Below are 57,431 nucleotides of genomic sequence, written 5' to 3' on the forward strand. Positions count from 1 at the left end.
GCGTACCGCTGATCACCATTCTGTTTGTGGCCGTGAACGTGTTTCCGCTGTTTTTGCCGCCGGATATGGAAGTCAACAAACTGCTACGCATTATTGTCGGCATCGCGCTGTTCTTCGCCTGCTACCAGGCGGAAGTGATTCGCGGCGGCTTGCAGTCCGTTCCGCGTGGGCAATATGAAGCGGCGGCGGTGCTTAACCTCGGTTACTGGCACACCACCACCAAAATTATTCTGCCGCAGGCGCTGCGCATCTGCCTGCCGGCGGTAACTAACCATATTATCGCAGCAATGAAAAACACCTCGTTTGTGATAATCATCGGTCTGTTCGATGTGCTGACCGCCACCACCGCGGTGATGCAGGATCCGCAGTGGCGACGCTATTACATTGAAACCTATGTGTTTATTGCCTGCCTGTATTTATTGTTTGGCTTTATGCTTTCCCGCTATGCGGTGTGGGTAGAAGGACGCATTGACGCCAGCCGCAACCCTGAAGGAGTTTCCTGATGCAAACAACAACCGCCTCGCATGACGCGATAATCCAGATGACCCACGTCAGCAAATGGTACGGGAAATTCCAGGTGCTCGACGATGTGTCGCTCAGCGTGAAAAAAGGCGAACGCGTGGTGATTTGTGGCCCTTCCGGCTCGGGTAAATCCACGCTGATCCGCTGTATTAACCGCCTGGAAGAGCACCAGAAAGGCCAGATTCTGGTAAACGGCATCGAAATGAATGACAACGTGCGTAATATCAGCCGGATCCGGTTGAGCATCGGCATGCTGTTTCAGCAGTTCAATCTGTTTCCGCATCTTAGCGTACTGGACAACCTGATTATCGGCCCGACGCTGGTGCGCAAGATGACCCGCCCGCAGGCCACAGAACTGGCGATGCACTATCTGGAAAAAGTGCATATCGCCAACCAGGCGCATAAATTCCCGTTGCAGCTTTCCGGCGGCCAGCAGCAGCGTGTTGCCATCGCCCGCGCACTCTGCATGCAGCCGGAGATCATGTTGTTTGACGAACCCACTTCCGCGCTGGACCCGGAAATGATCAAAGAGGTGCTGGATGTAATGCTCGATCTCGCTGAAAGCGGAATGACGATGATTGTGGTGACCCATGAAATGGGCTTTGCTCGCACGGTGGCCGACAAGGTGATCCTGATGGCCGATGGCAAGATTGTCGAATCCGCCGCGCCGGAGACGTTTTTCACGCAACCCGCTCACCCGCGTACTCAGCAATTCCTCGATCAAATCCTCAGCCATTAATCCTTGTGCGGCGAGTTCTCCGCCGCCCTTTCCTTTGACAAATACGTTAATACGTTAGCGCGCGATGTTAATGTTTCTATTTTTGATAGCGTATTTTTTAAGCTTATCCGCATGGCTCAAGGATAATTTAACTTAAGGATTTACTTATCACTGAGGTTTTTATTACCCGTCATTTTTCTTTCGCAAAATCATAACAATATTAAAAACACGGATCGTAAGCATGACTAAAAAAATATTTAATGTTGCTACTTTCCGAGGCCGATAAGTTTATGGAGAATGCAACGGTAATAACAGAATCAGCAACTGGCCAATAAATAATAATAGAAATTATTGCGTCAGCCGGCTCATTGATCGCGATCCATCGTGGGGTTTTCATGAAGCGTAACACACCCGTTACACAGAAAGAGTATTTGCTTAACGAAGGCACGACATTACTGTCGACCACAAATACTCAGAGCCATATTACTTATGCCAACACGGCATTTATTGACGCCAGCGGATTTACGGAAGATCAGCTTGTGGGGGAAGCCCACAATATTATTCGTCACCCGGATATGCCGCCTGCGGCCTTTGGTGATATGTGGTTTACCATCCAACAGGGCGATAGCTGGACGGGCATGGTGAAAAACCGCCGCTTAAATGGCGACCACTACTGGGTGCGCGCCAACGTCACGCCTGTTTACCAAAAGGGACAGCTCACTGGGTATATCTCGGTGCGCAACATTCCGCAGCGCGAAGAAGTTGAAGCCAGCGCGGCACTTTACCAACGTGTTAATGAAAATAAATTAAAAGGCCACCGTTTTTATAAAGGGCTGGTGGTTCGCCGCGGTTTGTTTTCTTTCTTGTCCCTTTTTCAACGCATCAATGTTTCAACACGTATCAATTTAGGCACGATGATTACCACCGCCCTTTTAGTGGCTCTGCAATTTGCGCCATTAAATGCCACAGAAAAATCGGGTGCCGTGGTCATTATTTTAGGGCTGCTGTCTGTTTTCTTGCAGGGGCAAATATCTCGCCCGCTGAAAATAATTTTGTCACAAATGCAGAAAGTCGTTTCCGGTCGAAAAGCGGATTACCTGCATTTTAATCGCGTCGATGAAATTGGCCTGTTAATGCGCCTGGTAAACCAGTCCGGGCTGAACCTCAGTTCGCTGGTGGGCGATGTTTCCGCACAAATTAATGGCATTCGGACCATTAGCGGGCAGATTTCCAGCGAGGGTGAATCCCTGCAACAACGCACCGAAGAAACCTCTGCCGATTTGCACCAGACCGCTGCGGCTGTGGAAGAGATTGCCAGCGCGGTCAGGCAAACGGCGGAAACCGCGGCGGAAGCCGTGAACCGCGCGGACGAAACCAGCGCCAATGCGATGGAAAGCGGCGATGTGATGAAAGAGACCATCGCCATGATGCAGGCGGTCTCTGCCGATAATAATAAAATTGTCGATATTATTAGCGTCATCGACAGTATCGCGTTTCAGACCAATATCCTTGCGCTCAACGCGGCGGTGGAAGCGGCACGCGCGGGGGAATCCGGTCGTGGTTTTGCCGTCGTGGCGGCGGAAGTGCGTAACCTGGCGCAGCATTCCGCTTCGGCGGCGCGCGAAATTCAAAAACTCATCGAGCATAACGTGGCAAATGTGAAAAGCGGTGTGGAAATGGTCGCCAGCACGGAAAGCCACCTGACGACGATGATCGACAACGTGATCACCATGTCGTCGATGATCAAAGAGATCGGTACCGCCACGCATGAACAGACGCAGGCACTGGAACTTATCAACCAGTCGGTTTCGCGCATCGGCAAGATGACGCACAACAACACCGGCATGGTGGAACACGTCACCAGCGCGGCGGAAGATCTCTCTGAACGCGCCGCCCGTCTGCACCGCGCGGTGCATGTTTTCGGCGGTAGCTGAATGCGTTAACGACCATGCTATAGTCCCTTTCCCGATGGCGGAAAAGTGGGCGTAGCATGGTTTTTCTCAGAGCAGTGCTGATCTTTTGTCTCTCGGCCGCCGCCAGTGCTGCCAGTTCGCTCCAGCCTCCCGCAGGCTTTATGCAGCCGCCCGAACATCTCCGTCACGAAACCGTTACGTGCCCTGCCGCTCCGCCGCCTTTTACCGGCGCACTCGATTTTCGCAGTAAATATGACGGTTCCGACAACGCCCGCGCTACGTTAAATCCGCAGACCGAAGCGGCGTTTCGCCAGCAAACTCAAACCATCAGTGATATGGAACGTTTCGTCAGCCACCAGATTACCGCCTATGCCCGTAGCGGTAACCCGCACTATGTCGCCTGCGCGGTGAATGCGCTGGATGCATGGGCTAGCGCCGGTGCGTTAACCGGCGACGCGCGAAACCATACCGGAAAATCTGTGCGCAAATGGGCGCTGGCGACCTTCTCTTCCACCTGGCTGCAACTGCAATTTTCGCCGCAGCATCCGCTGGCCCCTTACCCTGCTCAGCAACAAAACATCACGCGCTGGTTGGGGAAATTGGGGGATTTAACCGTTACCGACTGGCGCGATTTGCCGCTGAAAAAGGTCAACAACCACAGCTACTGGGCGGCATGGGCATTGATGTCGACAGCCGTCGCGACTCAGCGCGAGGATCTGTTCGCTGCTTCGCTGGCGATTTATCGCACCGCCATGCAGCAGATCGACGAACATGGCTTTTTGCCTAACGAGTTACGCCGCCGCCAGCGGGCATTGTCTTATCACAATTACGCGATTCAACCGCTGGTGATGATCGCCCTGTTTGCGAGGGCGAACGGCATTGATCTGCGCACAGAAAACCACGATGCGTTGCAACGTCTCGGTAAACGGATTATCGACGCGCTGGATAACCCCAGCGCCTTTGCGCAACGCAGCGGCGAAACGCAGGATGTGGCGTTTTTGCAGTACCCGACTAATCTTGCCTGGCTGGAGGCCTGGTGCCAGCTTTACACCTGCGATGCGCCCTTGCTCGCGCGCATCGATACGTTGCGCCCGCTGCAAAACACACGGCTCGGTGGCTCACTCAGCTATTTGCTGGCCGGGAAAGAGTGATTCACCGCACAGCGATAATAGACAGTTCTTAAAAGTGGCATTTATGTTTGCGATTTGCACCGTGATAGCCGAGGATTATCGTTCGGTATGATTTCATACCGCGCAATGATGAGATTGTATTTCGCCCGGCAATTTACCGGGCTTGTCCTTGAAACACGCAACTGGATTAAGGAGTAAGCATGAAATCGAACCGTCAGGCACGTCATATCATGGGACTGGATTACAAAGTGTCTAACACCCGTAAAGTTGTCACCAAAGACAACCAGGAAGAGACGGTGACCGCTCATCGTTCCGGGCGTCATCGCCGCGCTGGCTGATCATCCCTTCCCACGCCACCCCATCCGGGGTGGTGTTTTGTTTATCCCCTATTGTGATTTAACCAAATGCCTGATGGCGGCTTCGCCTTATCAGGCCTACGCGGAGCAGGCATGTCGGGGTTCTGTAGGTCGGGTAAGCGTCAGCGCCACCCGACAAAATGCCTGATGGCGGCTGCGCCTTATCAGGCCTACGAGGAGCAGGCATGCCGCTGTTTTGTAGGTCGGGTAAGTGTCAGCGCCACCCGACAAATTGCTTGATGGCGGCTTCGCCTTATAAGGCCTCCTCCTTGATAAAAATTCAACTTACGAATACTGCGAATGGGAAGTATTTGCTGATTCAATGCTTTATAATTGCGCCCACGCAGTACGCACCCGCGCCCTTACCCCCGCGAGTGACCGTTTCTCAAGGAGCTGTAAGATGAATGCCAAGCATAATAAAAACCGATCGCTATATATCCCTTACGCCGGCCCCGTGTTGCTGGAGTTTCCCCTGCTGAACAAAGGCAGCGCCTTCAGCGTTGAGGAACGCAGCAACTTTAACTTGCTGGGCCTGTTGCCGGAAGTGGTTGAAACTATTGAAGAACAAGCAGAACGCGCCTGGTTGCAGTATCAGGGCTTTAAAACCGATATCGATAAACACATTTACCTGCGAAATATTCAGGACACCAACGAAACCCTCTTTTATCGCCTGGTGGAAAACCATCTCGAAGAGATGATGCCGGTGATTTACACCCCAACAGTCGGCTGGGCGTGCGAGCGTTTCTCCGACATTTACCGCCGTTCACGCGGTGTGTTTATCTCCTGGCAAAACCGCGGCAACATGGATGACATTCTGCAAAACGTCCCTAATCACAATATCAAAGTGATTGTTGTCACCGACGGCGAACGCATTCTCGGCCTCGGCGACCAGGGCATCGGCGGTATGGGTATTCCAATTGGTAAACTGTCGCTCTACACCTCTTGCGGCGGCATCAGCCCGGCGTACACCCTGCCGGTGGTGCTGGATGTCGGCACCAACAACCAACAGTTGCTCAACGATCCGCTGTATATGGGCTCGCGCCATCCGCGCATTACCGGCGACGATTACTACGCGTTTGTCGATGAATTCATTCAGGCCGTGAAACTGCGCTGGCCGGATGTGCTGTTGCAGTTTGAAGATTTCGCACAGAAAAATGCCATGCCGCTGCTGAACCGCTATCGCGACGAGATCTGCTCGTTTAACGATGACATACAAGGCACGGCGGCGGTCACCGTCGGGACGCTGATTGCCGCCAGCCGCGCGGCGGGCAGCCAGCTCAGCAACCAGAAAATTGTCTTCCTCGGCGCCGGTTCCGCCGGATGTGGCATTGCCGAGCAGATTATCGCCCAGACGCAGCGCGAAGGCCTGAGCGAAGCGGCGGCGCGCCAGAAAGTCTATATGGTCGACCGTTTTGGTCTGCTGACCGATGAGATGCCGAATCTGCTGCCTTTCCAGACCGCGCTGGTGCAAAAACGCGAAAACCTGCAAGGCTGGGACATCGGTACGCAAAACGAAGCCATCTCCCTGCTGGACGTGGTGCGTAACGTGAAGCCGGACATCCTGATTGGCGTTTCCGGTCAGACCGGTTTATTCACGGAAGAGATCATCCGTGAAATGCATAAGCATTGCCCGCGCCCCATCGTGATGCCGCTTTCCAACCCGACGTCGCGCGTGGAAGCCACGCCGCAGGACATTATTAGCTGGACGGACGGCATGGCGCTGGTCGCCACCGGTAGCCCATTTGCGCCGGTGCAATGGCAGGATAAAACCTTCCCGATCGCTCAGTGCAACAACGCCTACATTTTCCCCGGCATCGGCCTCGGTGTGATTTCATCCGGTGCGTCACGCATTACCGATGAGATGCTGATGGCGGCAAGCGAAACGCTGGCGGAATACTCGCCGCTGCTGCTGAATGGTGAAGGTCTGGTGCTGCCGGAACTGAAAGATATTCAGCCCGTCTCTCGCGCGATTGCTTTTGCTGTTGGCAAAATGGCGCAGCAGCAAGGTGTGGCGGTGAAAACCTCTGCCGAAGCGCTGAAGCAAGCGATTGATGATAACTTCTGGGAGCCGAAGTACCGCAATTATCGCCGGACGTCTATTTAACGCGCCTGCAGGCCGGAGCATCAAACGCCTGATGGCGCTTCGCTTATCAGGCCTACGACGTTATCCGGTTATCGGCGGTTTATCGGTTATCCAATGCAAACAGGCACCTTTCGGTGCCTGTTTTGTTACTGCTGCGGTTTTTTCGCTTTCCAGGCTTCCCATGCCTGTTTAATTTCCTGCTTCGCCGCCTCGGCATCGTTAAAGCCGTTCAACTCCACTTTTTTACGTCCGTCCGGCAGTTGCTTATACACGCGGAAGAAAGCTTCCAGGCGTTCCTGCTCAATTTTCGGCAAGTCGGCCATGGTTTTAATATCGTCGTAAGTCGGGTCGATTTTGCTGGCCGGCACCGCGACAATCTTGTCGTCCGTTTCGCCGCCATCAATCATCTTCAGTACGCCAATCGGGCGCAATTTGATCAGCGTTCCCGGTGCCAGCGGCGCGCGGGTATAGAAAATCACGTCCAGCGGATCGCCATCCCCTGCCAGCGACTGCGTCAATGAACCGTAGTTAGCCGGGTACGCCACCGGCATCGACTGGAAACGGTCGGCAACAATAAAGCCGGTTTTGGCGTCGGTTTCATATTTGATAATGCCGCCCGCCGGGATTTCGGTTACTGCGTAAAATTCTTCCGGGTTATTTTTCGGCTGTGGAAATTCAAGGATATTTTGTGCCTGAACGGACGCGGACAAAAGAACGCTGACTGCGAGGAGTTTTTTCACCAGATGCATTGTTAACCACTCTGTTGTTTAAGGGAAACTTGTTCAGAGAAAGCAACAATTTGACGGTTAACGATGACAATAGCATGACAACTGTTTAGGCCAGTGACGTATGTGTTGGAAGGCGCTTGCGCTTATCCGGCCTACAAAGGTTGATAATCCGAAGGCTGAATAAGGCGCTCGCCGCCATCCGGCATTTTTGTTATTTCGCCACAACGTCCGGCTGATGTTTGGTTTGTCGATGCCCATAAATCAGCAGCGCAGTCATCGCGGCAAAGGTCAGCAGCGCCGCGGGCAACGTCAGGTAGCTGTAAGTGAAACCGAAGGTAATGATCAGACCGCCGAAATAAGCGCCCACCGCATTACCAAAGTTGAAAGCCATTTGCCCGCCCGCCGCGCCCAGCATTTCACCGCCCTTCGCATTTTGCAGCAGCAGGATTTGCAACGGTGCAGACAATGCAAACAGACCGGCGCAGCAAAGAAAGCCCAACGACAGCGCACCGGTTTTGCTGTCGCCAACGACAAACAGCGCCACCATCGACAGCACAATGACCAGTTCCGTCGCCGCCGCAATGCGCAACGGGCTGAAGGTGACCGACAGCCGGCCGCTGAACATATTGCCCAGCACCATGCCAAGCCCCATCAGCATCATAATCAGCGTCATTGCACTTTCCGAAAAACCGGAAACATTAACCATAAACGGCTTCACATAGCTAAACCAGGCGAACACGCCGGCATTGCCGAACATAGTGGCGGCGAAAATCAGCCACGGTTCCGGTTTTTTCAGAAAATGAAACTGCTCGCTGAGCCGCGTTGGCGCTTTGTCGTAGAGATTCGGTACCCACAAAATCACCGACACGATAACCAGCGCGAAGAAACCCGAAATCAGCATAAAGGTGTAGCGCCAGCTAAATTCATGGCCAATCCAGGTGCCAAGCGGAATACCGATCAGATTGGCGACCGTCATCCCGGCAATCATTCCCGCAACCGCCATTGTCACTTTGCCCGGCGGCGCGATTTTCGACAGGATAATGGCCCCGACACCAAAGATGGCACCATGTGGAAAACCGGAAATTAAGCGGCCGATAACCAGCATCAGATAAGAACTGGAGAAAGTGAAGATCGCGTTCCCAATCAGGCACAACGCCACCAGAAATAACAGCGTGCTTTTCAGGGAGAAACGACTGGAGAAGAGCGCCATGATCGGCGCACCGATCACCACGCCAGCGGCGTAAGCGGAAATCATATGCCCCGCAGACGGGATGGTGATGCCAACATTATTGGCGAGTTCGGTTAACACGCCCATAATGCCGAACTCCGCCATGCCAAGACCAAAGGTCGCAAGTGCCAACGAAAAAACCGTTTTTTTCATACCTCTAACCACTTGTTAAAAGATTGCGACAGGCATTATTGACCATTCGCCACGGGCAGACCAGTTGAAACCTTTCGGCTGGCATCTTTATCCATATATTCAGGTAGGTTGAGGTGGTAGGAGAACCGCTCCGAACGGCCGTCCGGAGCGGGAATAACGTTATTTGATGCCTTCGGTACTCTCTTTTTTGGCTTCCATACGTTCAACATCGCGGTACCAGCGCGGGTGATGTTTTTGCGCCCAGCGGCGGCTGACTTTGCCTTCGACCATGCCTTTGATGGAACCTTTCACCCAGAACGCCATATACATATGGATCAGGATGGCGTGGATCAAAATAATTGCGGAAGTTGCATGCAGCAGCAGGCTGTAGCGAATCACCTGAATGGGGAAGTACTGTGCAAAGTACGGGCGCCAGATGATGACGCCGGTCACCAGCAGCACGGTCATCATGCTCATAATGGTCCAGAACATCATCTTTTGCCCGGCGTTGTACTTACCGACTTTCGCCACTTTATGCTCGTTGCCTTTCAGCACCTCAACAATGTTTTTAATCCACGGCAGGTCTTGCTTATCCGGGATGTTGTGATGCACAAAACGCACAAACATAAACATCAGCGCCACGAAGACAAGCACGCCGAAAAATGGGTGCAAAATGCGCCCCATTTGCGGCGTACCGAAGGTTTCCGTCAGCCATTGCAGCGTCGGGAAGAAAAACGAAATGCCGGAGAGCGCGACCAGGAAAAAGCAGATAACGACCGTCCAGTGACAGGCGCGGTCGACAAACTTTGTGCGCACAATCATTTTTGACTTACTCATGATGCTCCTCTTCGTCGTCAGCCACTTCTTTGTTCGGCCCGATGCCAATGTAGTGGTAAATCAGACCGGCAAAGGTGGCGAGGAAACCCGCTGCTGACAACGGTTTCAGCACCCCTTTCCACAGCCCGACCGCCGTATCGATGTGCGGATCTTTCGCCAAACCGTGATAAAGCGGCGGATTGTCCGCATGGTGCAGCACATACATCACATGCGTACCGCCAACGCCCTGCGGGTTATAAATCCCCGCATTGCTATAGCCGCGCGCTTTTAGCTTCTCAACCCGTTGCTCGCCCAGTTCCAGCATCTCTTTTTTCGTACCGAAATGAATGGCGCCGGTCGGGCACGTTTTTACGCACGCCGGTTCCTGACCAACACTGACGCGATCGACACACAGCGTGCATTTATAAACCCGGTTATCCTCTTTATTGAGGCGCGGGACGTTAAATGGACACCCGGCGATGCAGTAGCCGCAACCAATGCAGTTCTCCTGCTGAAAGTCGACAATACCGTTCGCGTACTGGATGATTGCCCCGGAAGACGGGCACGCTTTCAGGCAGCCCGGATCCGCGCAGTGCATGCAGCCATCTTTGCGGATCAGCCACTCCAGCTTGCCGTTCTGTTCGGTTTCGCTAAAGCGCATTACCGTCCAGGACTTGGCGCTGAGATCGGCCGGGTTATCGTAAACCCCGACGCAGTGCCCCACTTCATCGCGAATATCGTTCCACTCTGAGCACGCCACCTGGCAGGCTTTGCAGCCCACACAGGTGGAAACATCAATGAGCTTGGCGACTTCCGCTTTATCGTCACGCGCCCTCGGCGGCGGCGTGATCCCGTTGGTCGCGGAGCGTTTAATAATGTCCTGCGTTTCCATAGCCATAATTTCGCTCCGTTACGCCTTCTCGATATTCACTAAAAACGCTTTGTATTCCGGCGTTTGCGAGTTCGCATCGCCAACGTTAGGTGTCAGCGTGTTGGCGATATAACCTTTCTGCGCCACCCCTTCAAAGCCCCAGTGCAATGGAATACCGACGGTTTCCACCTGTTGACCATGCACCTGCAAGGTACGCAAACGGCGCGTCACCACCGCAACCGCGCGAATAAAACCGCGTTTGCTGCTGACCCGCACACGGTCGCCATTGTTGATACCTTTTGCCGCCGCCAGCGTTTCGCTGATTTCGACAAACTGCTGCGGTTGGGCAATAGCGTTCAGACGCGCGTGCTTGGTCCAGGTATGGAAGTGCTCCGTCAGGCGATACGTTGTGCCGACATACGGGAACTGGTCTTTTTTCCCCATACGCTTGATATCGTCTTCGTAAATACGCACCACCGGGTTGGAAACCACATTCGGGTGCAACGGGTTGGTGCCAAGCGGCGTTTCCATTGGCTCGTAGTGCTCCGGGAATGGCCCTTCTGCCAGTTTGTCGAGGGCAAACAGACGACCCAGCCCTTCCTGCTGCATGATGAACGGGCCGGTATTGCTGCCCGGAGGGGCGGTGTTGAAGTCCGGAATATCGTTGCCGACCCACTTCGCGCCGTTCCACTGGATAAGCATGCGTTTCGCATCCCAGGGTTTGCCCTGGAAATCAGCCGACGCGCGGTTATAGAGCACACGGCGATTCATCGGCCATGCCCACGCCCATCCCAGCGTATTGCCCAACCCGGACGGGTCAGCGTTATCGCGGTTGGCCATCTGGTTGCCCTGATCCGTCCAGCTTCCGCTGTAGATCCAGCATGACGACGCTGTTGAACCGTCATCGCGCAGCAGCGCAAAGCTATTGAGCAACTGGCCTTTTTTCGCCAGCAGTTGCCCGTTCGCATCATAGAGATCCGCCAGCGCATAGCCGTTGTTCTCTTTCGCCACTTCTTCCGAATGCGGATTGTGCGGCTGGCTGTAGTTCCAGGACATTTTCAGTAGCGGTTCAGCGCCTTTACCACCTTCCGTGCGATACATGTCGCGCAGGCGATGGTAAATCCCGGCGAGAATTTCGCCATCGTTAAGCGCTTCGCCCGGTGCGTCCTGGCCTTTCCAGTGCCACTGCAACCAGCGCCCGGAGTTGGCAATCGAGCCATCTTCTTCCGCAAAGCAGGTAGATGGCAGGCGGAACACTTCAGTGGCGATCGCCGCCGGATCGACATCGTTCATTTCGCCGTGGTTCTGCCAGAACGTGGAGGTTTCCGTGACCAGCGGGTCAATCACCACCATGTACTTCAGCTTGCTCAACGTGCTAACGACTTTGTTTTTGTCCGGGAACGACGCCACCGGGTTAAAGCCCTGACAGATATAACCGGTGACGTCACCCTTCGACATCATGTTGAAATACTTGATGACGTCGTAGGCCTGATCCCACTTCGGTAGCCAGTCGAAGCCCCAGTCGTTCTCTTGCTGTGCCGCGTCGCCATAAAACGATTTCATCAGGCTGACAAAGAATTTTGGATAGTTACTCCAGTAGTTGACCTGATCCGGCAACGTCGCTTTCGGCGTATTGGCCGCCAGATATTGCTGCAAGTCGGTCTGTTTCTCTGACGGCAACGTCAGGTAACCCGGCAGGCTGGTTGACAGCAAACCGAGATCCGTCAGCCCCTGAATATTGGAGTGACCGCGCAGGGCATTTACCCCGCCACCGGCCATTCCCATATTGCCGAGCAGCAACTGGATCATCGCCATCGTGCGGATGTTTTGTGCGCCCACAGTGTGTTGCGTCCAGCCCAGCGCATATAAGAACGTGGTGGTTCGGTCCACCGCGCTGGTGGAGGCCAGCACTTCGCACACTTTCAGGAAGTCCGCTTTTGGCGTGCCGCAGATGTTTTCCACCGTTTCCGGCGTGTAGCGCGCAACGTGCTGTTTCAGCAAATTCCACACACAGCGCGGGTGGGTCAGCGTGTCATCGCGTTTGGCATAACCGTTTTCGTCAAACTGATAGTTCCACGTCGTCTTGTCATACTGGCGTTTTTGTTCGTCGTAGCCGCTGAACAAGCCGTCTTCAAAAGCAAAATCATCGCGCACCAGCAAGCTGGCGTTGGTGTAGTGTTGAACGTATTCGGCGTTGATTTTGTTGTTTTCAATCAGGTAGCGCAGCACGCCGGAGAGGAAGGTAATATCCGTCCCGGAACGTATTGGCGCATAGATATCGGCAACCGAGGCCGTGCGCGTAAAACGCGGATCGACCACGATAAGTGTCGCGTCATTGTTGTTTTTGGCTTCCATCGCCCAGCGGAAACCGACCGGGTGGGCTTCAGCGGCGTTGCCGCCCATTACCATCACCACGTTGGCGTTTTTGATATCAACCCAGTGGTTGGTCATCGCACCGCGACCAAATGTTGGAGCAAGACTTGCTACCGTTGGTCCGTGTCAGACGCGTGCCTGGTTATCTACCGCCAGCATGCCAAGCGAACGCACAAATTTTTGCGTTAGCATGCCGGTTTCATTACTCGCCGCCGAGGCGCAGAGCATACCGGTGGAGAGCCAGCGGTTCACTTTCACACCGTCAGTGTTGTTCTCAACAAAATGCGCGTCGCGGTCATCTTTCATCAGACGCGCGATGCGGTTAAACGCTTCATCCCAACTGATACGCTGCCATTTATCAGAACCTGGCGCGCGGTATTCCGGGTAACGCAGGCGGTTTTCACTGTGGACATAATCAAGCAGGCCGGCTCCCTTCGGGCACAGCGCACCACGGCTGACCGGGTGATCCGGATCCCCTTCGATATGGTAAATCGCTTCTTTGGCGTTCTTCGCGCCATCGCCCAGGCTATACATTAATAACCCACAACCCACGGAACAGTATGTACAGGAGTTTCGAACCTCTTTCGCGCGCAGTAATTTATAATTTCGCGTCTGAGCCAGCGCCATTTTGGGGGCAAACCCCAATGCAGCCACTGTCGTTCCTGCCATTCCGCCCGCGCAGATCCGGAAAAATTGTCTGCGGTTGACGTTCATTGCTTTCCTCAAAATATTTATCTTTGATTGCGGCCGGGAAACTAAACATTTCACGTGGTGAGTTAATTGCGGCAAATCAATAATGACAGCAGTTAATCCTAAATAGTCCCATTTATGTGGCGTTATCCCCCCTTTGGGGGTAGGCCTACCGGATTTGTATTCGCGATGTTTGAAACGAGCGTGTTATAAGTTGAGGTTTTGTTTCAGGCCAGATAAGTGAAGTGATGAATAGAAAACGCGCGACATTAATTGGTTTACTGGCGGTATTACTGTGGAGCACGATGGTCGGCTTTATTCGTGCCGTCAGCGAAGGGCTGGGGCCGGTGGGCGGCGCGGCGATGATCTATACCTTAAGCGGATTATTGCTGATCGTGACGGTCGGCTTTCCCGATTTGCGGCGCTTTTCGCCACGTTATCTGCTTGCCGGTAGCGTGTTATTTGTCAGCTACGAGCTATGCCTCGCGCTGTCGCTGGGTTTTGCGGCGACGCGCCAACAGGCGATTGAAGTCGGCATGGTCAATTATTTATGGCCGAGTTTGACGATCTTATGCGCGATATTATTCAACGGCCAAAAATCGAATTTTTGGGTGGTCCCCGGTTTATTACTGGCGATTCTCGGCGTCAGTTGGGTATTAGGCGGTGAAAGCGGGCTAAACATCGCCGACATTAAACAGAATATTATTTCCAGCCCGCTCAGTTATGCGTTGGCCTTTGCCGGGGCGTTTATTTGGGCGATTTACTGCACGGTCACCACCAAATATGCGAAAGGCGCAAACGGTATCACGCTCTTTGTGTTGCTGACAGCGGCAACCTTGTGGGTGAAATTTGCCTTATCGCCGCAGCCGCCGATGACCTTCACACTGGCGGTGACCGTGAAATTAGTGATGACTGCCATTGCGCTGGGTTTTGGTTATGCGTCATGGAATATCGGCATTCTGCACGGCAATGTCACGGTGCTGGCGGCCGCGTCCTATTTCACGCCGGTGCTCTCGTCGGCGCTGGCCGCCGTGGTGCTCAACGCCCCGCTCTCCTTCGCTTTCTGGCAAGGGGCGTTGATGGTGTGCGGCGGATCGCTGCTCTGCTGGTGGTCAACCCGCCAGGTTTAATGTTCCGCTTTTTCGACTCCCGCCAGGCTAAACCAAATCCCGACCGCCAGCATAATTAACAGCGCGCTGGCGGTGCTGAGCGCAACGCTGTGCGAGCCGATAAATGCCGTTTTCGCCGCTGCAATGATCCCTTGCGCCAGCGCGGGATCGGCGTCCTGCGCCAGGCGAAACGCTTCGCCAATCGAGGAAGACGCTTGCGCGGCGGCGTCGCGACTCAGGCCTTGCGGCAGTTCAATAGAAGCGGCAAAGCTGCGGCTTAAAATCAGCCCGAAAACCGCAATGCCGAGGCCCGCGCCAAGTTCATAAGACATGGCTTCAATCGCGCCCGCGGCGGCGGCTTTCTCTTTGGGTGCCGCCGCCATGATTGCCGCCGTTGATGCCAACAAGGCGCTGGCGGCGCTAAAACCAAGCAGCGCCATTAGCAACCCGGCTAGCCACGGTTGTGTTGAGAAGTTAGTGACCGAAAGCCCCAGAAAGCTCACCGCGCTTAGCGCCATGCCGCCTGCCGCTACGCGTCGTAGCCCGAGTTTCGACACCAAAACACCGGCAATCGGCCCGCTAAAGCCGCTGGCGACCATCACCGGCAACATAAAGACACCTGCGGCGAACGGTGTGAAACCGTGAACAAATTGCAGCTCCTGCGCCATCAGCAGTTCAAAACCGACCAGCGTCACCATCGCGGTGATCGCCATCAGCACGCCACTTAAAATGACCCGATGAGTAAACAAACGCATGTCGATCATCGGCGTGCGCGCCGCCAGTTGAATGCGCACAAACAGCGTTAATAACACGGCGCCGATCAGCAATGTGCTCGCCACAATCCACAGCGGTAGCGTGCCTTTCATGGCGGTTTTGGCGCTCCACACCAATAACAAAATGGCGACAATCAGCCCAATCGCCTGGTTCAGATGCAGTGGCTGATCTTCGCGGCCCTGTTGGCGCGGCACATAACGTGCAGTCAGCGCCATCACACCGATCACAATGGGCGTGTTAATCAGGAATACCGACCCCCAGTAAAAATGTTCTAACAGCATGCCGCCAACAAGCGGACCAAATGCCGCGCCGCCGGAACCCACTGCCGCCCAGACGCCGAGCGCGGTGTTGCGATGGCGCGTCTGTGAAAAGGTATTGCGGATCCCGGCGAGCGTGGCGGGAACAATCATCGCGGCACCTACGGCAAGCAGTGCACGCGTGGCGATAAGCCAACTGGCGCTGGTCGCAAATGCTGCCAGCAGTGACGCGCCGCCAAACAGTGCGCTGCCAATCAACAGCAGGCGTTTAAAACCGATTTTGTCGCCCAGCGCCCCCATCGGCAGTACCATCCCGGCCATCACCAGCGAGTAGATATCGATAATCCACAGCAGCTCATTGCCGCTGGCGTTCAACTCGGCGCTGAGTGTCGGCGCGGCCACATGCAGCACCGTCGCATCAATGGCGACCGGAATATACACCAACACAATAATGACCAACGTTAACCACTGACGAAACATAACTTCTCCCTCTTTTTACTATCCTGGACGCGCGTCCAGAAACGCGATCCTACGTATTGTTGAACGCATGTCCAGCTTTTTGTTACACTCGCGCCACACTCAATCGCTACGAGGTTTTATGCGCTATTTAAATCGGGACGATCGCCGGGAAGTGATCCTTAAGGCCGCGATGCGTGTGGCGCTGGCGGAAGGGTTTTCCGCCATGACGGTGCGCCGCATCGCCAGCGAAGCCGGTGTGGCTACCGGTCAGGTCCATCACCATTTCACCTCGGCGAACGAGTTGAAATCGCAGGCGTTCATTCGCCTGATCGCCGAATTGCTGGAAGTCGAAGTGGTGCCCGCCAGCGCGCCGTGGCGTGAGCAGTTGCACTCAATGCTCGGCAGCGATGAAGGCGGGCTGGAGCCGTATGTGCATTTGTGGCGTGAAGCGTTATTGCTGGCGAGCAAAGAGCCGGAGATCAAAGGCGCTTACCTGCTGACCATGGAGATGTGGCACGTCAAAGTGGTGCAACTTATTGAGCAAGGCCGCGCCGCCGGGGAATTTAGTGATAACGACAGTGCGCAAAATATCGCCTGGCGTTTGATTGCGCTGGTCTGCGGCATGGACGGCATTTGTGTTTTAGGCATGCCAGATGTCGATGAAGCGGCGTTCAAGCGCCATCTGGCGGTGATGATTGAAAAAGAGCTGGGCTAAGCATGCTCACCGTGGAGATCAAAGCCGCTCATTACTTTTTCCAGTTGCTGCAGGCTAAAACCGTGTTCACGGTCGCTGACGCCAAGCCCGAAACGGGATTGCAGGGTTTCATACAGCGCCGGAACATCGGGCAGCATGATCTCTTCCTGCGCCAGCCCCTGCTTCCAGTGGGTAAAGTGAAAGTTATTCAGCGTCATTTTTTCGCCGTCCGGCAGGTGGCGACACAGTAATAAATGGTGGCGGAAATGCGACGTCGGCCAGTGCGCCGAGTAAAAATTGCCCATCACATAATCGGCTTGATATTGCTGGCCCATTTCAAACTGATACATCGTCTGCCAGTTCTCATGGTGGCGAAACTGCAACTGCCAGTCATCACCCGTGCGTTGCAAACGGTAAAGCCCATGCGGCGTCGCCTGCTCAATATCGGCCTGCATGCGGATCGGCGCGGTCAGGCTTTGCCCGCCAAAACCGACATCCGCAATCCACGGCTCACCGGCAAGTTGCACCAGCAGCAAACGGTGCGTGCGCGGCGGCATCTCTGGCGGATTAGCCAGCACGACGCGCCCCAACAAACTGCGAACGTCAAAACCGACCTCTTTTAACGCCCGTTCAAACAGCCCGTTCTGCTCGAAACAGTAACCGCCGCGCCGGGCGACCACTAACTTCTGAAACAGCGCGTCATCGCTAAGGGCGATTTCACGCGCTAATACCACATCGAGATTTTCAAAAGGAATGGCGCTGTTGTGGTGTAAATGCAGCGCCCGCAGCGTTTCCAGTGACACATCGGGCGTGTGGTTCCAGCCAATACGGGCCAGATAAGCGGTCAAAAAAGGGGTCATGCCGGCTCCTCGTAAAAGATGTCCCTTTGTTATAACGCATTTTTTTCCGCTCACCGGCGATTTCGTGCCCTGCATTTACCCCTTTGTGCCGCGCTGCATAATGCCGAGCGCCGTCAACATCAGCGCCAGCCCGGTGATAAGCGTTAATGTCGCCATCGCCATCCCTTGCCCGACCGAACCCTGTTCAAACTGCCGCCAGATAAACACTGCCACGGTTTGTGTCCCGGCAGGCGACAGCAACAGTGAGGTCACCAACTCGCGCGACGCAATGGCAAAAACCATCAACATTGCCGCCAGCATGGCCGGGAAAATCAGTGGCAGCACAACCCAACGCAGCGCCTGAAACGCGCTGGCACCATGCACCCGCGCGGCAGGTTCAAGGTTGCCGCCTAACTGGCGCATCGCGCTGCTGATGTAGCGCACCGGCCACGGCAACAGTAAACAGCAGTAGGAAATCAGTAAAATCGCCCACGTGTTATAGGGAGAAACCGGCCAGAACGCGCGGTTCCACAACAGAATCAATCCCACGCCGATCACCACGCCGGGCAGCGCGGCTGGCATCAACGATAGCGCATCCATCACGCCGCGCCCTCTTATCTTCTGCATCACCACCAGCCAGGCGGCGCACAACCCTAACAGCCCGGTGATCACCGCCGCCGCCAGCGCCAGCGACAAACTGGTACCCAGCGCTGAAAGTGCGTCGCCGCTCTGGGCAAACAGCGCGACAAAGTGCTTAACGGTGAGATTCGCCAGCGACAAGCCACCGGACAGCGTGGCGCTAAAACCGGTTATTGCCATCGATAACCCCGGCAGCACCACCGCCAGAAAACCGATCGCCGCCATCACCAGCACCACCGGCACGGCGACAAAACCGAGTCTGGCACCGACATGTTCAGTCGGCTTGCCGGAAACGCTGGTCACGTCTTTATCGCCGGTGAGTTTGCGCTGCAACCACCAACCGCCCAGCGCGATGACAATTAACACCACCGACAACATCGACGCGCCGGGTAAATCAATCGGCCAGTCGGCAAGTTTTTCTTCAATGCCAACCGTCAGCATCACAACGCCGGAACGTGTGCCGAGCGCGGCGGGCACGCCGTACTCTTCCACCGCCAGGGTGAATGCCAGCAACATGCCCGCCGCCAGCGCGGGCGACAACAGCGGCAGAGTGATGTGATAAAACGCTTTCCACGGTGTCGCGCCATGAACCCGTGCGACCATTGCCAGCCGTTGCCCGCTGGCGAGCAAACTGCGCGACACAGCGAAATAGACCACCGGGAAAATATTCAGCGTCATCACCAGCACAATGCCGGTTTTGCTGAATAAGAGATTGTTGAGATCCAGCCCGGTCAGCTGCATCAGATAGCCCTGGGTTTGCAGCACCAGCATCCACGACAGCGCCGCAATATACGGCGGCGTGAGAAAAGGAATGAGAAACAGCAGATCCCACAATTTGGGGCACGGCATATCGAACAAGCCGCGCGCTACGCCGAGCGGTAAACCGATCACCGCGCTGAGCAGTGCCACGCCTATGGCGATTTGCAGCGTACCGCTAAACATTGCGGGCAACTGCGGCGCCTTGAGCAACGCGGGAATGGCGGAAAACGCGCCGTCGAGTTTCCCGGCGCTGAAATGCGGAAAGACCGCCTGCAAAAGAATAAACAGCAACGGCAGCGCCACCAGCATGATCAGCAGCACCATCGTTACCCGCGCAATCACTTTCTGGTTCACGGCGGAGTTCCTGAAAGCGGGGTGGCCCCCGCAGTGGGTTTTATTTTGCGAAAAGAGAATTGAAGCGCTTCAGGACATCGCCACGTTCACTGGTGCCACCGCTTTGCGTCGGTAGAACTTTCAGTTCGGTGAACAACGGGCGTTTCGCTTGCACGTCGGTGCGAGCCGGCATCAGCCAGGCATCGGCCACCATTTTTTGTCCTTCCGGGGAGAGTACGTAATCGACAAACGCTTTGGCGTCATCGGCGTGCTGGGTGGTTTTGAGGATCATCATCGGGCGTGGTGCAATGACCGTGCCGCTGGCCGGGAAAATCACTTTCAGAGATTCACCCTGGGCGATATTGCCGTAAGTGACGTAATCCACCGCGCCGAAAACCGCCGCTTTCGCGCCCTGCATCACCGGCGTAACCGCCTGGGCGTTCGGACCGCTAACGACCATGCCGTTCTGTTTCAGCGCATCGAATAACTGCCAGGCTTTATCGCCCATGCCATTTTGCAACCCGATCAGCAGATCGAGCGAGGCGCCAGAGAGTGCAGGATCTGGCGTCGTGACTTTGTCTTTAAAGTCGGCGGAAGTCAGATCCTGCCACTCTTTCGGTTCCGGGGTGCCGCTTTGGGTATTCCAGACAATCCCCAGCGCCGAAATCCCCTGCGCAATGAAGTCGGCGCTTTTCAGCGTATCCGGCACTTTATCGGCATTGGCGCTGTGAAACGGCAACAACCAGCCGCGGTTGTGCAGATCTTCGGCAGTGTCCCACGACGCGGAAATCAGAATATCAGCCTGCGGGTTCGCCTGCTCGGCTTCCAGTCGCGCCATCACTTTGCCAGTGGTGGCCTGGAAAATATTCACTTTGACGCCGGTTTTTTGCTCGAAGCCGCTGGCGAGACTTTTCGCAAGCGATCCAGGACCGGCTGTGTAAACGGTGAGCGCGTGCGCGCTGGACATCATCATCGACGACAGCACCATGGCTAAAGCGACTCCTTTTTTCACGGACAATAAAGCTTTCATGCAATTTCCCCTGAGGATGAAGTGACAGTTCGAACAGATTCAACGGTTCCGGATGCCAGATGCACAATGCGATCGGCGAGCCATTCGGCTTCGCGGCGATCGTGCGTCACATACACGGCGGTCGTTCCGAGTTGTCGCAGCAAACGCGCCATCTCATGACATAAGGATTCGCGAAGCTGGGTATCGAGGTTGGAGAGCGGTTCGTCAAACAGCAACACGCCGGGTTCGGCGACAATCGCCCGCGCCAGCGCCACACGCTGTTGCTGGCCGCCTGATAAACCGGCCGGTTTACGCTGGGCGAATTCCGCCAGCCCGACCCGCTCCAGCGCCTGCATTACGCGTTGCTCCCGCTCGCCGCGCGGTACATTGCGCATCTTCAGCGGGAATGCGACGTTTTGCGCCACACTCATGTGCGGCCACAGGGCGTAATCCTGGAACACCATGCCGATGTCGCGCGCTTCGGGCGGCAATGACCAGCCAGCTTTTGCCACTAAACAATCGCCAAACCAGATTTCGCCTTCTGCCGGTTCACTCAGACCCGCTAACAGGCGCAGCAAAGTACTCTTGCCGCAGCCGGACGGCCCAAGCAGCGCAACGATACTGCCGGGTTGGATATGCAAATCGATATGGTTGAGAACGGTATGCGCGCCGAAGGCGAAGGAAACGCCTTGCAGCCGGATGTCAGTGAATGCGTCCATCAACGCCCTCCCGCGACAGGAAGCCGTTTTCCGCACTCACCTGCACAAAAATCAGGGGAGTAAACATCTTGTATCCTCTTTGGGATTTGATTGCGGCTGACTATAGGCAGGGAATGTGACGAAGAAATGACGCCAATATTGCGCGTTGATTTTTAAGCAATGTCTACACTGAAGGGTATCTTTCCTTGATGAATAAAAGGGATGTCCGTGCGAATCGCAACGATTACCAATTTTGCCTATGTCGCCACGGTGGTGTTAACGCTCAGCTCAGGTGTCGCCCTCTTTCTGGCGTCAAATGCAGAACATAACGAGCGGGCGATGGTGGCGCAAAACCGTGTGTTCGACCAACTTACCGACGAACTGGAAAAAGAGGCGTTTGCCTTAAGCGAACTGGCGCGGGAAGGCGTGATCAAAAAACAGCCGGAAACGATTCAAAGCTGGAAAACCCGTGCCGAGCAAGACATCAGCCTGGAAAACCGCCTCGCTGCCCTGCGCGATACTGGGGCTTCCGATGAAGAGTTAATGATCCTGCGCGATGGCATTTCCACGCTGGATCAACTGGAAGATGAGCAACGCATCGCCATTAGCGATGTGGAAACCGGAAAAATCGATGAGGCGATGAACCTGCTGTACAGCGCCAATTACGAGGAGCGGCTTGCTGAAAGCGAATACCGTTTCGCGCATTTTCGCAGCCTTTCGGATCAGCGCACCCAGGCCGCCATCAACGACGCCACTGAGCGCTCTTTGCGCCTGCGTACATTCTCGGAAATCATGGTCGGTCTGACCGCCCTGCTGTTTCTGTTTGTGCTCGGTTTTATTATCAAACACCGAATTCTGCGCCCGGTGGTGACGCTCAGCGATGTGGTGAATCGGCTGGCGACGCAGGATTACAACGTTGAAGCGCCCGTGCTGGCGCAGGTCGATGAAATTGGCGATATGGCGCAGGCGATCCGCGTATTTCGTGAAAACGGCCTTGCCCGCCAGCGGCTGGAGCAAGAGCGCGATGCGGAATGGGCGACGCGCACGCTGTTGGCACGCATGACGCAGCGCCTGCAAGGGTGTGATTCCCACAGCGCGATTGTGCGGGTGATCAGCCGTTTCGCGCCGAAAATCATCCCGGACATGGGCGGGCGTTTGTATCTGCTCGAAAGCCGCCGCAATCGCATGAAGTGCGTGGCGCGCTGGGGTTTACCACCGGGTGAGGATGCGCCATTTGCACCGGAAAGTTGTTGGGCGCTGAAACGCGGGCAACTGCACAGCCCCGGCAATGGCACAGTGGATATGCCGTGCGAACATGTTTTGCCGGAGATTGCGTCGCGAGCCATCTGTGTACCGCTGAATGCCCAGAACAAAAGCATCGGGCTGCTGACTTTTGATAACTACACGCCAGGCAAAGAGCCGCCGTATATCTACCTGGAACTGCTGGCCGAAACGCTGGCGCTGGCGTTAGCCAACCAAATCCTGCGCGATACGCTGACGGAAAAAGCGACGCACGATTCGCTGACCGGCCTGCGTAACCGCTACAGCCTTGAAGAGAGCATCCGCGGCATGATCGACCAGGCCATGGTGGAAGGCACCCTGCTCAGTTGCCTGATGCTCGATGTGGATTACTTCAAAAAACTCAATGACCAGCACGGTCATGAAGCGGGCGATAAAGTGCTGCGCGAGCTGGCGCGGGTTATTACCGATACGCTTGGTGATAACGGCGTTGCGTTTCGCTACGGCGGCGAAGAGTTTCTGCTGATCCTGCCGAATACCAACGAAATCGAGGCAAAAAACGTCGGCCAGACACTGCTCAATAACGTGTCCAATCACATTATGCTGTACGAATCGCAAGATATCGGGCCGGTGTCGGTTTCCATCGGCCTGGCCACCTGGCCGCGTCACGCCAGAGCTGATAATCTGGTGCGTGCCGCCGACCTGGCCCTTTATAGGGCGAAGGAACAGGGGCGCGGGCAAATTGTGGTCGCCAGAAACACCGGCTAACGCCGGTCACTCTCGAAAAAGGAAACGTTATGAGCTATTTCCGCCCTGTGGCCTTAGAGCACGCCAGCCGCCTGCTTAACCACGGCCCGACCATTATGATCACCAGCCGCGATGAGCAAATCGACCGGCGCAATGTGATGACGGCGGCCTGGTCGATGCCGGTGGAATTCTCTCCGCCGCGTATCGCGATTGTGGTGGATAAAAGCACCTGGTCGCGCGAGTTGATTGAGCGCAGCGGGATGTTCGGCATTGTGGTGCCGGGTGTTGCGGCCACTAACTGGAGTTATGCCGTCGGCAGCATTACCGGGCGTGATGAAGACAAATTTAACTGCTATGGCATTCCCGCGTTTGCCGGGCCGGTGCTCGGTTTGCCGGTGATTGAAGAGAAGTGTCTGGCGTGGATGGAGTGCCGCTTGCTGCCCCCTACTGCCGCTCAGGAAAAATACGACACGCTGTTTGGCGAAGTGGTGTCTGCTGCAGCCGATGAGCGGGCGTTTATTAATGGTCGCTGGCAATTTGACGATGACAAACTGAATACCATTCACCATTTGGGCGGCGGGAATTTTGTCACCAGCGGCAAGCACATTACCGCGGGTCAATAAGGCTCTCGTTGCGGGGTAAATCAGAAGTTTCATGTTTACAGCGGGCGGCGGGTAACCCTTACTTAATCAAGAAAGTCACTCCCTGCGTCGCCCTGTGCTGTCGCTGACGCAATACTTCATCATTCGATTCACCCGATAAGAAGAGTGCGCAGCTATGGCGATTGCAACCAGTTACCCCGGCCTGTATTTAAACGAAGAAACAGCGGTTAATTTGTCGGTGACCAGCAGTGCTACGGCGATCCCCGTTTTTACTTTTGAAAAACGGGATACAGAATATGCGCCTTCAGCGACGATGCTGCATTTAAACAACTGGGCTGAGTTTTACGCGCTGATTGGTCGCGATGATAGTGGATCCCACTTTTTTGATAGCCTCAAATTTTGGTTTATGAGCGGTGGCGGCCCCTGCTACATGGTCAGGCGGGAACATCTTATCGAGGAATTGGTGAAATATGACGATATCACCCTGGTCGTTGAAGCCGGCTCAGTATTAAGTGCAGAGACGACACAAAAACAACAAATGTATGCCGATTTTCTCACCGTGCGACAGCAAATGCCGACTCTCTTTGGACTGTTTGATGGTTTGCAGTCCGATATTTCAAACGCAGAGAGCGTCGATGAATTCATGAAATATCATCCCGCCACACCGTATGCAGCGGCGTTTTATCCATGGCAGAAGGTTGACTGGTCCTCTTCCGCCATTCCCCCCAGTGTCGTCGCGGCTGTCTCCATCGCCAGAACCGATCGCGTCCGTGGCGTATGGAAAGCGCCGGCCAATGTCGTCATTAACGGCATCACGCCGATGTTTTCTGTCAGCAATAACATTCAGGCGAAATATTATCGGGGCAAGGCGCTGAACATGATTCGTCGCTTTGGCAGCACAGGAACGGTTGTCTGGGGCAGCCGCACGCTGGAAGACAGCGATAAATGGCGTTATATCCCGGTACGCCGATTATTTGGTATGGCCGAGCATGATATTCGAAAATTGTTAAGGGGGTTGATTTACGAACCCAATAGCAGCATCACCTGGCAACGTGTCAAAGTCGCGCTTGATAGTTATCTGCATGACTTATGGAAAAAAGGCGCGCTGGCGGGCAGCAAGCCAGAGGAAGCCTGGTTTGTGGAGGTGGGGAAAAACATCACCATGTCCGAAGAAGAGATAAGCCAAGGGAAATTGATTATTCGTGTTGGCATGGCCGCCGTGCGTCCAGCCGAATTTATTCTTCTCGAGTTCTCACAGAAGATCGCGATGTTATAAATAGTCGGGTGAATATAGGGCACCCCGGATAACGGATGCCCCAGCCGAAACGGATAAAGTGCGGCGACAGGCGATTACATGCTGTAGCCTGGCTTTTTGAGCAGTTTGTCCATTTGCGGAGCGATGTCGGTATCCCAGGCCAGCGCTTTCCAGTCTTCGGGCGACACTTCATTTAGCGCAATGCTTATTGAACTCTCTTTGCTGTTCAGGTGGCGAATAATCACATCAGCGATATCCGCCGCCAGGGCGCTTTTTTGCTCATCGTTCAGATCGCGGGGAAAACATTTGATATCAACGTGCGGCATAGCAAACTCCTTGTGTTAAGAGAACGTTAAAGTAGCACAGCCGCGTTCAGTCAATTATCAAATAATGTCGTTACGCTTAGGCACTAATTGATAAGGGATTTCGGCCAGCGTCAGCATCACTTCGCTGATTGCCGACCCCCAACCGGGAACGCCATAAACCGTCAACATAAGGCCACCTTGAATTCAGAGTGAATCCTAAGCTTAGGCCAGAGTGGCGAGAAATTCGTTTGCCTGCCGGGGGCTGGTAAGACGCACGAAACGCACGTGCTGATAGCGAGGGTCGGCCAGATCAGCTTCATAACGTGCGCGGTTGGTGCGCCAGGTTTTCAGCGTCCAGAGAATAATCGACTCGCGGCTTAAGAACGAACGGCGAAAAGTTTCATAATTGCCAGTGCCCGGCCATAACTCGTGGCGGTGCCACGCCCGCCGGATAGCACGAAGCAGCGCCTGGCGCAGCGTGCGCCAGAAACCGTAATCAACCCAGACGACGATATCGACATTGCGCCATTTAATATCGCGGCTGCGGTTATAATTGCCGTCCAGCACCCAACCCGGTTGCGCCAGCAGTTGCTCCAGCCGGGCAAACAACTCTTCATCCGGCGTCCCCTGCCAGTTTGTCCGCCAGTACAACACATCCATTTCGATATACGGCACATTGAGCTTGCCGGCGAGACGCTTTGCCAGCGTGGATTTGCCGCTGCCGCTGGTGCCGATCACGTTGATTCGCATGACGTTACGCCGATTCCCGCTCAACAAAATGGAAACCGATATCCACGATTTGCTCGTTGGCACTGTTTCCTTCTATGCGATCCGCCAGTAGCGTTGCCGCCCGCTGGCCAATAATTTGCCGATCGACGCTGACGGTGGTAATGGCGGGCTGATTCCCGGCGGCAAAATCGAGATCGCCAAAACCAATCACCGCCACATCCTGCGGCACCCGCAAGCCACGCGATTGCACCTCGATAATCGCCCCTTGCGCCAGGGTGTCTGAGCTGCACACGATGACATCAAAATCACCGACTTCCAGCAATCGCGCCATCCCCTCGCGACCCGAGGTAAAGCGCGCGGGCAACGCCACATCGACACTCACAGGCTCGGTAATGCCGTTACGCGCCAGCACGTCGCACAGCCCGGCTTTACGCTGCGCGGCACGTTTATCAACGGTCCACAGCAAACCGGGGCGACGGTAACCTTTACGCAGCAGATAATCGGCGGTGGCCTGGCCGACTTTTTCATGGGAAAAGCCCACCAGCATATCCAGCGGCGTCGGGGTTAAATCCCAGATTTCCACCACCGGAACGCTGGCGTTAAGGATCACTTTTTTCAGATCCGTCGAGTGGTGAATGCCGGTTAACACAATGCCGTCCGGGCGGCGGGAAAGCAGCGCAGCCACCAGTTCGGCTTCCGTTTGTTGGGTATAACCGGCAACGCACAACAGCATATGGTAGCCGCGCACCGCCAGTTCATCACTGATGGCCTGGATGGTATCGACAAACATATTGTTATTGATTTGCGGGACGACAACGGCAATCAGTTTGCTGCGACGTGACGCGAGCCCACCCGCCAGCGCGTTGGGGATATAACCGGTGGCTTTAACGGCGGCGATCACTTTTTCCACCGTTTTTGGCCGCACCAGTTGTGGCGTGTTAAGCGCCCGACTTACGGTCATGGAAGAGAGCCCTGCCGCGCGGGCAACATCCTCAAGCGTGGGCGCACGCGGTGGTACGGAACGAGATGTTTTTGACATGGTCACTCACAGTGAATTTAGGGCATTCATCGTTATTCGTGTTGGATTTTGTATTATACGCGCTTCTCCTTTCATTACCCGCTCCACCCCATAAATCAGTGAGTTAGGTAACATTTTATTGCTAATATGTTAGCGATATCATCTTTTTATAAAAGATCACGTGTGGAGTGCTGTTTTGTGATTCACTTAACATTTCATGCCCTTTTGATCAGTTGATTTGTGATCGGTTGTACAAAATCACGGCATTGCGCTGGTCAGTATCAGCGTCTGGATTTACAAATGTTAGCGCAAACATTCATATCATTCACAGGAGCTAATCATGACCGTAAGTGCGAATTCAGATGCCGTGACCTATGCCAAAACCGCAGGGGCAAAAACCGCGGCAGAAACCGGCGACCGTATCGAGTGGGTAAAACTCTCCCTCGCCTTTCTGCCGCTCGCGACGCCCGTTAGCGATGCCAAAGTTTTAACTGGCCGCCAGAAACCGCTGACCGAAGTGGCGATTATTATTGCGGAAATCCGCAGCCGCGATGGTTTTGAAGGCGTGGGATTTAGTTACTCGAAACGCGCGGGGGGTCAGGGTATTTATGCGCACGCCAAAGAGATCGCCGATAACCTGCTCGGCGAAGATCCGAACGATATCGACAAAATTTACACCAAACTGCTGTGGGCTGGCGCTTCCGTTGGCCGCAGCGGCATGGCGGTACAGGCCATCTCCCCTCTCGATATTGCGCTGTGGGATATGAAAGCCAAACGCGCCGGTTTGCCGCTGGCGAAACTGCTCGGCGCGCACCGCGATTCCGTTCAGTGTTACAACACCTCTGGCGGTTTCCTGCATACGCCGCTGGATCAGGTACTGAAAAACGTCACTATCTCCCGAGAAAACGGTATCGGCGGGATCAAAATTAAAGTCGGTCAACCGGACACCAAAGAAGATATTCGCCGTTTAACAGCGGTGCGCGAAGCGCTGGGTGATGACTTTCCGCTGATGGTGGATGCCAACCAGCAATGGGATCGCGAAACCGCGATCCGCATGGGTCGCCAGATGGAGAAGTTCAACCTTATCTGGATTGAAGAGCCGCTGGACGCCTATGACGTAGAAGGCCATGCGCAGCTGGCTGCCGCGCTGGATACGCCGATCGCCACCGGCGAAATGCTGACCAGTTTCCGTGAACACGAACAGTTGATCCTCGGCAACGCCAGCGACTTCGTACAGCCGGACGCCCCGCGCGTCGGCGGGATCTCCCCGTTTTTGAAAATCATGGATCTGGCGGCGAAACACAACCGTAAACTGGCACCGCATTTTGCGATGGAAGTCCACCTGCATCTTTCTGCCGCTTACCCGCTGGAGCCGTGGCTGGAGCACTTCGAATGGCTGAACCCGTTGTTCAACGAGCAACTGGAACTGCGCGGCGGGCGCATGTATGTTTCTGACCGCCACGGTCTGGGGTTCACCCTCAGCGAGCAAGCCCGCGCCTGGACGCAACTGAGCTGTGAGTTTGGCAAACGCCCTTAAGCCTTAAGAAAGACGGTGATACGGGAGTTCATTCCCGTATCATCACATTAAAATTTACGCCTGACAGAAGAGGCCTGAACATCCCCTTTATTTCGCAACCGCCGTGCATGCCAATCCTCTTTGCTGTATGTCACGCCTGCACCGTGATACCCCGAAACGCTAATATCAGGAAAACCGTTTTTGACGAGTTCCTCTTTCAAAGATTGCGCGAAAGGTTTCTTTTTATTTTTCCCAAAACCCAATATTCCGCCGAAAGGTTTTGCTGATTTTTCCAGCTCCGCCATTGAAAAGTTTTCAGGATGTTGTGCATCGGCGCTATAGCAGGCTCTGACGCGGATATCGCGATAATGCGGGTCGAGGCCGCCGACGGATAAGGCTTTAGCAATCTGCTCAGCGGTTACCATTCCGCGTTGCATATCTTGATCGGCCGCGAGTATGTCTACCCCTGGGCCACCATGACCAATAATGTAGAGTTTGGTTGTTTGCGGAGAGAGGCTTTTGAGTAATTGGCCATTTGAATGACCAATAAAACAGACTCGTTGTAATACCGAAAGATCGCGCGAAAAATCGGTAATACCCTGAATCGTTTTATCGTAAATCTTTGGGTTGAATTGATTTCTTAAATCTTCCGATCGCCATCCCGGCATCCCTTTCAACTCTTCCTCCATCAATTGAAGCGCATCGCTAAGCCGATCTATGGTGTCTTTTAACTCTTTTTCTTTTTCAGATCGCAGCTTTTCCATTTCAGCTAATGACTGATCTTCAACGATAACGGGATAAAGCTGCTTACCTTTCGTATGGCGAATGACATTTATGCCAAGGCTATGCTCAACGAGATCGGGGGCGACAAACGGTGCGTAAATATAGCCACTTTTGTTTTGGTCTGCTTCAGCGCCCTCACTGGTCCCTTGCGGGCTTAACGAAGCGCCTGGCCGTTTTTTGGTGTCATAAGCGTACATGTCAATTCTCCACAATGGCGGGGGAAGCTGAAAACAACCGCGACTTGCCAGTTAAGTTTTACGCATAAATCGCCGCCCAGGCGGAATTCTCAGATATTTCATTGTTAAAGCTTATGGCTGAACGAAGAAAACAACGCATTGTTGTTAAAGCTTCGTTTCTTTGCTGGTGGTTTTATCTGTTGCATTTTTCGCCATGCTGAATCAATTCCACTGCTTGATCCACCTGACTTCACAATTTCCGCTAATAGTGCCTTGTTTGCTGGTGGGTATGTTTTGCGTCATTTATCGATTGCGGGTAGGATGCTGCGCCATGTTGTGTCTTATCCATACGTAGAAACACTGGAAAGACAGAGCGTTTAGCCAGCGGTGCAATCGTTTGGTTTTTTTTTGCGCCGCAGCTTGAGGAATTTCGCAAGGTTCAGACAGGTAACAGGTAACGCAATGAAAACAGACAACAACGTCACGGAGCATCACGCGGCGAAACGTCGCTGGCTCAACTCTCATGAAGAGGGCTACAGCCGCGCGATGGGCAACCGTCAGGTGCAAATGATCGCCATTGGCGGTGCAATCGGTACAGGTTTATTTTTGGGCGCTGGCGCCCGGCTACAAATGGCGGGGCCGTCGCTGGCTATCGTCTATCTGGTTTGTGGTCTTTTCTCCTTCTTTATTCTGCGCGCACTGGGCGAACTGGTCTTACACCGCCCTTCCAGCGGCAGTTTCGTCTCTTACGCCCGTGAGTTTCTCGGTGAAAAAGCCGCCTATGTGGCAGGCTGGATGTATTTCATCAACTGGGCGATGACCGGTATCGTCGATATCACCGCCGTTGCGCTGTATATGCACTATTGGGGTGCGTTTGGCGATGTGCCGCAGTGGGTGTTTGCGCTGGGCGCGCTGGCGGTTGTCGGTACCATGAACATGATCGGCGTGAAATGGTTCGCCGAGATGGAGTTCTGGTTTGCGCTGATCAAAGTGCTGGCGATTGTGGTGTTCCTCGTTGTCGGGACGATTTTCCTCGGTACGGGTAAACCGCTGGATGGCGGGACGACGGGTTTCCACTTGATCACCGATAACGGCGGCTTCTTCCCGCACGGCATGATGGCCGCGCTGGTGTTAGTCCAGGGCGTGGTGTTCGCATTTGCCTCCATTGAACTGGTGGGTACTGCGGCCGGGGAATGTAAAGACCCGGAAAACATGGTGCCGAAAGCAATTAACAGCGTTATCTGGCGTATCGGCCTGTTTTATGTCGGTTCCGTGGTGTTGCTGGTTCTGCTGCTGCCGTGGAATGCCTATCAGGCGGGCCAAAGCCCGTTTGTTACCTTCTTCTCGAAACTGGGCGTGCCGTATATCGGCGACATTATGAATATGGTGGTGCTGACCGCCGCGCTCTCCAGCCTGAACTCCGGGCTCTATTCCACAGGCCGCATTCTGCGTTCGATGTCGATGGGCGGTTCCGCGCCGAAATTCATGTCGAAAATGAGCCGTCACCACGTGCCATACGCGGGCATTCTCGCCACCATTTGCGTGTATGTTGTCGGTGTATTCCTGAACTATCTGGTGCCGTCGCAGGTGTTTGAGATCGTGCTGAACGTCGCGTCGCTGGGCATTATTGCCTCCTGGGGCTTTATCGTGGTGTGTCAGATGCGCCTGCGTAAAGCGATTCGTGAAGGGAAAGCGGCCGAAGTGAAATTCAAAATGCCTGGCGCGCCGGTAACGTCATGGCTGACGCTGCTGTTCCTGCTCAGCGTGCTGGTATTGATGGCGTTCGATTACCCGAACGGCACTTATACCATCGGTTCGATTCCGCTGATTGCCGTGTTGCTGGTGGCGGGTTGGTTTGGCGTGCGTAAACGCGTTAATGAGATCCACAGCACCGCACCGGTCGCACCGTTAGTTGAAGAAACCTCACGTTAAAAACAAACGCCTGATGGCGCTTCGCGTATCCGGCCTACAGAGTTTTGCTTTGTAGGCCGGATAAGGCGCAGCCGCCATCCGGCAAACTGCGCCTCATAAGTTATTACAGCGCGATGCGGATCACATCATCAGGCTGAGTGGCTTCTTTCTCACGCGTTGATGCCTGTTTCACACTGACATACAACGTTTTGCCGTCCGGCGACAGCGCCAGGCTGTTTGGATAGGTCGGCGTCTCAAACGTTTTCACCACTTTGTAGCTTTTCCCGTCGATAACACTCACTTTGCCCGCCTTGCGGTGAGTGACATAGGCTTCATTCCGCGTCGGGTTAAACAGCACCGCCAGCGATTCCGGTGCCGCGACTTTCTCCATCACGCTGCCGTTGCGGGTATCCACCACCAGCACTTCCGTCGCTTTGGAATCGGTAATAAAGGCGCGATGACCTGCGGTATCAAGACTCAGGTTCAGGTAGAAATGCTCTTTGCCGTCATCCTGCAATTTTTTGCGATCGATAATTTTGTTGCTGCTGGTATCAATAGTGATCAGTTCACCGTCGCCGTTGGTGGTATAGAGGCGCTTCGCGACAGGATCGACCGCCAGGCCGGTGCTGTAGGTGCCAGTATTCGCGATGGTGGTTTTCAGTTTCAGTGATTCGCCATCAACCACCCAAACCGCGCTCTCTTTCCCAACACCGGTGATATAAACAGTGTTGGTCGTCTCATCAACCGCCAGTTCACGCGGGCTGAGCGGGCGCACGGTTTCCGAGCGTTTACGCGCATCCAGCACCACCCTGCCTTTGAGCTCACCGGTTTTGGCATCCACTGCCGTGACGGAACCGTCGGTGGTATTACCGAACCACAACGTTTGCGTCTGGTTATTGATGGCGGCGCCAAACGGTTTCAAATCACTGTGAATGGCCTGGGTAATATCCAGCGTGGCGGGATCGAGACGGTAAATCACGCCGCCTTTATCCGTTTTGCGGCTTTGCGCGGTAGCCAGCCACAGCGCATTTTCCTGCTGGCTGATGGCCATTTCATACGCGCCTTTGCCCACCGCTTTACGCAGCATCTCCTCGGCAGCATGGGTGCTGAATGAACCCGCCAGCAACAAAGAACCGAGAAGCAGAGAACCACGCAGGCGCGGTGAAGATAAATGACGAAAATACATGACGACTCCCTTTGAGAGAAAAGATGGTTACGTTTTCACATGCGTCCAGTGCACGAAACGGCGGTTTCGCTTATTGTTATTGTTGAGAATAGTAATCATTAATGGTCATAAAGTGGAGTGCTAAATTCGCCGGAGGCGGAAATGGAACGTCTTTATTACACTCATTCTTAACGTAACGTGCGTTCATTGTTTTCATAAAATTTACATATCCTTTAACATGTTGGCGAATGTTCCATTTGGTTCGTCTTTCTAACTCGGTTCCGTCATGAATATTATTTCCGTCACTAAGGCTTCACTGCCGGTGTTGTTACTCCCTGCTGCGTTGTCCACTTCCGCCTGGGCGGCAGACAATGAACAAACAATGATTGTCAGCGCCACTCCGCAAACTGTTTCCGAACTGGATAGCCCCGCCGCCGTGAGCGTGGTTCAGGGGGAAGATATCCGCCACGCCGCGCCGCGCGTCAATTTGTCTGAATCTCTGAGCAGCGTGCCGGGCTTACAGGTGCAAAACCGCCAGAACTATGCGCAGGATCTCCAGCTGTCGATTCGCGGTTTTGGTTCGCGCTCCACCTACGGCGTGCGCGGCATTCGTCTGTATGTCGACGGTATTCCCGCCACCATGCCGGATGGTCAAGGGCAAACATCGAATATTGATCTCAACAGTGTGGAAAGCATTGATGTGCTGCGCGGCCCCTTCTCGGCGCTGTATGGCAACGCCTCGGGCGGCGTGATGAATGTCACTACCGAAACCGGGCGCGAACCGGCGACCATCGAAGCCAGCAGTTATTACGGCAGTTTCGGTAGCTGGCGTTATGGCCTGAAAGCCACGGGCGCGATGGGTGACGGTACGCACGCGGGCGATGTGGATTACACCGCCTCCTCTACCCGTTTTGTCACTCACGGTTACCGCGATCGCAGCGGCGCCCGCAAAAATCTGGCGAATGCCAAACTCGGTGTGCGCATTGATGATGTCAGCAAACTGAGCCTGATTTTTAACAGCGTAGATATTAAAGCCGATGACGCTGGCGGTTTAACAGAGTCCGAATGGCGAGATAACCCGCGCCAGTCGCCGCGTGCGGAGCAATACCACACGCGCAAAACCATTAAACAAACCCAGGCCGGATTGCGCTATGAGCGCCAGCTCAGCGCTCAGGATGATTTAAGCGTGATGATGTACGCCGGCGAGCGCGAAACTACGCAGTATCAGTCCATTCCACGTGCGCCACAGCTCAACGCCACGCATGCCGGCGGTGTGATTGATTTAACCCGCCATTATCAGGGCATTGATACCCGCTGGACCCACCGAGGCGAACTGGGCGTACCGGTGACTTTCACTGGCGGGTTGAATTACGAAAACATGAGCGAAGCTCGCAAAGGCTATGAAAACTTCATCATGAACGGCACGACGCCGGAGTACGGCCAGAAAGGCAATTTGCGCCGCGATGAACGTAATCTGATGTGGAACGTCGATCCCTATCTGCAAACCGCCTGGCAGTTGACTGACAAATTGTCGCTGGATGCGGGCGTGCGTTATAGCTCGGTGTGGTTTGATTCCAACGATCACTACATCACCGCGCAGAACGGCGATGACAGCGGCGAGGCGAATTACCACAAATGGTTACCGGCAGGATCGCTGAAATACGCGGTAACTCCGGCCTGGAACGTGTATGTCGCCGCCGGTCGCGGGTTCGAAACGCCGACCATCAACGAACTCTCTTACCGTTCTGGTAACCAAAGCGGGCTCAATTTCGCGCTAAAACCGTCCACCAACGACACCGTCGAGATTGGCAGCAAAACGCGTATCGGCAACGGCCTGCTGACCGCGGCGCTGTTCCGCACCGACACCGATAATGAAATTGTCACCGATACCAACAGCGGCGGGCGCACCACCTACAAAAACGCCGGGGAAACCCGCCGTCAGGGCGCGGAGCTGTCGCTGGATCAACAATTTGCCGGTAACTGGCGGGCGAAAATGGCATGGACCTATCTTGATGCGACGTACCGCAGCGAAGTCTGCACCGATGGCGGCTGTAACGGGAACCGCATTCCGGGGATCGCGCGCAATATGGGCTTCGCCTCGCTCGGTTGGATCCCGGATCAAGGCTGGTACGCCGGGGCGGATGTGCGTTATATGAGCGACATTATGGCGAATGATGAAAACACCGCCAAAGCACCTTCGTACACCGTGGCAGGCCTAAATACAGGGTATAAATTCAGCTACGGCAACTGGATGATGGACGTCTTTGGCCGCGTCGATAACCTGTTTGACCGCGAGTATGTAGGCTCTGTGATCGTCAATGAAGGCAACAATCGCTATTACGAACCGGCTCCGGGGCGTAACTATGGCGTCGGTTTGTCGGTCGCTTATCAGTTCGAGTGATAAAAAAGCCCGGTTGCATTACGCTTCCGGGCTTTTCTTTATGGACTTCGCGTAATTAGAACGTGGTCCAGCCCTCTTCGCTGTTCGCGTTCTCATTGGATACAGCTTTTGTCACCGTCTGGAAGGTTTTGGGGTTCGCCGCCACGCTTGCCGGTTTGCTACCCTCCTGCTCCAAACGGAATGTCGCCACCAGTTCTTCCAGCAGGTGCGCTTGCTCTTCCAGTGAACCCGCTGCCGACGACGATTCGCTCACCAGCGAGGCATTCTGCTGCGTGGTGCTGTCCAGTTCGCCGACGGCGCGAGCAATCTGCTCAATACCGCGGCTCTGCTCTTCCGACGCGGAAGAGATTTCGCCCATGATATCGTTCACGCGCGTGACGGAGTGCACCACTTGATCCATGGTTTCCCCGGCTTTTGCCACCAGTTCGCTCCCGATATTAATCCGGGAAACGGACTCGCTGATCAACTGCTCAATATCTTTTGCCGCCTGCGAACTGCGCTGCGACAGGCTACGGACTTCGCTGGCGACCACCGCAAAACCGCGCCCCTGTTCACCCGCTCGCGCGGCTTCCACCGCCGCGTTCAGCGCCAGAATGTTGGTCTGGAAGGCGATGCTGTTAATCACCGCGGTAATATCCGCAATTTTGTTAGAGCTGCTGTGAATATCACCCATCGTGTTGACCACTTCGCGCATGACGGTGCCGCCTTCGCTGGCGGTTTTTGACGCCTGCGCCGCCAGGCTGCTGGCATTGCGGGCGTTATCGGCGTTGTTCTTCACGGTCGCGGTCAACTCTTCCATACTGGCGGCGGTTTCAACTACCGCGGCAGCTTGCTGCTCCGTGCGCGAAGAGAGATCGGTGTTACCTTCGGCGATTTCCGTCGCCGCGCGTGACACCTGCGTGACACTGTTGCGCACCTCGTAAATCATATCGCGCAGCGTATCGTTCATTCGCCCCATCGCGCCGGTTAACTGGCCGAGTTCATCGGTGCTTTGCGCGCGGATATGCGAACTCAGATCGCCGCTGGCAATGCGTTCAGCCAGCGCCAGGTTGCGGTCAATCGGGCGCGTAATCTGGCGGATCACCCACCAGGAAACCAGCATGCCGAGCAGGATCGCAATCACACCGATAATCGCGGCGATGGTGCTGGAGGTATAGGCCAGTTCATCGTTGTGCGCTTTCACCAGCGCAATGATTTCTCTCAACGACGCGCTGCTGTTATCCCCGCCAACTTTGACTTTATCTTCCGCGGCTTTTAATGCCTGGGACGCGGCGAAATAATTCAGGCTCAGATCGCGGTATTTCACCGTGTCGTCCCACAGGGATTGCAGCGGCGATTGCAATTCACCCGGCAGCTGGCTCGCCAGCGCCTGCACGCTTTTTTCTGTCTCGCTGAAACGGCGATCGAGGTTTTCACGCGTGTCTTTGCCAGGGCTGTAACGCACAACCAGCGCGGCATCGCGCACGGCGCTAATGGCAAACAGTTGTTCGTAAACCTGGGTCATCAGCGCCGGATCGGCCACCGGCGTGCGCACCAGCGTGGTATAGCGGGCAGAGAGATCTTCGGCGGCGAGTTTATCCAGCGCGTCACGCACCGTGCGGAGATCGCCGGTCGCTTTTTGCATCTCGCCGATGCTGCTCTGGAAATTGTCCAGATGCCCGGCGACATCGCTGATGATTTGCCGCTCTTTGCTCGACCAGGAAAGCGCATCCGCGCTGGCGGTCAACTCAGAAGCGTGGCGCACATAGTTGGACATGACCTGGCCTGATTTATCGTCCCCATAAAAATATTTCAGGCGATTAATCTTGGCCTGAAATACTTCAATGTTGATGTTGTACATCAGGTTGGTTTTTTCATAGACGTCACGTATTTCTTTAAAGCGCAATACACTAAGAATGGTAGCAACCGCGACCAGAAACAGAACTAAACCAAAACCGACCGACAGCTTTCTACTAATTTTTATATTGCTTAACCGCTGGCTAAATGACATTCCTGACTCCTTGCTAAACAGCAATGTTAGCGCCTGACTGCGCACTTAATGAGTTATCGGCAAGAGAGTAGGAGAATTCAGGTTGACGAGGCGTTATCGATAAGAAATGTGATATTGATGCTCCCCATTCGCAAATTTTTGCCGGGGAGCACCAATATAATTTTATGAAATAATTGATTTACACAATAATAACTCAACGAAAGAATTGTTTGTGGACGATGTTTGCGCCCTCATCAATGGCCCGCCACACCGCCCGTTCGCTGGCAAATGCGTCGCCCTCTTCCAGCGCCGCTAATAAATCGCTGTAATTATGCACGCGCGTTAAATCTTCTGAGCTTGGGTAAAGATAATTGTAGCAAGGGCCAATTCGCACCCATAATTGCTCAATTAACGCGGTCAACGTTGGCATTTCGGCGTGGTTATAGACGCTAAAACGAAACACGCGATTGGCCTGTAATGCCTGCTCAGCGTTGCCGGATTTCATCGCTTCATTGGTATTGGCGGCGAAGATACGTAACTCACGAATCTTATCTTTCGACATATTCTCGCTGGCGGCTCGCACGGCCATCCCTTCAAGATTCTTACGTATCTGATTGATTTCGTTGTAGCGTTCCCGGCTCACTTCCGGGACCAAAAACGCCTGTGCGGGTGTCGCATGCAGCGCGCCTGCGGAGACCAGTCGCAGTAACGCTTCGCGAACGGGGGTAATGCTAGTGCCCAATTGATCGGCAATTTCTTTGGTAATGAGCCGTGCGCCAGGTCTAAGTGCTCCAACAATAAGCGCACTTTTTAGACTCGACTCGACTTGCATGGTGAGACTTGTTCTTTGCGCTTTTTCCAAATCAAGCATGTTTGTATCCTGTAAATTTTCTTTATTATTTCAGCCCGGTAGTGTGTCCGTAATCTAATTACAGAAAGATATATTATATAAGTACATGCCTGGTATTGGATTATTGCGTAAAGGTATAACAATTAGTTATTTATTATGCACGACTAACGGGAACCGCCTTCATGAGGTCATCAATTCCTCATGCAACTCTAATTAAAGCTGTTTTTCAAAAATTTGCACGATTTAGAAGGCGGTTTTTCACCGCCATCGGATAATTATTTTTGCGGGCCAACTTGCACTACAACTTTGCCGAAATTTTTACCTTCCAGTAAGCCGAAAAAAGCCTCAGGCGCATTCTCCAGCCCCTCAGTTACTTGTTCACGGTAGTTAATGTTCCCATTCTGGATCCATTTCTTCATTTCCTGCTGGAATTCGTGAATTCGGTGACCATAATCCTGCATGATAATAAACCCCTGCAACCGTATTCTTTTTTTCAGCAAGGTATCCATCAATAAAGGAATTCGATCTGGCTTATCGGGAATGTTGGTCGAGTTATAAGCGCTGACCAGGCCACAAAGGGGAATTCGTGCGGACGTATTTAATAACGGCAGTACCGCATCGAATACTTTGCCACCGACATTCTCAAAATAGATATCGATGCCCTGCGGGCAAGCGTCGGTCAGTTGGTCAGCAAAGTCGTCGGCATGGTGATCGAGACAGCGATCAAACCCCAGAACTTCCTCTGCATAGCGGCACTTCTCGCTGCCGCCTGCGACGCCGACCACGCGGCAACCTTTGATTTTACCGATTTGCCCGGCCGTTGCGCCGACCGGGCCGGTCGCGGCGGCAACCACCAGCGTTTCGCCGGCTTTCGGCTGGCCGATATCCAGCAGGCCCATATAGGCGGTAAAACCGGGCATGCCGAGCACACCCAACGCCCAGGAGTGATTTGGCATCTCCTTATCGAGCTTGACCAGCTTTTCGCCGTTGGCGGTGGCGTAATCCTGCCAGCCACTGCCGCCGAGCACCCAGTCGCCTTCAGCGAAATCAGGATGCTGTGATTTAACCACCTGGCTTACCGTCGCCCCGACCATCACTTCGCCAATATTGACCGGCGGCGAATAAGAGGGGGCGTCATTCATGCGCTGGCGCATATAAGGGTCGAGCGAAAGGTAAACCGTGCGTAACAGGACTTCTCCCTCTTCAGGTGAAACGATGTCACCCTCTTCCAGACGAAAATTTTCCATGGTCGGTGCGCCATGTGGCCTGGAAGCCAGCACCCAGCGGCGGTTGCGGTGAGAATCTTGATGCATTGTGCGCTCCTGTGCTTTCAGCATGACTATTGATAATAGTCGCTGAGCGCCAGGCGCGCGTTGCTTTTACGCGGTTGCGTTATTGAGCCGCACCACCAGATAGCGGCACGGATGGCTGCTTTCATTGATAAACCGGCAGTCGTTCGGCGGCCCCAGTTCGAGGCAATCCCCGGCGTGCATTTCGTGACGGGTGTCTCCTTCAAGAAACACCAATTCTCCTTCCTGTACCCAGATGAGCTGACGCGCCAGCGCATAGGAAGAAGCCGGCATCGGGATATCGCTGCCAGCCGGCAGGTCGATCTGCACGAGATCGATAGGCAAATCGCTGCGCGGCGAAACATGACGGCGCAAATAGTGGCTTTGCGGATCGCGCCACACGGGTTGATCGGCGTAGCGCAGCAGTTTGCCTTCCTGCATCTCCGCCCGGGCGATAAGTGTCGACATGCTAATGCCAAACGCGCCGGAAAGCCGCGCCAATAGCGCTGCCGTTGGGCTGCTCTCGCCACGTTCAATTTTGTGGATCATTGCGCGCGACACCCCGGCTCGCTCCGCCAGTTCGCTCAGCGACCAGCCGCGAGATTCACGTTCCACACGAATTCGTGCACTGATCCGTTGATTTATATTGTCTGAGATAGTATTCATATCGTAATACTATAGTGTACAAATTTGAGGTTCAACCATGAATATTCGTTACGCCGGGAAAGAGGACTGTGCAGAAATTGCCGCGATTTACAACCATGCTGTCGTGAACACAGCGGCAATCTGGAACGATCAAACTGTGGATGTGGATAACCGCATCGCCTGGTTTGAGGCGCGCGCCCTGCTCGGCTACCCGGTGATTGTCAGTGAAGCGAACGGCGTGGTGACCGGTTATGCGTCATTTGGCGACTGGCGCGCTTTCGACGGTTTTCGCCATACCGTCGAGCACTCTGTTTATGTTCACCCGGACTATCAGGGCAACGGCCTGGGCCTGGCGCTGATGGAACGCTTAATCGAAGAAGCGAAGCGCCTCGGCAAACATGTGATGGTGGCAGGCATTGAAGCGCAAAACCACGGCTCCATTCATCTGCACAGCAAACTCGGTTTTGCCATCACCGGGCAGATGCCGCAGGTTGGTACCAAATTTGGCCGCTGGCTGGATCTGACCTTTATGCAGTTACAGCTTGATAACCGCACCGACCCGGACGCTATTTCATGAACCAATCGCTGACGCTCACCTTTCTTATCGCCGCCGGTATCGGGCTGGTGGTGCAAAACACGTTGATGGTGCGCATCACGCAATCCGCGTCGACGATCCTGATTGCCATGCTGCTCAATTCGCTGGTCGGCATCGTGCTGTTTGTCACTATCTTATTGATTAAAAACGGTGCGGCAGGCTTTCAGGAGCTGGTTCACAGCGTGAAATGGTGGACGTTAATCCCTGGCCTATTGGGGTCGTTTTTCGTCTTCGCCAGCATTAGCGGTTATCAGTATGTTGGCGCGGCGACCACCATTGCGGTGCTGGTTGCCAGCCAGCTTATCGGCGGATTAGTGATGGACGTGGTGAGAAGTCAGGGGGTGGCAATCCGGGCGCTGATTGGCCCGGTTTGCGGCGCGGTGTTACTGGTGATTGGCGCCTGGCTGGTCGCCAGACGGCAGTTCTAACGGTCTAATATCGTAGACAAATTTCCGCGGGCTAAAACGGGCTTCCAGTGTCAGGCAGCCCGTTTCACTTTTTTGCACATACAAAATGTTCTGCCGCTCGGGGCCGCAGCGCGAAATCGGATACGCATCCGCCAGCAGCGCCGCGCGCGCCATTTTTTCCTGGATCGATCCCATTGTCAGCATCACCATAAAACAGCCAGTAATGAGATATGGCCAACTCTGCCATAGCGGATGGTGGCTAATCTTTTTCACGCTATTGGGCAAAAAACCTTCGAAAAAGGCGATGACATACACCGCCCCTAACGCCACAACCAGAATCAGCGCGATCAACGCGATAGTTAACGGTACCGAGAGAAATGCGCCATACACAATGGCCGCGTTTTTAATGTAATCCGGCTCAATACCAAACTGGTTATTGAGTAACTTCTCGGCATAAGTTTTGGCGATAAACAAAATCACCACGCTATAAAGAAAAACCGCCACTTTGTTGCGCACCACTAACGCCAGTAACGCGCGATAATGCCAGGCCAGCCAGATGCAAACGGCAGAAACTGTCAGGCAAAACAGAAACGCGGAGTCGGTTTTCAACCAGCTAAATGCGGCGGCGATATAAAGACAAATCAGCCAGCTACGGCGAAAGTAACGCAGAAGTTTCTTGAGAATTGCGGTGCTCTCCATGACATCAAGCGTCCTTCATGTAAAAAAACGGGCCTTGCGGCCCGCGTAATTCAGGAAATGATGCCACCTTTGGTGAGTTGTTCAAGCCGGGCGTCCATGTCCTCTTTATGCTGCCGACCATGGTGCGCAATGGCCTGTCGCAGGCGCTGTTGCTGGGCGTAACGCTCTTCGCGACTCAGCTCAACATCGTCGCTCAGTTCAACCAACAACTCGTTCATACCGGCAATCACGCCCTGCGCGATCGCTTCGTCGACGCGGGCGCTAACCTCCTCCAGATGTGACATACCGTCTCCTTTAATTCAGTTTCGCTTTCGAAAAATCACTGCCCATCAGGCTGACGCTATAACCGCTGACGTTGCTGCGCGTGGCGTAGAACGTTTTGCCGTTCGCCAGCGCAATCCACGGTGCCTGCTGGTAATAAATCTCCTGCGCCTGGCCGTAAAGTTTGGCGCGTTCAGCCGGGTCGCTGACCAGTTTGGCTTTTTGCACCAGGTCATCATAACCCTTATCGCACCAGCGGGCGGCGTTGGAACCGGTCTTAATGCTGTTGCAACCCAGCAGCACATCGGCGAAGTTGTCCGGGTCGCCGTTGTCGGACATCCAGCCAAACAGCGCGGTATCGTGCTCGCCTTTACGCATTCCGGCGAGGTACTCCCCCCATTCGTAAGAGACGATTTTCGCTTTCACACCCACTTTCGCCCAGTCGCTCTGGATCATCTCCGCAATACGGCGCGAGTTCGGGTTATACGGGCGTTGCACCGGCATTGACCACAGCGTCGCTTCAAACCCTTTCTCCACGCCCGCTTGTTTTAGCAGCGCTTTGGCTTTTTCCGGATCGTAGCTGTAGTCCTTCAGATCTTTGTTAAAACCGAGCATATTCGGCGGCAGCGGCGATTTCGCCACCGTACCGGAACCCAGGAACACCGCGTTAACGATGGCTTGTTTGTCGGTCGCATAGTTCAGCGCCTGGCGCACCAGCACGTTATCAAACGGTTTTTTCTCGGTGTTAAACGCCAGATAGCCGACGTTTAGCGCATCAACGGTATGCAGGGCGAGATCTTTATTCTTTTTGATCTGGTCAAACTGCACCGGCGCCGGTGCCGGAATGATCTGGCACTCGTTAGTTTGCAGTTTCGCCAGACGCGTTTGCACATCCGGGGTGATGGAGAAGATCAAGTGCTTGGTCGGCACCGCGCCATCCCAGTAGTTTGGGTTCGCGATATAACGGATCTGCGCGTCGGTTTTATACTGCTGCAGCGCATACGGGCCGGTACCGATTGGCCAGTTATCGACATTTTCCGGCGAGCCTTTTTTCAGCATCGCATCGGCGTATTCCGCCGACAGGATTGAGGCGAAATCCATCCCCCAATCGGCAAGAAATGCGGCGTTCGGCTCATTCAGCACAAACTGCACGTGGTTATCATCGACTTTCTTCACCTCTTTGATCAGCTTATCGAGGCCGACATCGGTGAAATATTCGTAATTACCTTGCGAAACATTGTGGTACGGATGTTTCGGGTCCATCTGGCGCATGACGGAGAACACCACATCATCGGCGTTAAAATCGCGCGTCGGTTTGAAGTATTTATTGCTGTTGAATTTGACGCCCTGGCGCAGCGTAAAGGTCCAGGTTTTGCCATCTTCGGAGACTTTCCAGTCCGTCGCCAGCGACGGCACCGGGGTGTTTTTCACCGGATCAAAAGTCACCAGGCGGTTATAAAGCACCTGCGAACTAGCCACAAATGTTGGCCCGGAGCTGGCAATTTGTGGGTTAAAGGATTCCGGAGACGCTTCGGAACAGTAGATTATCGTATCGTTCGATGCCGCAAAGGCACTTGCCGGTAATAATGTGCTCAGCGCGAGAGCGAGCAGCGTTTTTCCTGTAGACATTATCAGGAGCCTTCTTTTTTATGTGGAAGTTTGATCTCAGCACAGCAACAGCAAACTGGCAAATAACGAATGACTATCAAGTTATGCTAAAGCAGTTGTTTTCGCTGAAATATCCACCATGCTTAATAAGAAAATTTAGATTAAATAAATTTTGTGCCGTCAAGCCAGTTCGACGCGATCAATGCGTCGAGAATTCAATGGTTTTGCGCTCTCCTCCGCCTTTTGCTGGTGCCAGGAATGCGTATAGTAGACGCGTGAAGAAGTCTATGGGATGAAAACGTGGCAAAAACACTCTTGCGTAGCGGCGATCTGGATGATTTCCAGGCCGTTGGCGGCGGCGGCCAGGCCGTATTCGATTCGGCATTGCAGATCCGAGAAGCACTGCGTCTGCGTAAACAGCAGGCTTTAGTCGATTGCCTGGCGATACCGCAGGTCAATGACGAAGGCGATCGTGTCGACTGGTATTCACCGATCGATGGCCGCTTTGTATCGTGGAAAGCGGCTGACCCCGAGGTGCGCGACCGTGCGTTGCGTTACCTTGAAAGCACGCTGGACAGCGCGGCTTCGCTGAGCCGCAAATGTATGCAGTCGCCCAAAACAGCCCAACAGCTGTTTGGTTCCCTGCTGGAAAAAGCGCTGCAATTTCCCGGCGAAAACCATGTTTTTCTCGTTGATGGCAAACCGGTCATCACCTTTTGGGGCTTCGTGAATCTTAACGAAAGCGCCCGCGAAAACGTGCTCGAATGCCTGCACGAGCCGGAACCTGAAATCCCCGAAATTATTATCGAACCGGAACCCGAGCCGGAGCCGGAAGAAGAACCCGCTGCCGCGGTGACCTTCAGCCAGGCGGATGCGCCGCTGTTTACCCCGCCGCCGGCAGCCAAAGCGCAAGCCGCCGCTGTGGCGTCTGTTTACCAGGCCACATCGGTTGATGAACCCGAACCCGAACCGGCGCCGGAGCCTGCGCCTGAACCGGTTGCGGCACCCGCGCCGAAAAAACGCCGTCGCCGCTATGTCCTGTGGGCATTGCCGGTCGCTGCCGCTGTTGCTGCGGCGATTGCTACACCGTTACTGCTCAAACAACAAGCATCCACCCCGGCGCCTGCACCCGTCGCGGCACCGCCGAAAGCTGTCGCTATTGCTCCGCAGCCGATTAAGGCCACGCCCGCTCCTGAACTTGTGGGCAACCTGCCGCTGCATCAGGCGGCAGTCGTTCCGCCGCCTGTGGTGGAAAAACCGCAAGAGAAACCGGTGGAAAATGAGCCGGTGGTGATCATGCCCATCCCGAAAGGGGCAATGGTGATGGACGCCCAGCAAGTGAAAATGGGCTCAACGAAATTCCTCAATGGCAGCTGGCGCGTGGCGATGGACGTTAAAGATCCCGTCACCGGTAAAGCGCCGAGCGTGCGTTATCAGATTCAGAACAACAAAGGCAGCGCGCGTATCGTGATGGGTAAAAATGTCACCTGCCGCGTAGACCTGTTCTCCGGCCTGCACGACACTGGCGAGCTGTTGATTAAGAGCCGGGGCAACGCGCGTTGCAGCGATGGATCTCACTACCCGATGCCGGACATTGCCTGTAAAGCAGGCACCAATGACGTGGCGGAATGCAGCGCGCGTTTTGACGCTAAAACCACCGTTCCGGTAACGTTCAGAAAGACAGGTGACTGATTTTATGCTGGTTAATCTTTGCGACTACAAACAGAGCGTCACGCTGATTGCCAATAGCGGCGTGCAGTTTCTTGATTTTGGCCTGACGCCGCAGGACGTGGCAAACAGTGGCCGTTTTGTGCGTAAAACCGCCAATGGCCCGCTGCTGCGGCTTGATTTTGACCTGGTGAATGAGCGTTTCACCCTGCCGAACCGCGAAGGCGGTCAGCCGGAAGTGGTGAAACCTGAAAGCATCCACTCATTGCAATATTCGCTGTCGATTTTAGATGGCGTCTGGCTGCCGATCCCGTTCCTGCGTTTTAACCCGCCGCGCACTTTCGTTGAAGGCCCGGATAACTGGGCGCGCGTGCAGATCCGTAAACTGCCCGAACCGGACAGCGCCGGGAATACGCACCGTATCGCACTGGCGCTCGACAGCCAAATTAACGATAACTCCCCAGCCGCTCTTGCGCCGCTGGAGAACGATATTCTTAACGGCACCCGTTTTTCGCTGGCCTGGCGCGATGACGAAGTGGCGGATTTTCTCGATCAAACCTGGGTTGATGGTTGGCTGCGCGAAGCGTTTTTGCAGTACATCACGCAGTATGAAAGCCGCAGCGAGCGCGAAATCAACCAGTCGCTGCGCGGTTTTGAATACCAGGCGCACTGGCTGAACCTGATGTCGCTGCTCGGCACGCAGTTGCAGGTGCCGGAAGTGAAAATCGTCACACATACGCTCAGCACGCCCGCGATTCCGGTCGATTTGATTTTGGATGTCGGCAATACCCATACCTGCGGCGTGATCATCGAAGATCACGGCGATGCCAACGATGGCCTGCGCCAGACCGCAGAGTTGCAGGTGCGTTCGCTGAGCGAACCGCAGTTTCTTAATGAACCGCTGTTTACCAGCCGCCTGGAGTTTTCAGAAGCGCGTTTTGGTAAGCAACACTTCTCTGTGGAAAGTGGGCGCGAAGACGCCTTCGTCTGGCCGTCCATCGTGCGCGTCGGCGATGAAGCCCGCAAACTGGCAATGCAGCGCATCGGCACCGAAGGCAACAGCGGTATCTCCAGCCCGCGTCGTTATCTGTGGGATGAAACCCCGGTGTTGCAGGACTGGCGTTTCAGCCAGATGAACAGCAAAACCCAGCGAGAACCGCTGGCGACCGCCTTCCCGCTGATGAACCTGATGAACGATGAAGGCCAGCCGCTGTACAGCCTGCCGCTGGATGAGCGTTTACCGGTGTTTTCACCGCAATACAGTCGCAGCACGTTGATGACCCATATGCTGTGCGAACTGTTGTCACAGGCGCTCGGGCAGATCAACAGCGTCGCTACCCGCCTGCGCTTGGGCTTCCCAGCTTCTCCGCGCCAGTTACGCACCATTATTTTGACCCTGCCTTCGGCAATGCCAAAACAGGAACGCGAGATTTTCCGCCGCCGCATGTTTGAAGCGATCGCGCTGGTGTGGAAAGCGATGGGCTGGCATCCGCAGGATGAAGATTTTGCCAACAGCAAACAGCAGGAAAAAAGTGTGGTGCCGGTTCCGCACATTCAGATGGAGTGGGACGAAGCGAGCTGCGGCCAACTGGTGTGGTTGTATAACGAAGCAATCTCCCGCTTTGCCGGGCAGACCGAAACCTTTTTCGCCTCTCTCGCCCGCCCGGATCGCGCAGAAGCGCCCGGCGCGGTGCAAGGCCGTTCACTGCGCGTGGCGTCGATTGATATCGGCGGCGGCACCACCGATATGGCGATCACCCATTATCAGCTTGATGATGGCACCGGCAGCAATGTCAAAATCACCCCGCAACTGCTGTTCCGCGAAGGTTTTAAAGTCGCGGGCGATGACGTGCTGTTGGATATTATTCAGCGTTGCGTGTTGCCTGCGCTGCAAACGCAGATGCAAAAAGCGGGTATTACCGATGCCGCCGCGATTATGGCGACACTGTTTGGCGACTCCGGGCGCATCGACACCCAGGCCGTGCTGCGCCAGCAAACCACGCTGCAACTGTTTATGCCAGTTGGTCATGCGATTCTCGCCGCCTGGGAAGAGAGCGACATCAACGATCCGTTAGCCGGGTTGTACGCCACCTTCGGCGATCTGCTTAAGCAGCACCCTACCCGCAATGTGATGAACTACCTTAAGCAGGCGATCGATCATGCGCTGCCCGCCGGTTCGGCGGAGTTCGATGTGCTGGCGGTGCCGCTGCAAGTTAATTTCCGTGAGCTTCAGGACGCGATGCTGGCCGGGCAATTCACCCTCGCCGCGCCGCTGCATGCCGTTTGCGAAGCCATCAGCCATTATTGTTGCGACGTGCTGTTGATCACCGGTCGTCCCGGTTGTTTACCGGGCGTGCAGGCGCTGATTCGCCACCTGCAACCGGTGCCGGTTAACCGCATGATCTGGCTGGATAAATACCGCGTTCACGAGTGGTATCCGTTTAGCCAACAAGGCAAAATCGGCAACCCGAAATCGACCGCTGCCGTCGGCGCAATGCTGTGCAGCCTGGCGCTGGATCTGCGCCTGCCGCGCTTTAACTTTAAAGCGGCGGATATTGGCGCCTACTCCACCGTGCGCTATCTCGGCGTGCTGGATAACGTGGTTAACACGCTGCGCGATGAGAATATCTGGTATCACGATATTGACCTGGACAAGCCCGGCGCAAAGTTGGACGCGCGGCTACACTTCCCGCTGCGCGGCAATGTCACGCTCGGTTTCCGCCAGCTTGCCAATGCCCGATGGCCTGCGACACCGCTCTATACGCTGAGCATTAACTCGCAGGAGCTGGCAAAAACCATCGCCGGTGACGGCGTGCTGAATGTCCGTTTACAGTTCAGCGGTGGCAACAAACACCTCGGGCCAGAATCGTTCATCTTAAGTGAAGCCTGGTTACAGGATGGCACGCCGGTCGCCGCCGACGCGCTAACCTTTAAACTGAATACGCTGGCCGACCGTCGCCATAGCGGAAGCCATTACTGGATCGACAGCGGGAGTGTGTACCTGAAATGAGTGCGAGCGTAAAAACCACCCAGGCATTAACGGCATGGATTAACGAGAATCGCCAACAATCGCCGCTGCTGGATGATGATGCCGACGCGCTGCTGGCGCGTTTAACCGCCGCTGCAGCCGAAGAAAACGTGCTGAGAGAGGCCGTTGACGCGCCCTGCACCGTTGGTCTGTATGGTCATTCGCAGGCGGCAAAAGCCCACCTACTCGCTGCGTTATGCGGCAATGGCACCGGACGGCTGAATGTCCGCCCCGGCGAAAAAACGCTGGATTACTTCACCCATATCAACCCCGGTCATGCGCTGACCAGCATGGCGCTGCGTTTTAGCCAGCACGTTTTGCCGATGGATGAAGGCTTCCCGCTCTGTTTGCGCATTATCAGCGAAGCCGAACTGGTGCAGATTTTTATTGTCCATGCGCATCAGCAGCCTGATTTGCGGGCAGTGGATAAAGCGGTTATTGAAAATCGCGTCGCCAAATGGCGCGCCCTGCGCCAGCCAAACGCGGTTCCGGGGATCACCGCAGAAGAGATTGGCGGTATCGCCCGCTTCTGGCGGTCGGTCGTCCCTTCCTCGCAACAGCATATGGACGATGCTTTGTGGTACCAGTTCGCCTGTCTGTTACCGTCGCTGGATCTTAGCGCCCGCGCCAGCGCCTGGTCGCTGTTGTGGGGCGAGCAACAAGAGCTGACGCAGCAGTGGTTTTCATTGGCGCACACGCTGCACCAAACCGGTAACGCCGCAGAACTCGCCGCGCCGCTCAGTATTCTGGTGGATACCTTTGCGCTGCCGACGGACGGCTTTTTAACCCCCCCTGCCGTTGCCGATGGCGAAGCGATCCACGATGAAGTCGTCGTGCATCCGTGGTCGGACGATCAACTGCACAACGCAGTCAGTATTCCGCTTGATACCCTCGCGCTGATCACCCGCGAACTGGTGCTGCCGGTGGAAAACAGCGTGTTACCGTCAGTCGATTTTCTGGATATCCCGGCGGCAGGCCCGCAAGACGGCCAGCCGCTGTGGCGCAGCAAGTGCCGCTGGTTGCTGGAAAATTATCGCCAGCGTTTACAGCCGGACGTGCTGATGATTTGCAACGCCACGCTGGAGCGTTCCGAAACCGCCGCGACAGCGCGCGCGTTAGTCAATTGGGTGAAAGAGACGCAATCGGGCCAGGACACCGCATTACCCGGCCTGGTGTGGGCGATCACGCCGCAGGACGCACGCTTTACGCTGGCGCAAAACCTGGATGAAAGCGTGCAGCAACTGATTGGCAAACCCGGTCAGAACTGGGGAACCTTGCAGGCGCTGGATGCCAGCAGCCTGCAACGTCTGCTCGAGTGGCTGGCACAAGCGACTGCGCCGGCTTTGCGTCAGCAACGGTTAGCCGCCTTGAACGAACGCCACCAGCGTGCGCTGCGCGATCTGCTGCAACCCTGGGTGGTCAGCGCGGAAAAAGACGCCGCCACGCAGCGTACGCTCGCCGAATCCGTGGTGCGTGAACTGCAAGGCCAGGCCTCGCGTCACGGTGAGTTACTCGAAGGTTTATTGCCGGATATGCAGCAATTCGACGCGCTATGGAAAGTGCAGCAGCCGCGCGAAGAGAAAGTCAGCGGCCTGTTTAATGAAGCGATCGATCTGTTTGCCGAATCCGCGGAAAGTGCCGAACCGCAAGCGTTGTCAAAAGATGTTGGGCAGCAAGCCCATGCGCTGTGGGTGAACCATGTTCGCCAGTGGAGCCGCAACGATGATAACGCCGCGCGTTTGGGGTTAAGCCCGGCGGCGCTGCGCCAGATGGCGGAGATTGTGATTGTCAGCAGTTATCGCCTGAACCTGCCGGAGCAGTTGCAGAAGATTATGCAGCGCGATACCGCCTGTGCCGCCCAGTTGCATGCTGCCATCGGTAACTTTGTCGCTTGGCTGGGTTATGCGTCGGTGCCTCAGGAAAATCGCCCGGCAAGTCGCGTGCAGAAAGACAGCACCATTTTTGCCACCGCGGCGGTTGGCGTCAGCGAAACTCGTCTGACCCGCCTGAGCGAACAGCCGGTTCATGCCGCCACGCGCTACGTCTACGACTGGCTGGTGGCACTGTATAACCGGGCGATCGAAAACATCGGTTACACCCACCCGTTGGATGTCAGCCCGGCCGCGCGTCAGCAATTAAAAACGCTGCTGCCGTAACCAAGCCGATTAAGGCGCAGCCGCTATTCGGCAAAATGCCCGATGGCGCTGCGCTTATCGGGCCTACACGATACCCGACACCGTAGGCCGGATAAGGCGTCAGCCGCCATCCGGCAAAACGCCCGATGGCGCTACGCTTATCGGGCCTACATGATCCCCGGCACCGTGTGACGGATACGGCGTCAGCCGCCATCCGGCAAAGAGCCAGACAGTGCTTCGTTTATCAGGCATCCCCGATAAACGACGCAATTGCCTTCGCCAACAACGCAGGTTGTTCCCATGACATTGAATGCCCGGCTTGTGGAATGACTTTAAGATCAATGCCCTGCTGCTGCACGCTTTCGGCGTCGCTGTCCGGTAAGGAAAGCTCGCCGAAAATCAGCGTTTTTGGGCGCGGAAAATTCACAAATAACGTCATCCAGGTCGGTTCGATCCCGTCGACCAGACTTTTCGCGCCCCGCCACACTGCCCAGGGCGCATTGCTTTGCAAACACCCTGCCCACGGCGTTTCTTCCTGCGCCAGCATCGCGGCATAACCGCAGGTCACAAAGTCAGCTTCATCCATGGTCATCACCTGGCGGCTGAACATGCCGCCGCCCGGCGCAAAGTTGGGTTCGGAAACCGCCAGCCCATTGACGCGCCGCGGGATGAGCGACGCAACTTCAATCGCAATGCTGCCGCCCATGCTGTGGCCGTATAACCAAAAGGCATTAAGCCCAAGATGATCGAACACTTCGACAACCACCTGCGCCTGATCGGACGTGCGATAAGAAAAGCTGGCTGGTCGTTCACTGAAACCGCTGCCGGGAAGATCAATCAGCACCGCACTTCTGCCGCCAAATGCCGGGTCGGCAACCACGCGCGGGTATTCATAAGAAGAGGCGCAACCAAGGCCATGAATAAAAACCACCGGGTCGCCTTTACCCGGTAAAAAATGCCAGCGAACCTGGCCTTGCGCGTGGTGGGAATACAGATTGTCCATCGGGCTCTCCTTTTGCGTAATACTGGCATTATATACAGCACTTCCGCGAAAGTTTGCGAGCAACATCAAAACAGTGAAAACAATAACGCCACCGGAAAGCTGATTGGCCAGGTTGCGCCAACTAACACCGCGCTAAGCAGACGAATTTTGCGGCTCTCTTTCGCAAGAAAAAAGGTCGCGATTGCGCAGAGCACCGCCATAACAGCATAGAAAATGAGCAGCTTTATGTAGAGATCCACCGTATGCCTCCTGTCCTTAGGTAAACATTCGTCTAACATGCTGCCTGATTTTTCAAGGCGTTATCGTCTGTGCCGTCACGCTTTCGATATTCGATTTTGCGCCTCATCATAGTGCGCCCTCGCCGCACGAAAATGGTCGGCGGAACTGATTATCCATTGCCATAACGGCATCATGCGAATCAGCATTTCTTGCCCTTGTTCAGTCACCGCATAGACCACGCGCGGGTGTTTCTCCTGGTAATCGTGGCGCGAAATTAGCCCGTCCCGCTCCAGTTGGCGCAATGTGCGCGTTAACATTCGTTGCGTTACCCCTTCCAGACGGCGACCAATTTCCGCGTGGCGCAAAGGCCCACTGGTACCCAAAATATGCACCACGCCAAGCGACCAGCGGTTGCCTGCATGGGTCAAAATCTCCCTCTTCAAGCCGTCATCGTCGTCGCTTAATTCTTCACAAACCACTTTCGAAAATTGCAGCATTGCTTGTCGATCCCACGCCATTTCTCCTCCGGTATCATCGGTGTGCCTAATTGAACCCTGCCGTTATTGCATGTCAGGCTGATGCAACACAACAGGAGATCAGTATGACGAATTCACATGAAAAATCTGTTTTAGTCCTCGGCGCCGGTGAACTTGGTCTGCCAGTGTTGCGGGCGATGAGCCAAAAAGCACAGCAAAATACGCAAACAAAAATCAGCGTGTTGCTGAGAAGCGAAGCTGCGTATGCCGATTCCGGCGCGCGCAAAACCCGGCTTGATGCGCTGGAAAAATGGGGAATTGGCGTCGTCGTCGGCGATTTACAAGCACAGTCCATTGATGAGCTAAGCGAATGCTTCCGCCCTTTCGACGCAGTAATTAATTGCAGCGGTTTTGTCGGCGGGCCGGGCACGCAACGTAAAATTACCCAAGCGGTGCTGAACGCAGGCGTGGCGCGCTATTTCCCGTGGCAATTCGGCGTTGATTACGACGTAGTAGGCAAAGGCAGCGGGCAGCAAGTGTGGGATGAACAGCTTGAGGTGCGCGCGCTTCTGCGCGCGCAAACCGCAACGGAATGGGTGATTGTCTCTACCGGAATGTTTACCAGTTATCTGTTCGAACCGAGCTTTGGCGTGGTGGACGAAGCCCGCCGCACTGTGTACGGCCTCGGGTCATGGGATTATGCGCTGACACTGACCACCCCGGACGATATCGGCACATTGACGGCGGAAATCTTTTTCCATCAACCCCTGTTGCGAAATGAAATTGTGTATATCGCGGGAGATACGCTGACCTGGCGCGCGCTGGCGGATTTAATGCAGAAACGTTGGGGCGGTGAAATGACGCGGCAATTGCTGGATAACGAAAAGCTGCGCGAGGATGTGCGCAACAACCCGGATGATGTCGCCGCGAAATATCGCCTCGCCTTTGCGCGGCCTGATGGCGTGGCATGGAACAAGGCGGATACCTTTAATGCGCAGCAGGGAATTGAAACCACCACCGCCGCGCAATGGCTTACCGATAATTACGCCAGATCAGAATATTGAGAACAACAGCGCAACCGGAAAACTCATCGGCCACGTTGAGCCGACCAAAAACGCGCTCAACAGGCGGATGCGCTTACGGTCATGGGAAAGGAACCAGGTGATCAGAGCGCAAATCAGCGCCATAACAAAGTAGAAAACCAACATTTTTTGGTATAACGACATGACAAACATTAACCCAGAAGTAACAAAACGTGCGCAATATGCTCTTTTTGTTGACATATATCAAGTTTAATTACTTTTCTAAGTTTCGATGTGAACGTGGATTTTGATCTAACGTCTTGATGAGCAAATGGTTCCTCACCATCTCCTGAGAGGTGGTGAGAAAGGACAATCAAAACCCAGTGATCAATTCATGGTGTTGGCGCGTTACCAGGCATTGAGATCCGTGATGAATCGCGTCATCTCAGCATGAATATCACCCCAGCAATCACTGACAAGATCGTGCGCACAGCCTGGGTATGTAATCAATTGTGCAACCCCTTTCGGGAAGCAGAGGGCGGTCTCTTTTGCGAAGCGGGTCGGAATTATCGGATCTAATTCGCCGTGCAGCATGAGCGTCGGAACCCGACAGCTACGCAAGCCGGCACGATAGTCGAATCGCCCCATTTCGCCATCGGGACTAAAGAAATGCGCTTGCAGTTCAAGACGCATAATCGATTGCCCCAGCTTCGTCATCATCCCGACCGCATCTTTACGCGAATAGAGCGGTATGCAGTGCTGCGTAAATTGGGCGATGCTTGTCTCATTCATACTGCTAAACAACGCGTTCGCCGCATTGGCCGCCGCTTCCCCTCCCAGTTCGCCAAACCGGTTAATCACGGCGTCTCGCTCGATATGCGCCGCCGACGAAACAATAATCAGGCCGGATGCAAGCTCCGGATGCCGCACTGCGGTGGCGAGCGCAACGAAACCACCGAATGACGTCCCAAGCAGAATCGGCTTTTGGATATTCAGCACTTCGCAGAATGCCGCCACGTCATCAGCCCACTGATCAAGACACCAGTCCGCCTGATCGCCTGTATCACTTCGGCCCTGCCCACGCTGATCGATAAAAATGACCTGCGCGTTTTCGGCCAGTCTCTGCATTTCCGGTTTCAGGTAGCCGTGATCAAACCCCGGCCCGCCATGCAGCACAATAACGGTATTGCGCTCAGCCAGTTTACCGTTCTCAGCAACAAGCTTTGCGCCATCAACATCGAACCACAACCCTATATCACCCACTGAAATCTGCATTATATAAACCTCTGTTGGATATACGTAACGCTGGAAAATTCAGCACTGAATCAGGTCAAACTTTGTACGATTCGAATGTATTGAAAAAACGTATGGATAAGTAGCCAGCACTGTTAACAAAGTGTAAGGCTTTATGTGAGGTTGGCCGGAGTGAATCGCAGAGGCGTGAGCGTGTCCCCTGCGACGCACAAACTGGGATTAACGCTGACGCTCGCGCCACTCCTTAATCATCTCTTTGCTGACTTCATCGGCGTAACAAATGGGCGAATAGCCTCCCGCTCTGCTCCAGGCACTGCGCTTACCGCATGAACTACCATTGCGGGCCTGGTTGAACGGGCATGCACAGGTGCCGGGGTACTGGGCAATGGATTCGGCAATAATCTCTTTTTTCACCTGCGCATCGGACAGCGCCTGTGTTTTTGCCATCCCTTCTGTCGCCATAAACACGCTGGCAGCAGCAATAACGCCCCACAACATCACTCGTATTTTCATTTTTATTATCCTGCGAAGGTATGAATGCACAGATTATTATTCCTGCAATGAATGAATATTGACGAAACGCACATTCGCTGGCAGAGATTATATCCACCATGAGATTTAGCTTAGGTGTTGATTTTAATATCGAATCCCATTAAAGGGGTACCGGGATATTTGGCGACAGCGGAAAGTCTCTGTTATTGTCTACCAGCAGGCATACATCAGATAAGACAAGGTAAGGTTATGCAGAAATATGACGACCTGTGGCAGGCCATCGAAGTTCGGGTGCGTGAAAACAATGACATAACGCATATCGATATGACCACAGATAGCGCACGGGGTGACGCTGCCAGGCAGCGCATCGCGCAGATTTTTATTCTGGAAGTGCTGCTTGCACGCCATCGCGAAAAGTATGCCAGCAGTTTTGTTCCCCTTGCCGGTGAAGAAGCGCTTTACCATTTGATATTTAAACGCACCGGCTGGAAACCTTTTGAAGTAAAACAACTCTCTTTTATCGACACCTTGTTTGTGTTGGCGGAATTATTCCGTGATGAAAACTTACCGGCGGAAGTACGCGCCGTGCTGCGCTCGCAAGGGGTAAAAGATGAACCGATGCCAACATATGACTTTTCAGAGAAAGATTGGGCGCCCCGCGAAAACGAAATTTTTCTGAAAAGATAAGTCTGCGAATTAATTAAATTATTAAATAAGTAAGGGCTCATCCGAGCCCTTATTTTTAATGCAGTGTACTGGTCGTCAGTTCGTCACCTGCGATATTCTCAACGCGGACGAAATAAAACTCTTCGCCTTCACACCAGTAAGATTCAATGGGTATGCTACTGCTCGTCGCCCCGCCCTCAATGCCTACCAACGCCCACGTCACCGAGGTTTCGCCGTCATCCACCGTCAAAAACTCCGACGCGCGCCCGGGAATCAGCACGACTACGATTTTACTCATTATTGTATCTTCCCCTGCCTGATTTTTTATAAAAAGCCAGATATTCTCGGCTACAACAATGACTGCCAGCAGGCACAAAGATGGCACCTGTGTGACAGTGGTTTAGGTAAAGGTAAGCCGGTAAATATCTGTTTGCGGTTTTTTTAAAATAAAGTAATAAGCCACGCCGCTAATGGCTGTTAATAATTAAATCAGTTTTACAAAAATAACAACAGTGCCCAAATCCACTATGAGATATACCTCATGCTTTATAAGGTTTTAGCGCCTTCCGTGGCGCCGATTTACCTTAATGCTTGATCATCACGTGGCGTACGACGGTGTAATCCTCAAGGCCATACAGCGACATATCTTTGCCGTAGCCGGAGAGTTTCTGTCCGCCGTGAGGCATTTCGCTAACCAGCATAAAATGGGTATTCACCCAGGTGCAGCCATATTGCAAACGCGCGCTCATGCGATGCGCCCGACCGACATCTTTGGTCCACACTGATGACGCCAGCCCATATTGCGAATCGTTAGCCCAGCCAAGCACCTGCTGTTCGTCATCGAACACCGTTACGCTGACCACCGGACCGAAAACTTCGCGCTGCACAATCGCATCTTCCTGTTTCGCCCCGGCGAGCAATGTTGGCTGGAAGAAATAGCCTGCGCCGTCGTGTTTATTGCCGCCGGTGACCACGCGGATATGGCTTAACGCTTTAGCTTCATCGACCGCTTTCGCCACTCGCGCCAGATGCGTTTGCGAACTGAGCGGCCCCAGTTCGGTGGTTTCGTCGTCCGGCGCGCCCATTTTCAGGCTGGCAACCGCCGCGCCGAGTTTCTCCACCAGCGCGTCATAAACGCCCTTCTGCGCGTAAATTCGGCACGCCGCGGTGCAATCCTGCCCGGCATTGTAAAAACCAAACGTGCGCACGCCTTCCACCACCGCGTCAAGATCCGCATCGTCAAACACGATCACCGGCGCTTTGCCACCAAGTTCCATATGCGTGCGCTTAATCGACGACGCGGTGTGCCCAATAATGTGCGCGCCCGTGGCAATCGACCCGGTCAGCGACACCATGCGCACTTTTTCATGGCCGGTCAGCGGATCGCCCACCGTTTTCCCCCGACCAAACAGCACATTCAGCACGCCGGCCGGGAAGATATCTTTCGCAAGCTCGGCCAGTTTCAACAGGCTAAGCGGCGTGATTTCGGAGGGTTTGATCACCACGCAGTTACCCGCCGCCAGCGCCGGGGCGAGTTTCCAGGCCGCCATCATCAACGGGTAGTTCCACGGCGCAATGGATGCCACCACGCCCAGCGGATCGCGGCGGATCATCGAGGTATGCCCTTCCAGATACTCGCCCGCCGCCAGCCCGTTCAGGCAACGCGCGGCGCCCGCGAAAAAGCGAAACACATCGACCACCGCCGGGATTTCATCATTCAACACGCAGTGCAGCGGCTTGCCGCAGTTCAGCGACTCCAGGCGGGCGAACATTTCGGCGTCATCTTCGATCACCTGCGCCAATTGCAGCAGGCACTCGGCACGCGCTTTCGGCGTGGTTTGCCCCCATGCGTCAAAGGCGCTGTCGGCAGCGTTGACAGCAGCGTCCACCTGCGCGGCGGACGCTTCGGCGATTTCCAGCAACACTTCACCGGTGGCAGGGTTATAGACGGCCTGCTTCTCGCCTTCGCCGTTAACCAGTTCCCCATTGATAAACAGTTGATGTTGCATAGTTCTGTCCTTTTGCTTGGTCAGTTATTTGTCGGTATCACGGGTCAGCCACCAGGCACCCAGAATCGGAATGGTCGTCACCAGCATCACCAACAGCGCGACGACATTGGTCACCGGCACATCGCGTGGGCGACCGAGTTGGTTCAGTAACCACAGCGG

The 57,431-nt window shown here is 54.7% G+C and carries 52 protein-coding genes and 1 pseudogene (2 of these 53 only partly in view); 21 read left to right on the top strand and 32 right to left on the bottom strand.

Annotated features, from left to right (window positions below):
- The 6 genes from AAEY27_RS11470 to AAEY27_RS11495 form a co-directional block, all read left to right on the top strand.
- Positions 1–503 carry the 3' portion of an amino acid ABC transporter permease gene (locus AAEY27_RS11470; protein ID WP_342320639.1) on the top strand. It extends 565 nt beyond the left edge of the window, so 503 of the gene's 1,068 nt are visible here — the last part of the coding sequence; the start codon falls outside the window, past its left edge; it ends in the stop codon at positions 501–503.
- The gene (locus AAEY27_RS11475; protein ID WP_342320640.1) at positions 503–1,261 is read left to right on the top strand and encodes an amino acid ABC transporter ATP-binding protein; all 759 of its coding nucleotides are present in this window, start codon (positions 503–505) and stop codon (positions 1,259–1,261) included. Before AAEY27_RS11470 ends, AAEY27_RS11475 begins: the two co-directional genes overlap by 1 nt.
- A gap of 374 nt (positions 1,262–1,635) precedes the next feature.
- Entirely contained in the window at positions 1,636–3,174 is a 1,539-nt protein-coding gene (locus AAEY27_RS11480) for a methyl-accepting chemotaxis protein (RefSeq protein WP_342320641.1), read from the top strand.
- A gap of 56 nt (positions 3,175–3,230) precedes the next feature.
- The gene (locus AAEY27_RS11485) at positions 3,231–4,304 is read left to right on the top strand and encodes a mannuronate-specific alginate lyase (protein ID WP_342320642.1); all 1,074 of its coding nucleotides are present in this window, start codon (positions 3,231–3,233) and stop codon (positions 4,302–4,304) included.
- A gap of 179 nt (positions 4,305–4,483) precedes the next feature.
- Positions 4,484–4,621: a stationary-phase-induced ribosome-associated protein gene (sra, locus tag AAEY27_RS11490; protein WP_342320643.1), complete on the top strand. Its 138-nt coding sequence runs from the start codon at positions 4,484–4,486 to the stop codon at positions 4,619–4,621.
- Between the two features lie 418 nt (positions 4,622–5,039).
- Positions 5,040–6,743 (top strand): NAD-dependent malic enzyme, encoded by a 1,704-nt coding sequence (locus AAEY27_RS11495; protein ID WP_342320645.1) that lies wholly within the window; start codon positions 5,040–5,042, stop codon positions 6,741–6,743.
- A 125-nt stretch (positions 6,744–6,868) separates the two neighbouring features.
- Here AAEY27_RS11495 and AAEY27_RS11500 read toward each other — a convergent pair whose 3' ends face one another.
- From AAEY27_RS11500 to fdnG, 5 genes are all read right to left on the bottom strand, one after another.
- A complete protein-coding gene (locus AAEY27_RS11500; protein ID WP_342320646.1) occupies positions 6,869–7,471 on the bottom strand; it encodes an inorganic diphosphatase in 603 nt (200 codons plus the stop codon).
- 190 nt (positions 7,472–7,661) lie between these two features.
- Positions 7,662–8,831, bottom strand: a complete 1,170-nt coding sequence (araJ, locus tag AAEY27_RS11505; protein WP_342320647.1) for an MFS transporter AraJ — start codon at positions 8,829–8,831, stop codon at positions 7,662–7,664.
- 159 nt (positions 8,832–8,990) lie between these two features.
- Positions 8,991–9,647: a formate dehydrogenase-N subunit gamma gene (gene fdnI / locus AAEY27_RS11510; RefSeq protein ID WP_342320648.1), complete on the bottom strand. Its 657-nt coding sequence runs from the start codon at positions 9,645–9,647 to the stop codon at positions 8,991–8,993.
- Positions 9,640–10,524: a formate dehydrogenase subunit beta gene (gene fdxH, locus AAEY27_RS11515; RefSeq protein WP_342320649.1), complete on the bottom strand. Its 885-nt coding sequence runs from the start codon at positions 10,522–10,524 to the stop codon at positions 9,640–9,642. Before fdxH ends, fdnI begins: the two co-directional genes overlap by 8 nt.
- Positions 10,525–10,536: 12 nt before the next feature.
- The gene (fdnG, locus tag AAEY27_RS11520) at positions 10,537–13,584 is read right to left on the bottom strand and encodes a formate dehydrogenase-N subunit alpha (protein WP_342320650.1); all 3,048 of its coding nucleotides are present in this window, start codon (positions 13,582–13,584) and stop codon (positions 10,537–10,539) included.
- A 224-nt stretch (positions 13,585–13,808) separates the two neighbouring features.
- On the opposite strand from fdnG, the gene yddG reads away from it, so the two are divergent.
- Positions 13,809–14,690 (top strand): aromatic amino acid DMT transporter YddG, encoded by an 882-nt coding sequence (yddG, locus tag AAEY27_RS11525; RefSeq protein WP_342325554.1) that lies wholly within the window; start codon positions 13,809–13,811, stop codon positions 14,688–14,690.
- Here the strand turns inward: yddG and AAEY27_RS11530 are convergent.
- Entirely contained in the window at positions 14,687–16,180 is a 1,494-nt protein-coding gene (locus AAEY27_RS11530; protein WP_342320651.1) for an MFS transporter, read from the bottom strand. The genes yddG and AAEY27_RS11530 overlap by 4 nt on opposite strands.
- Positions 16,181–16,298: 118 nt before the next feature.
- Between AAEY27_RS11530 and AAEY27_RS11535 the strand changes: the two genes are divergently transcribed.
- Complete coding sequence (locus AAEY27_RS11535; RefSeq protein ID WP_342320653.1) at positions 16,299–16,874, top strand: TetR family transcriptional regulator; 576 nt, start codon at positions 16,299–16,301, stop codon at positions 16,872–16,874.
- On the opposite strand, the gene AAEY27_RS11540 is transcribed toward AAEY27_RS11535, so the two are convergent.
- The 4 genes from AAEY27_RS11540 to AAEY27_RS11555 all read right to left on the bottom strand — a co-directional run bounded on the left by AAEY27_RS11540 (position 16,871) and on the right by AAEY27_RS11555 (position 21,151).
- Positions 16,871–17,713: an arylamine N-acetyltransferase gene (locus tag AAEY27_RS11540; RefSeq protein WP_342320655.1), complete on the bottom strand. Its 843-nt coding sequence runs from the start codon at positions 17,711–17,713 to the stop codon at positions 16,871–16,873. The genes AAEY27_RS11535 and AAEY27_RS11540 overlap by 4 nt on opposite strands.
- A gap of 75 nt (positions 17,714–17,788) precedes the next feature.
- The gene (locus AAEY27_RS11545) at positions 17,789–19,414 is read right to left on the bottom strand and encodes an ABC transporter permease (protein WP_425294677.1); all 1,626 of its coding nucleotides are present in this window, start codon (positions 19,412–19,414) and stop codon (positions 17,789–17,791) included.
- Between the two features lie 70 nt (positions 19,415–19,484).
- Positions 19,485–20,453, bottom strand: coding sequence for an ABC transporter substrate-binding protein (locus AAEY27_RS11550; RefSeq protein WP_342320657.1), 969 nt, complete (start codon positions 20,451–20,453; stop codon positions 19,485–19,487).
- Positions 20,450–21,151 carry an ABC transporter ATP-binding protein gene (locus tag AAEY27_RS11555; RefSeq protein WP_342320658.1) on the bottom strand — a complete coding sequence of 234 codons (702 nt, stop codon included), beginning with the start codon at positions 21,149–21,151 and terminating at the stop codon, positions 20,450–20,452. The genes AAEY27_RS11550 and AAEY27_RS11555 overlap by 4 nt, the downstream gene beginning before the upstream one ends.
- A gap of 207 nt (positions 21,152–21,358) precedes the next feature.
- Here AAEY27_RS11555 and AAEY27_RS11560 point away from each other — a divergent pair, with 207 nt between their 5' ends.
- The 3 genes from AAEY27_RS11560 to AAEY27_RS11570 all read left to right on the top strand — a co-directional run bounded on the left by AAEY27_RS11560 (position 21,359) and on the right by AAEY27_RS11570 (position 24,994).
- Positions 21,359–23,137 carry a diguanylate cyclase gene (locus tag AAEY27_RS11560; RefSeq protein WP_342320659.1) on the top strand — a complete coding sequence of 593 codons (1,779 nt, stop codon included), beginning with the start codon at positions 21,359–21,361 and terminating at the stop codon, positions 23,135–23,137.
- Positions 23,138–23,166: 29 nt separating this feature from the next.
- The gene (locus AAEY27_RS11565; RefSeq protein WP_342320660.1) at positions 23,167–23,739 is read left to right on the top strand and encodes a flavin reductase family protein; all 573 of its coding nucleotides are present in this window, start codon (positions 23,167–23,169) and stop codon (positions 23,737–23,739) included.
- Between the two features lie 154 nt (positions 23,740–23,893).
- Positions 23,894–24,994 carry a phage tail sheath family protein gene (locus tag AAEY27_RS11570; RefSeq protein WP_342320662.1) on the top strand — a complete coding sequence of 367 codons (1,101 nt, stop codon included), beginning with the start codon at positions 23,894–23,896 and terminating at the stop codon, positions 24,992–24,994.
- A gap of 74 nt (positions 24,995–25,068) precedes the next feature.
- Here the strand turns inward: AAEY27_RS11570 and pptA are convergent, their stop codons facing one another.
- From pptA to AAEY27_RS11590, 4 genes and pseudogenes are all read right to left on the bottom strand, one after another.
- Positions 25,069–25,299, bottom strand: a complete 231-nt coding sequence (pptA, locus tag AAEY27_RS11575; RefSeq protein WP_342320663.1) for a tautomerase PptA — start codon at positions 25,297–25,299, stop codon at positions 25,069–25,071.
- Positions 25,300–25,380: 81 nt separating this feature from the next.
- A pseudogene (locus AAEY27_RS11580) lies at positions 25,381–25,467 on the bottom strand (glutathione S-transferase); the annotation flags it as partial.
- A 33-nt stretch (positions 25,468–25,500) separates the two neighbouring features.
- Entirely contained in the window at positions 25,501–26,028 is a 528-nt protein-coding gene (locus AAEY27_RS11585) for an AAA family ATPase (protein WP_342320664.1), read from the bottom strand.
- Between the two features lie 4 nt (positions 26,029–26,032).
- Positions 26,033–27,046, bottom strand: coding sequence for a LacI family DNA-binding transcriptional regulator (locus AAEY27_RS11590; RefSeq protein ID WP_342320666.1), 1,014 nt, complete (start codon positions 27,044–27,046; stop codon positions 26,033–26,035).
- 319 nt (positions 27,047–27,365) lie between these two features.
- Between AAEY27_RS11590 and AAEY27_RS11595 the strand changes: the two genes are divergently transcribed.
- Entirely contained in the window at positions 27,366–28,562 is a 1,197-nt protein-coding gene (locus AAEY27_RS11595; protein ID WP_342320667.1) for an L-talarate/galactarate dehydratase, read from the top strand.
- A gap of 47 nt (positions 28,563–28,609) precedes the next feature.
- On the opposite strand, the gene AAEY27_RS11600 is transcribed toward AAEY27_RS11595, so the two are convergent.
- The gene (locus tag AAEY27_RS11600) at positions 28,610–29,521 is read right to left on the bottom strand and encodes a hypothetical protein (RefSeq protein WP_342320669.1); all 912 of its coding nucleotides are present in this window, start codon (positions 29,519–29,521) and stop codon (positions 28,610–28,612) included.
- Between the two features lie 441 nt (positions 29,522–29,962).
- Between AAEY27_RS11600 and ansP the strand changes: the two genes are divergently transcribed.
- Positions 29,963–31,432, top strand: coding sequence for an L-asparagine permease (gene ansP / locus AAEY27_RS11605; protein WP_342320671.1), 1,470 nt, complete (start codon positions 29,963–29,965; stop codon positions 31,430–31,432).
- A gap of 103 nt (positions 31,433–31,535) precedes the next feature.
- Here the strand turns inward: ansP and AAEY27_RS11610 are convergent, their stop codons facing one another.
- Positions 31,536–32,597, bottom strand: a complete 1,062-nt coding sequence (locus AAEY27_RS11610; RefSeq protein WP_342320673.1) for a YncE family protein — start codon at positions 32,595–32,597, stop codon at positions 31,536–31,538.
- A gap of 265 nt (positions 32,598–32,862) precedes the next feature.
- Between AAEY27_RS11610 and pqqU the strand changes: the two genes are divergently transcribed.
- Entirely contained in the window at positions 32,863–34,977 is a 2,115-nt protein-coding gene (gene pqqU / locus AAEY27_RS11615) for a TonB-dependent receptor PqqU (protein ID WP_342320674.1), read from the top strand.
- Between the two features lie 55 nt (positions 34,978–35,032).
- Here the strand turns inward: pqqU and AAEY27_RS11620 are convergent, their stop codons facing one another.
- From AAEY27_RS11620 to AAEY27_RS11635, 4 genes are all read right to left on the bottom strand, one after another.
- Positions 35,033–36,967 (bottom strand): methyl-accepting chemotaxis protein, encoded by a 1,935-nt coding sequence (locus AAEY27_RS11620; RefSeq protein WP_342320675.1) that lies wholly within the window; start codon positions 36,965–36,967, stop codon positions 35,033–35,035.
- A 193-nt stretch (positions 36,968–37,160) separates the two neighbouring features.
- Positions 37,161–37,817 (bottom strand): GntR family transcriptional regulator, encoded by a 657-nt coding sequence (locus tag AAEY27_RS11625; protein WP_342320676.1) that lies wholly within the window; start codon positions 37,815–37,817, stop codon positions 37,161–37,163.
- A gap of 254 nt (positions 37,818–38,071) precedes the next feature.
- Positions 38,072–39,109 (bottom strand): NADP-dependent oxidoreductase, encoded by a 1,038-nt coding sequence (locus AAEY27_RS11630; RefSeq protein WP_342320677.1) that lies wholly within the window; start codon positions 39,107–39,109, stop codon positions 38,072–38,074.
- A gap of 66 nt (positions 39,110–39,175) precedes the next feature.
- Complete coding sequence (locus AAEY27_RS11635) at positions 39,176–39,751, bottom strand: helix-turn-helix domain-containing protein (protein ID WP_342320678.1); 576 nt, start codon at positions 39,749–39,751, stop codon at positions 39,176–39,178.
- 37 nt (positions 39,752–39,788) lie between these two features.
- On the opposite strand from AAEY27_RS11635, the gene AAEY27_RS11640 reads away from it, so the two are divergent.
- Both AAEY27_RS11640 and AAEY27_RS11645 read left to right on the top strand, forming a co-directional pair.
- Complete coding sequence (locus AAEY27_RS11640) at positions 39,789–40,307, top strand: GNAT family N-acetyltransferase (RefSeq protein ID WP_342320679.1); 519 nt, start codon at positions 39,789–39,791, stop codon at positions 40,305–40,307.
- On the top strand, positions 40,304–40,753 hold the full coding sequence (locus tag AAEY27_RS11645) for a DMT family transporter (protein WP_342320680.1): 450 nt from the start codon (positions 40,304–40,306) through the stop codon (positions 40,751–40,753). Before AAEY27_RS11640 ends, AAEY27_RS11645 begins: the two co-directional genes overlap by 4 nt.
- On the opposite strand, the gene AAEY27_RS11650 is transcribed toward AAEY27_RS11645, so the two are convergent.
- Genes AAEY27_RS11650 through AAEY27_RS11660 form a run of 3 tightly spaced genes read right to left on the bottom strand, consistent with a single transcriptional unit; the run spans position 40,709 to position 43,321 of the window.
- Positions 40,709–41,431 carry a hypothetical protein gene (locus AAEY27_RS11650; protein ID WP_342320681.1) on the bottom strand — a complete coding sequence of 241 codons (723 nt, stop codon included), beginning with the start codon at positions 41,429–41,431 and terminating at the stop codon, positions 40,709–40,711. The genes AAEY27_RS11645 and AAEY27_RS11650 overlap by 45 nt on opposite strands.
- A gap of 50 nt (positions 41,432–41,481) precedes the next feature.
- Positions 41,482–41,715: a DUF2526 family protein gene (locus AAEY27_RS11655; RefSeq protein ID WP_342320682.1), complete on the bottom strand. Its 234-nt coding sequence runs from the start codon at positions 41,713–41,715 to the stop codon at positions 41,482–41,484.
- 10 nt (positions 41,716–41,725) lie between these two features.
- Complete coding sequence (locus AAEY27_RS11660) at positions 41,726–43,321, bottom strand: ABC transporter substrate-binding protein (protein ID WP_342320683.1); 1,596 nt, start codon at positions 43,319–43,321, stop codon at positions 41,726–41,728.
- Positions 43,322–43,600: 279 nt separating this feature from the next.
- On the opposite strand from AAEY27_RS11660, the gene AAEY27_RS11665 reads away from it, so the two are divergent.
- From AAEY27_RS11665 to AAEY27_RS11675, 3 genes are read left to right on the top strand one after another with little or no spacing between them, the layout of a single operon-like run.
- Positions 43,601–44,992 carry an SrfA family protein gene (locus tag AAEY27_RS11665; protein ID WP_342320684.1) on the top strand — a complete coding sequence of 464 codons (1,392 nt, stop codon included), beginning with the start codon at positions 43,601–43,603 and terminating at the stop codon, positions 44,990–44,992.
- A gap of 4 nt (positions 44,993–44,996) precedes the next feature.
- Positions 44,997–47,978, top strand: coding sequence for a virulence factor SrfB (locus AAEY27_RS11670; protein WP_342320686.1), 2,982 nt, complete (start codon positions 44,997–44,999; stop codon positions 47,976–47,978).
- On the top strand, positions 47,975–50,152 hold the full coding sequence (locus AAEY27_RS11675) for a virulence factor SrfC family protein (protein ID WP_342320688.1): 2,178 nt from the start codon (positions 47,975–47,977) through the stop codon (positions 50,150–50,152). Before AAEY27_RS11670 ends, AAEY27_RS11675 begins: the two co-directional genes overlap by 4 nt.
- A gap of 223 nt (positions 50,153–50,375) precedes the next feature.
- Here the strand turns inward: AAEY27_RS11675 and AAEY27_RS11680 are convergent, their stop codons facing one another.
- From AAEY27_RS11680 to AAEY27_RS11690, 3 genes are all read right to left on the bottom strand, one after another.
- Positions 50,376–51,134 (bottom strand): alpha/beta fold hydrolase, encoded by a 759-nt coding sequence (locus AAEY27_RS11680; RefSeq protein ID WP_342320689.1) that lies wholly within the window; start codon positions 51,132–51,134, stop codon positions 50,376–50,378.
- A gap of 65 nt (positions 51,135–51,199) precedes the next feature.
- On the bottom strand, positions 51,200–51,334 hold the full coding sequence (locus tag AAEY27_RS11685) for a GhoT/OrtT family toxin (protein WP_425294678.1): 135 nt from the start codon (positions 51,332–51,334) through the stop codon (positions 51,200–51,202).
- A gap of 114 nt (positions 51,335–51,448) precedes the next feature.
- Complete coding sequence (locus AAEY27_RS11690; protein ID WP_342320691.1) at positions 51,449–51,871, bottom strand: winged helix-turn-helix transcriptional regulator; 423 nt, start codon at positions 51,869–51,871, stop codon at positions 51,449–51,451.
- A gap of 83 nt (positions 51,872–51,954) precedes the next feature.
- Here AAEY27_RS11690 and AAEY27_RS11695 point away from each other — a divergent pair, with 83 nt between their 5' ends.
- Positions 51,955–52,893: an aromatic alcohol reductase gene (locus tag AAEY27_RS11695; protein ID WP_425294629.1), complete on the top strand. Its 939-nt coding sequence runs from the start codon at positions 51,955–51,957 to the stop codon at positions 52,891–52,893.
- Here AAEY27_RS11695 and AAEY27_RS11700 read toward each other — a convergent pair.
- The 3 genes from AAEY27_RS11700 to AAEY27_RS11710 form a co-directional block, all read right to left on the bottom strand.
- Positions 52,882–53,055: a GhoT/OrtT family toxin gene (locus AAEY27_RS11700; RefSeq protein WP_071925283.1), complete on the bottom strand. Its 174-nt coding sequence runs from the start codon at positions 53,053–53,055 to the stop codon at positions 52,882–52,884. The genes AAEY27_RS11695 and AAEY27_RS11700 overlap by 12 nt on opposite strands.
- Before the next feature lie 204 nt (positions 53,056–53,259).
- The gene (locus AAEY27_RS11705; RefSeq protein ID WP_342320693.1) at positions 53,260–54,126 is read right to left on the bottom strand and encodes an alpha/beta fold hydrolase; all 867 of its coding nucleotides are present in this window, start codon (positions 54,124–54,126) and stop codon (positions 53,260–53,262) included.
- A 198-nt stretch (positions 54,127–54,324) separates the two neighbouring features.
- Positions 54,325–54,618, bottom strand: coding sequence for a hypothetical protein (locus tag AAEY27_RS11710; RefSeq protein WP_425294630.1), 294 nt, complete (start codon positions 54,616–54,618; stop codon positions 54,325–54,327).
- 114 nt (positions 54,619–54,732) lie between these two features.
- On the opposite strand from AAEY27_RS11710, the gene AAEY27_RS11715 reads away from it, so the two are divergent.
- Positions 54,733–55,284, top strand: coding sequence for an ECs1072 family phage-associated protein (locus AAEY27_RS11715; protein WP_342320694.1), 552 nt, complete (start codon positions 54,733–54,735; stop codon positions 55,282–55,284).
- A 55-nt stretch (positions 55,285–55,339) separates the two neighbouring features.
- Here AAEY27_RS11715 and AAEY27_RS11720 read toward each other — a convergent pair whose 3' ends face one another.
- The 3 genes from AAEY27_RS11720 to AAEY27_RS11730 form a co-directional block, all read right to left on the bottom strand.
- Positions 55,340–55,561, bottom strand: a complete 222-nt coding sequence (locus tag AAEY27_RS11720; RefSeq protein ID WP_342320695.1) for a hypothetical protein — start codon at positions 55,559–55,561, stop codon at positions 55,340–55,342.
- Between the two features lie 286 nt (positions 55,562–55,847).
- Positions 55,848–57,272: an aminobutyraldehyde dehydrogenase gene (gene patD, locus AAEY27_RS11725; protein WP_342320696.1), complete on the bottom strand. Its 1,425-nt coding sequence runs from the start codon at positions 57,270–57,272 to the stop codon at positions 55,848–55,850.
- 24 nt (positions 57,273–57,296) lie between these two features.
- On the bottom strand, positions 57,297–57,431 hold the end of the coding sequence (locus AAEY27_RS11730) for an ABC transporter permease (protein WP_342320697.1). 654 nt of this gene lie beyond the right edge of the window; 135 of the gene's 789 nt are visible here — the last part of the coding sequence; its start codon lies off the right edge, out of view; its stop codon occupies positions 57,297–57,299.

It is taken from the genome of Kosakonia sp. BYX6 (assembly GCF_038449125.1).
In the GTDB taxonomy this organism is placed as follows: Bacteria; Pseudomonadota; Gammaproteobacteria; order Enterobacterales; family Enterobacteriaceae; genus Kosakonia; species Kosakonia calanthes.

Bases quoted from the DNA above. Each gene is read 5' to 3' on its own strand.
- AAEY27_RS11590 (WP_342320666.1), bottom strand. From the start codon at position 27,046: ATGTCAAAAACATCTCGTTCCGTACCACCGCGTGCGCCCACGCTTGAG.
- AAEY27_RS11685 (WP_425294678.1), bottom strand. From the start codon at position 51,334: ATGGCGGTGCTCTGCGCAATCGCGACCTTTTTTCTTGCGAAAGAGAGC.
- AAEY27_RS11495 (WP_342320645.1), top strand. From the start codon at position 5,040: ATGAATGCCAAGCATAATAAAAACCGATCGCTATATATCCCTTACGCC.
- AAEY27_RS11480 (WP_342320641.1), top strand. From the start codon at position 1,636: ATGAAGCGTAACACACCCGTTACACAGAAAGAGTATTTGCTTAACGAA.
- patD (WP_342320696.1), bottom strand. From the start codon at position 57,272: ATGCAACATCAACTGTTTATCAATGGGGAACTGGTTAACGGCGAAGGC.
- AAEY27_RS11585 (WP_342320664.1), bottom strand. From the start codon at position 26,028: ATGCGAATCAACGTGATCGGCACCAGCGGCAGCGGCAAATCCACGCTG.
- pqqU (WP_342320674.1), top strand. From the start codon at position 32,863: ATGAATATTATTTCCGTCACTAAGGCTTCACTGCCGGTGTTGTTACTC.
- ansP (WP_342320671.1), top strand. From the start codon at position 29,963: ATGAAAACAGACAACAACGTCACGGAGCATCACGCGGCGAAACGTCGC.
- AAEY27_RS11630 (WP_342320677.1), bottom strand. From the start codon at position 39,109: ATGCATCAAGATTCTCACCGCAACCGCCGCTGGGTGCTGGCTTCCAGG.
- AAEY27_RS11675 (WP_342320688.1), top strand. From the start codon at position 47,975: ATGAGTGCGAGCGTAAAAACCACCCAGGCATTAACGGCATGGATTAAC.
- AAEY27_RS11705 (WP_342320693.1), bottom strand. From the start codon at position 54,126: ATGCAGATTTCAGTGGGTGATATAGGGTTGTGGTTCGATGTTGATGGC.
- AAEY27_RS11650 (WP_342320681.1), bottom strand. From the start codon at position 41,431: ATGGAGAGCACCGCAATTCTCAAGAAACTTCTGCGTTACTTTCGCCGT.
- araJ (WP_342320647.1), bottom strand. From the start codon at position 8,831: ATGAAAAAAACGGTTTTTTCGTTGGCACTTGCGACCTTTGGTCTTGGC.
- AAEY27_RS11535 (WP_342320653.1), top strand. From the start codon at position 16,299: ATGCGCTATTTAAATCGGGACGATCGCCGGGAAGTGATCCTTAAGGCC.
- AAEY27_RS11720 (WP_342320695.1), bottom strand. From the start codon at position 55,561: ATGAGTAAAATCGTAGTCGTGCTGATTCCCGGGCGCGCGTCGGAGTTT.
- AAEY27_RS11640 (WP_342320679.1), top strand. From the start codon at position 39,789: ATGAATATTCGTTACGCCGGGAAAGAGGACTGTGCAGAAATTGCCGCG.
- AAEY27_RS11545 (WP_425294677.1), bottom strand. From the start codon at position 19,414: ATGGTGCTGCTGATCATGCTGGTGGCGCTGCCGTTGCTGTTTATTCTT.
- sra (WP_342320643.1), top strand. From the start codon at position 4,484: ATGAAATCGAACCGTCAGGCACGTCATATCATGGGACTGGATTACAAA.
- fdxH (WP_342320649.1), bottom strand. From the start codon at position 10,524: ATGGCTATGGAAACGCAGGACATTATTAAACGCTCCGCGACCAACGGG.
- AAEY27_RS11530 (WP_342320651.1), bottom strand. From the start codon at position 16,180: ATGTTTCGTCAGTGGTTAACGTTGGTCATTATTGTGTTGGTGTATATT.
- AAEY27_RS11645 (WP_342320680.1), top strand. From the start codon at position 40,304: ATGAACCAATCGCTGACGCTCACCTTTCTTATCGCCGCCGGTATCGGG.
- AAEY27_RS11595 (WP_342320667.1), top strand. From the start codon at position 27,366: ATGACCGTAAGTGCGAATTCAGATGCCGTGACCTATGCCAAAACCGCA.
- AAEY27_RS11680 (WP_342320689.1), bottom strand. From the start codon at position 51,134: ATGGACAATCTGTATTCCCACCACGCGCAAGGCCAGGTTCGCTGGCAT.
- AAEY27_RS11570 (WP_342320662.1), top strand. From the start codon at position 23,894: ATGGCGATTGCAACCAGTTACCCCGGCCTGTATTTAAACGAAGAAACA.
- AAEY27_RS11485 (WP_342320642.1), top strand. From the start codon at position 3,231: ATGGTTTTTCTCAGAGCAGTGCTGATCTTTTGTCTCTCGGCCGCCGCC.
- AAEY27_RS11625 (WP_342320676.1), bottom strand. From the start codon at position 37,817: ATGCTTGATTTGGAAAAAGCGCAAAGAACAAGTCTCACCATGCAAGTC.
- AAEY27_RS11555 (WP_342320658.1), bottom strand. From the start codon at position 21,151: ATGGACGCATTCACTGACATCCGGCTGCAAGGCGTTTCCTTCGCCTTC.
- AAEY27_RS11550 (WP_342320657.1), bottom strand. From the start codon at position 20,453: ATGAAAGCTTTATTGTCCGTGAAAAAAGGAGTCGCTTTAGCCATGGTG.
- AAEY27_RS11475 (WP_342320640.1), top strand. From the start codon at position 503: ATGCAAACAACAACCGCCTCGCATGACGCGATAATCCAGATGACCCAC.
- AAEY27_RS11710 (WP_425294630.1), bottom strand. From the start codon at position 54,618: ATGAAAATACGAGTGATGTTGTGGGGCGTTATTGCTGCTGCCAGCGTG.
- AAEY27_RS11610 (WP_342320673.1), bottom strand. From the start codon at position 32,597: ATGTATTTTCGTCATTTATCTTCACCGCGCCTGCGTGGTTCTCTGCTT.
- AAEY27_RS11695 (WP_425294629.1), top strand. From the start codon at position 51,955: ATGACGAATTCACATGAAAAATCTGTTTTAGTCCTCGGCGCCGGTGAA.
- yddG (WP_342325554.1), top strand. From the start codon at position 13,809: ATGAATAGAAAACGCGCGACATTAATTGGTTTACTGGCGGTATTACTG.
- AAEY27_RS11655 (WP_342320682.1), bottom strand. From the start codon at position 41,715: ATGTCACATCTGGAGGAGGTTAGCGCCCGCGTCGACGAAGCGATCGCG.
- fdnI (WP_342320648.1), bottom strand. From the start codon at position 9,647: ATGAGTAAGTCAAAAATGATTGTGCGCACAAAGTTTGTCGACCGCGCC.
- AAEY27_RS11690 (WP_342320691.1), bottom strand. From the start codon at position 51,871: ATGGCGTGGGATCGACAAGCAATGCTGCAATTTTCGAAAGTGGTTTGT.
- AAEY27_RS11670 (WP_342320686.1), top strand. From the start codon at position 44,997: ATGCTGGTTAATCTTTGCGACTACAAACAGAGCGTCACGCTGATTGCC.
- AAEY27_RS11660 (WP_342320683.1), bottom strand. From the start codon at position 43,321: ATGTCTACAGGAAAAACGCTGCTCGCTCTCGCGCTGAGCACATTATTA.
- AAEY27_RS11540 (WP_342320655.1), bottom strand. From the start codon at position 17,713: ATGACCCCTTTTTTGACCGCTTATCTGGCCCGTATTGGCTGGAACCAC.
- AAEY27_RS11700 (WP_071925283.1), bottom strand. From the start codon at position 53,055: ATGTCGTTATACCAAAAAATGTTGGTTTTCTACTTTGTTATGGCGCTG.
- AAEY27_RS11635 (WP_342320678.1), bottom strand. From the start codon at position 39,751: ATGAATACTATCTCAGACAATATAAATCAACGGATCAGTGCACGAATT.
- AAEY27_RS11565 (WP_342320660.1), top strand. From the start codon at position 23,167: ATGAGCTATTTCCGCCCTGTGGCCTTAGAGCACGCCAGCCGCCTGCTT.
- AAEY27_RS11500 (WP_342320646.1), bottom strand. From the start codon at position 7,471: ATGCATCTGGTGAAAAAACTCCTCGCAGTCAGCGTTCTTTTGTCCGCG.
- pptA (WP_342320663.1), bottom strand. From the start codon at position 25,299: ATGCCGCACGTTGATATCAAATGTTTTCCCCGCGATCTGAACGATGAG.
- AAEY27_RS11620 (WP_342320675.1), bottom strand. From the start codon at position 36,967: ATGTCATTTAGCCAGCGGTTAAGCAATATAAAAATTAGTAGAAAGCTG.
- AAEY27_RS11600 (WP_342320669.1), bottom strand. From the start codon at position 29,521: ATGTACGCTTATGACACCAAAAAACGGCCAGGCGCTTCGTTAAGCCCG.